Source organism: Nocardioides epinepheli (assembly GCF_037936805.1).
Classification (GTDB): Bacteria; Actinomycetota; Actinomycetes; order Propionibacteriales; family Nocardioidaceae; genus Nocardioides.
In genome coordinates, this window is the sequence record NZ_JBBMMC010000010.1 from 1 (window position 1) to 57,671 (window position 57,671).

At 71.4% G+C, this 57,671-nt stretch carries 46 protein-coding genes and 3 tRNA genes (1 of these 49 running past the window's edge); 29 read left to right on the plus strand and 20 right to left on the minus strand.

All coding sequences use genetic code 11. The features are described from left to right. Positions 1–203: 203 nt before the first annotated feature. Both WMR31_RS14360 and WMR31_RS14365 read right to left on the minus strand, forming a co-directional pair. Positions 204–277: transfer RNA gene (locus WMR31_RS14360), tRNA-Arg, on the minus strand. A gap of 71 nt (positions 278–348) precedes the next feature. Further along, a complete protein-coding gene (locus tag WMR31_RS14365; protein WP_340539543.1) occupies positions 349–1,791 on the minus strand; it encodes an aminopeptidase P family protein in 1,443 nt (480 codons plus the stop codon). A 150-nt stretch (positions 1,792–1,941) separates the two neighbouring features. Between WMR31_RS14365 and WMR31_RS14370 the strand changes: the two genes are divergently transcribed. From WMR31_RS14370 to ettA, 6 genes are all read left to right on the plus strand, one after another. Continuing rightward, complete coding sequence (locus tag WMR31_RS14370; protein ID WP_340539544.1) at positions 1,942–3,063, plus strand: PrsW family intramembrane metalloprotease; 1,122 nt, start codon at positions 1,942–1,944, stop codon at positions 3,061–3,063. Further along, a complete protein-coding gene (locus tag WMR31_RS14375) occupies positions 3,060–4,892 on the plus strand; it encodes a dynamin family protein (RefSeq protein WP_340539545.1) in 1,833 nt (610 codons plus the stop codon). The genes WMR31_RS14370 and WMR31_RS14375 overlap by 4 nt, the downstream gene beginning before the upstream one ends. Beyond that, positions 4,889–6,541, plus strand: coding sequence for a GTPase (locus WMR31_RS14380; protein WP_340539546.1), 1,653 nt, complete (start codon positions 4,889–4,891; stop codon positions 6,539–6,541). Before WMR31_RS14375 ends, WMR31_RS14380 begins: the two co-directional genes overlap by 4 nt. A 141-nt stretch (positions 6,542–6,682) precedes the next feature. Beyond that, positions 6,683–7,120: a single-stranded DNA-binding protein gene (gene ssb, locus WMR31_RS14385; protein WP_340539547.1), complete on the plus strand. Its 438-nt coding sequence runs from the start codon at positions 6,683–6,685 to the stop codon at positions 7,118–7,120. Between the two features lie 253 nt (positions 7,121–7,373). Beyond that, a complete protein-coding gene (locus WMR31_RS14390; protein ID WP_340539548.1) occupies positions 7,374–8,063 on the plus strand; it encodes a TIGR02569 family protein in 690 nt (229 codons plus the stop codon). A 36-nt stretch (positions 8,064–8,099) separates the two neighbouring features. Further along, positions 8,100–9,782, plus strand: coding sequence for an energy-dependent translational throttle protein EttA (ettA, locus tag WMR31_RS14395; protein ID WP_340539549.1), 1,683 nt, complete (start codon positions 8,100–8,102; stop codon positions 9,780–9,782). A 430-nt stretch (positions 9,783–10,212) separates the two neighbouring features. Here ettA and WMR31_RS14400 read toward each other — a convergent pair whose 3' ends face one another. Together WMR31_RS14400 and WMR31_RS14405 are read right to left on the minus strand one after the other, a co-directional pair. Continuing rightward, positions 10,213–10,719, minus strand: a complete 507-nt coding sequence (locus WMR31_RS14400) for a MarR family winged helix-turn-helix transcriptional regulator (protein ID WP_340539550.1) — start codon at positions 10,717–10,719, stop codon at positions 10,213–10,215. A gap of 60 nt (positions 10,720–10,779) precedes the next feature. After that, the gene (locus WMR31_RS14405) at positions 10,780–11,994 is read right to left on the minus strand and encodes an acetyl-CoA C-acetyltransferase (RefSeq protein WP_340539551.1); all 1,215 of its coding nucleotides are present in this window, start codon (positions 11,992–11,994) and stop codon (positions 10,780–10,782) included. Between the two features lie 116 nt (positions 11,995–12,110). Between WMR31_RS14405 and WMR31_RS14410 the strand changes: the two genes are divergently transcribed. Next, complete coding sequence (locus tag WMR31_RS14410; RefSeq protein ID WP_340539552.1) at positions 12,111–13,634, plus strand: sulfatase-like hydrolase/transferase; 1,524 nt, start codon at positions 12,111–12,113, stop codon at positions 13,632–13,634. A 42-nt stretch (positions 13,635–13,676) separates the two neighbouring features. Continuing rightward, a complete protein-coding gene (locus WMR31_RS14415) occupies positions 13,677–14,546 on the plus strand; it encodes an acyl-CoA thioesterase (RefSeq protein ID WP_340539553.1) in 870 nt (289 codons plus the stop codon). Positions 14,547–14,556: 10 nt separating this feature from the next. On the opposite strand, the gene WMR31_RS14420 is transcribed toward WMR31_RS14415, so the two are convergent. Then, complete coding sequence (locus WMR31_RS14420; RefSeq protein ID WP_340539554.1) at positions 14,557–14,973, minus strand: globin; 417 nt, start codon at positions 14,971–14,973, stop codon at positions 14,557–14,559. Further along, entirely contained in the window at positions 14,973–15,995 is a 1,023-nt protein-coding gene (locus tag WMR31_RS14425) for a mechanosensitive ion channel family protein (protein ID WP_340539555.1), read from the minus strand. The genes WMR31_RS14420 and WMR31_RS14425 overlap by 1 nt, the downstream gene beginning before the upstream one ends. 64 nt (positions 15,996–16,059) lie before the next feature. On the opposite strand from WMR31_RS14425, the gene WMR31_RS14430 reads away from it, so the two are divergent. Both WMR31_RS14430 and WMR31_RS14435 read left to right on the plus strand, forming a co-directional pair. Then, entirely contained in the window at positions 16,060–16,446 is a 387-nt protein-coding gene (locus WMR31_RS14430) for a hypothetical protein (RefSeq protein WP_340539556.1), read from the plus strand. Then, positions 16,433–16,816 carry a DUF5130 family protein gene (locus tag WMR31_RS14435; RefSeq protein WP_340539557.1) on the plus strand — a complete coding sequence of 128 codons (384 nt, stop codon included), beginning with the start codon at positions 16,433–16,435 and terminating at the stop codon, positions 16,814–16,816. Before WMR31_RS14430 ends, WMR31_RS14435 begins: the two co-directional genes overlap by 14 nt. Before the next feature lie 120 nt (positions 16,817–16,936). On the opposite strand, the gene WMR31_RS14440 is transcribed toward WMR31_RS14435, so the two are convergent. After that, positions 16,937–17,377 carry a MarR family winged helix-turn-helix transcriptional regulator gene (locus tag WMR31_RS14440; protein WP_340539558.1) on the minus strand — a complete coding sequence of 147 codons (441 nt, stop codon included), beginning with the start codon at positions 17,375–17,377 and terminating at the stop codon, positions 16,937–16,939. A 106-nt stretch (positions 17,378–17,483) separates the two neighbouring features. On the opposite strand from WMR31_RS14440, the gene WMR31_RS14445 reads away from it, so the two are divergent. After that, positions 17,484–19,283, plus strand: coding sequence for an ABC transporter ATP-binding protein (locus WMR31_RS14445; RefSeq protein ID WP_340539559.1), 1,800 nt, complete (start codon positions 17,484–17,486; stop codon positions 19,281–19,283). Positions 19,284–19,298: 15 nt separating this feature from the next. Here WMR31_RS14445 and pepN read toward each other — a convergent pair whose 3' ends face one another. Continuing rightward, positions 19,299–21,872, minus strand: coding sequence for an aminopeptidase N (gene pepN, locus WMR31_RS14450; RefSeq protein ID WP_340539560.1), 2,574 nt, complete (start codon positions 21,870–21,872; stop codon positions 19,299–19,301). 170 nt (positions 21,873–22,042) lie between these two features. Here pepN and WMR31_RS14455 point away from each other — a divergent pair, with 170 nt between their 5' ends. Continuing rightward, a complete protein-coding gene (locus WMR31_RS14455) occupies positions 22,043–23,671 on the plus strand; it encodes a CHAP domain-containing protein (RefSeq protein ID WP_340539561.1) in 1,629 nt (542 codons plus the stop codon). Between the two features lie 43 nt (positions 23,672–23,714). Beyond that, positions 23,715–24,341 carry a mycothiol-dependent nitroreductase Rv2466c family protein gene (locus WMR31_RS14460; RefSeq protein ID WP_445321634.1) on the plus strand — a complete coding sequence of 209 codons (627 nt, stop codon included), beginning with the start codon at positions 23,715–23,717 and terminating at the stop codon, positions 24,339–24,341. Between the two features lie 47 nt (positions 24,342–24,388). On the opposite strand, the gene WMR31_RS14465 is transcribed toward WMR31_RS14460, so the two are convergent. Together WMR31_RS14465 and WMR31_RS14470 are read right to left on the minus strand one after the other, a co-directional pair. Further along, on the minus strand, positions 24,389–24,982 hold the full coding sequence (locus tag WMR31_RS14465) for a hypothetical protein (RefSeq protein WP_340539562.1): 594 nt from the start codon (positions 24,980–24,982) through the stop codon (positions 24,389–24,391). A 117-nt stretch (positions 24,983–25,099) separates the two neighbouring features. Further along, positions 25,100–25,558: a hypothetical protein gene (locus WMR31_RS14470; protein ID WP_340539563.1), complete on the minus strand. Its 459-nt coding sequence runs from the start codon at positions 25,556–25,558 to the stop codon at positions 25,100–25,102. A gap of 109 nt (positions 25,559–25,667) precedes the next feature. On the opposite strand from WMR31_RS14470, the gene WMR31_RS14475 reads away from it, so the two are divergent. The 4 genes from WMR31_RS14475 to WMR31_RS14490 all read left to right on the plus strand — a co-directional run bounded on the left by WMR31_RS14475 (position 25,668) and on the right by WMR31_RS14490 (position 30,869). After that, the gene (locus WMR31_RS14475; RefSeq protein WP_340539564.1) at positions 25,668–26,834 is read left to right on the plus strand and encodes an N-acetylmuramoyl-L-alanine amidase; all 1,167 of its coding nucleotides are present in this window, start codon (positions 25,668–25,670) and stop codon (positions 26,832–26,834) included. 19 nt (positions 26,835–26,853) lie between these two features. Further along, positions 26,854–27,744, plus strand: coding sequence for an MOSC domain-containing protein (locus tag WMR31_RS14480; protein WP_340539565.1), 891 nt, complete (start codon positions 26,854–26,856; stop codon positions 27,742–27,744). A 10-nt stretch (positions 27,745–27,754) separates the two neighbouring features. Next, positions 27,755–29,551, plus strand: coding sequence for a methionine--tRNA ligase (metG, locus tag WMR31_RS14485; RefSeq protein WP_340539566.1), 1,797 nt, complete (start codon positions 27,755–27,757; stop codon positions 29,549–29,551). Between the two features lie 577 nt (positions 29,552–30,128). Continuing rightward, positions 30,129–30,869 (plus strand): DUF3626 domain-containing protein, encoded by a 741-nt coding sequence (locus WMR31_RS14490; RefSeq protein ID WP_340539567.1) that lies wholly within the window; start codon positions 30,129–30,131, stop codon positions 30,867–30,869. Here the strand turns inward: WMR31_RS14490 and WMR31_RS14495 are convergent, their stop codons facing one another. Beyond that, positions 30,870–31,091 (minus strand): hypothetical protein, encoded by a 222-nt coding sequence (locus WMR31_RS14495; RefSeq protein WP_340539568.1) that lies wholly within the window; start codon positions 31,089–31,091, stop codon positions 30,870–30,872. 423 nt (positions 31,092–31,514) lie between these two features. On the opposite strand from WMR31_RS14495, the gene WMR31_RS14500 reads away from it, so the two are divergent. From WMR31_RS14500 to WMR31_RS14540, 9 genes are all read left to right on the plus strand, one after another. Next, positions 31,515–32,369, plus strand: a complete 855-nt coding sequence (locus WMR31_RS14500) for a GNAT family N-acetyltransferase (RefSeq protein ID WP_340539569.1) — start codon at positions 31,515–31,517, stop codon at positions 32,367–32,369. Positions 32,370–32,379: 10 nt separating this feature from the next. Then, the gene (locus WMR31_RS14505; protein WP_340539570.1) at positions 32,380–33,258 is read left to right on the plus strand and encodes an alpha/beta hydrolase; all 879 of its coding nucleotides are present in this window, start codon (positions 32,380–32,382) and stop codon (positions 33,256–33,258) included. Positions 33,259–33,293: 35 nt separating this feature from the next. After that, on the plus strand, positions 33,294–33,803 hold the full coding sequence (locus WMR31_RS14510; RefSeq protein WP_340539571.1) for a ribose-5-phosphate isomerase: 510 nt from the start codon (positions 33,294–33,296) through the stop codon (positions 33,801–33,803). Next, the gene (locus WMR31_RS14515) at positions 33,796–34,668 is read left to right on the plus strand and encodes an Fpg/Nei family DNA glycosylase (protein WP_340539572.1); all 873 of its coding nucleotides are present in this window, start codon (positions 33,796–33,798) and stop codon (positions 34,666–34,668) included. The genes WMR31_RS14510 and WMR31_RS14515 overlap by 8 nt, the downstream gene beginning before the upstream one ends. A gap of 39 nt (positions 34,669–34,707) precedes the next feature. Beyond that, positions 34,708–35,808: a PP2C family protein-serine/threonine phosphatase gene (locus WMR31_RS14520; protein ID WP_340539573.1), complete on the plus strand. Its 1,101-nt coding sequence runs from the start codon at positions 34,708–34,710 to the stop codon at positions 35,806–35,808. 104 nt (positions 35,809–35,912) lie between these two features. Further along, positions 35,913–35,986: transfer RNA gene (locus tag WMR31_RS14525), tRNA-Gly, on the plus strand. 43 nt (positions 35,987–36,029) lie between these two features. Beyond that, positions 36,030–36,102: transfer RNA gene (locus WMR31_RS14530), tRNA-Pro, on the plus strand. A 38-nt stretch (positions 36,103–36,140) separates the two neighbouring features. Continuing rightward, the gene (tig, locus tag WMR31_RS14535; protein WP_340539574.1) at positions 36,141–37,562 is read left to right on the plus strand and encodes a trigger factor; all 1,422 of its coding nucleotides are present in this window, start codon (positions 36,141–36,143) and stop codon (positions 37,560–37,562) included. A 135-nt stretch (positions 37,563–37,697) separates the two neighbouring features. Beyond that, positions 37,698–39,533: a serine/threonine-protein kinase gene (locus tag WMR31_RS14540; protein WP_340539575.1), complete on the plus strand. Its 1,836-nt coding sequence runs from the start codon at positions 37,698–37,700 to the stop codon at positions 39,531–39,533. A gap of 166 nt (positions 39,534–39,699) precedes the next feature. Here WMR31_RS14540 and WMR31_RS14545 read toward each other — a convergent pair whose 3' ends face one another. The 9 genes from WMR31_RS14545 to WMR31_RS14585 all read right to left on the minus strand — a co-directional run bounded on the left by WMR31_RS14545 (position 39,700) and on the right by WMR31_RS14585 (position 55,031). Then, positions 39,700–41,856, minus strand: a complete 2,157-nt coding sequence (locus WMR31_RS14545; protein ID WP_340539576.1) for a transglutaminase TgpA family protein — start codon at positions 41,854–41,856, stop codon at positions 39,700–39,702. After that, on the minus strand, positions 41,853–43,106 hold the full coding sequence (locus tag WMR31_RS14550) for a DUF58 domain-containing protein (protein ID WP_340539577.1): 1,254 nt from the start codon (positions 43,104–43,106) through the stop codon (positions 41,853–41,855). Before WMR31_RS14550 ends, WMR31_RS14545 begins: the two co-directional genes overlap by 4 nt. A gap of 4 nt (positions 43,107–43,110) precedes the next feature. Then, positions 43,111–44,100 (minus strand): AAA family ATPase, encoded by a 990-nt coding sequence (locus WMR31_RS14555; RefSeq protein WP_340539578.1) that lies wholly within the window; start codon positions 44,098–44,100, stop codon positions 43,111–43,113. Positions 44,101–44,206: 106 nt separating this feature from the next. After that, positions 44,207–46,783: an NHL repeat-containing protein gene (locus WMR31_RS14560; protein WP_340539579.1), complete on the minus strand. Its 2,577-nt coding sequence runs from the start codon at positions 46,781–46,783 to the stop codon at positions 44,207–44,209. Positions 46,784–46,871: 88 nt separating this feature from the next. Continuing rightward, positions 46,872–51,185: a type VII secretion EssC family protein gene (locus WMR31_RS14565; protein ID WP_340539580.1), complete on the minus strand. Its 4,314-nt coding sequence runs from the start codon at positions 51,183–51,185 to the stop codon at positions 46,872–46,874. A 126-nt stretch (positions 51,186–51,311) separates the two neighbouring features. Continuing rightward, positions 51,312–51,575 (minus strand): hypothetical protein, encoded by a 264-nt coding sequence (locus tag WMR31_RS14570; RefSeq protein WP_340539581.1) that lies wholly within the window; start codon positions 51,573–51,575, stop codon positions 51,312–51,314. A 149-nt stretch (positions 51,576–51,724) separates the two neighbouring features. After that, positions 51,725–53,611 carry a peptidoglycan-binding protein gene (locus tag WMR31_RS14575; protein ID WP_340539582.1) on the minus strand — a complete coding sequence of 629 codons (1,887 nt, stop codon included), beginning with the start codon at positions 53,609–53,611 and terminating at the stop codon, positions 51,725–51,727. A gap of 228 nt (positions 53,612–53,839) precedes the next feature. Further along, positions 53,840–54,118, minus strand: coding sequence for a hypothetical protein (locus WMR31_RS14580; RefSeq protein WP_340539583.1), 279 nt, complete (start codon positions 54,116–54,118; stop codon positions 53,840–53,842). Between the two features lie 73 nt (positions 54,119–54,191). Beyond that, on the minus strand, positions 54,192–55,031 hold the full coding sequence (locus WMR31_RS14585; protein ID WP_340539584.1) for a hypothetical protein: 840 nt from the start codon (positions 55,029–55,031) through the stop codon (positions 54,192–54,194). A gap of 109 nt (positions 55,032–55,140) precedes the next feature. On the opposite strand from WMR31_RS14585, the gene WMR31_RS14590 reads away from it, so the two are divergent. The 3 genes from WMR31_RS14590 to WMR31_RS14600 form a co-directional block, all read left to right on the plus strand. Further along, entirely contained in the window at positions 55,141–55,632 is a 492-nt protein-coding gene (locus WMR31_RS14590) for an SRPBCC family protein (RefSeq protein WP_340539585.1), read from the plus strand. Positions 55,633–55,684: 52 nt separating this feature from the next. After that, on the plus strand, positions 55,685–56,950 hold the full coding sequence (locus WMR31_RS14595) for a hypothetical protein (protein WP_340539586.1): 1,266 nt from the start codon (positions 55,685–55,687) through the stop codon (positions 56,948–56,950). Between the two features lie 173 nt (positions 56,951–57,123). Further along, positions 57,124–57,671 carry the 5' portion of an ATP-dependent Clp protease proteolytic subunit gene (locus tag WMR31_RS14600; RefSeq protein ID WP_445321635.1) on the plus strand. Its footprint extends 58 nt past the window's final position, so 548 of the gene's 606 nt are visible here — the first part of the coding sequence; its start codon is at positions 57,124–57,126; its stop codon lies beyond the right edge, outside the window.

Genomic DNA, 57,671 nt, shown 5'->3' on the forward strand with positions numbered 1-57,671 from the left:
CATCCTGCTCGTCCACGACCTCGACGTCCGCGTCATCGACGCCGCCACCGGCGAGCTGCTCCGCGAGCTCGTCATCGCTCCCAACCGCGACTACCAACCCACCGGAGCACCCCGCGGACCCACCCGTACGACCCCGAAATGACCACTCCCGGACCTACAAGTTGTAGGTCCGGGAGTTTCCGATGTCCTGAGACATCACACGGTGCCCCCGGCAGGATTCGAACCTGCGACCGGCGGATTAGAAGGCCGCTGCTCTATCCAGCTGAGCTACGGAGGCGCAGCGATCAGGATAGGGCGCCGGACGCCGTGGTGCCCGGTCGCCCCGCGCCCGTCGCCGTCCGCCTCGGGTCAGCGGCGCTCGCGCTCCATCCAGGCCTCGACGTCGTCGGCGGCGCGGGGGAGCGAGGCGGAGAGGTTGCGCGGCTCGTCGTCGGTGACCACGAGGTCGTCCTCGATGCGGATTCCGATGCCGCGCAGTTCCTCGGGGACGAGCAGGTCGTCGTCCTGGAAGTACAGTCCGGGTTCGACGGTGAGCACCATGCCGGGCTCGAGGGTGGCGAACTTGTAGGCCTCGGGGGCGGCTTGGCCGCAGTCGTGGACGTCGAGGCCGAGCATGTGGCTGGTGCCGTGCAGGGTCCAGCGGCTGTAGACCTTCGAGTCCGGGTCGAGGGCCTCCTCGGCCGAGACGGGGAGCAGCCCCATCGACTCCAGCCCGTGCGCCAGCACGCTCATCGCGGCGTCGTGCGGTGCCGCGAACGCCAAGCCGGGGCGGCAGGCCGCGATCCCGGCGTTCTGCGCCTGCAGCACCAGCTCGTAGAGATCGCGCTGGAGCGGGGTGTAGCGGCCGTCGACCGGCAGGGTGCGGGTGACGTCGGCGGTGTAGAGACCGCGTCCCTCCACGCCCATGTCGAGCAGCACCATCGTGCCCGGCGTGATGGGGCCGTCGTTGTCGATCCAGTGCAGCGTGGTGGCGTGCGAGCCGCCGCCGACGATGGAGTCGTAGCCGATGTCGTTGCCCATCGCCCGGGCCCGCCGGAAGAAGGTGCCCTCGATCCACCGCTCGCCGAACTCCAGGACCCGGTTCCACTCGGCCACCGAGTCGCCGAAGCCGAGAGCGGTGATGTCGCAGGCCTCTTGGAGCTGCTCGATCTCCCAGTCGTCCTTGATCAGTCGCATCTCGGAGATGACGCGGGCGAAGTCGCCGTCGAGAGTGGCGTCGCCGGACACCTCGCGGTCGACCTCGGCGGAGACGCCGCGGTGCACGCGGGTCTTCCCGCTGCCGGCCAGCGCGGCGGGCAGCTCGTCGATGTGCCGCACCGGCAACCCGAGGGACGTCGACAGCTCGCGCAGCGAGGGACGCTTGCCGACCCACAGCTGGCCGTACTGGCGGTCGCGGAAGAACTCGTCGTTCTCCCGGCCCGAGCGGGGGCGGGCGTAGAGCACGGCCTCGCCGTCGTCGATCACCAACACGGCGTCGGAGGTCTGGTTGCCGGTGAAGTAGACGTGGGCGGTGTCGACCCGGAATCGGTAGTCGGTGTCGTTGGCGCGGACCTTGTAGCCACCGCCGGGGAGCACCAGCCGCTCGCCGGGGAACATCGCGGCCAACCGGGCGCGACGCTCGGCCGCGCGATCGGCTCCGGCCTGGAGCGGGAGGTCGACGTCGTGGTCGTCCCAGCCGGTGCGCATGAACGCGGAGTAGGCGGCGGGCACGGCCGGATCGTGGGACTCCACGGCGAGTCCGGTCGATTCCGCGGTGGAGACGTTCGAGGAGTCTGGGGTCTGATCGCTCACCCTTGGCACTCTACGTCGCGCGGCCCGTTGTGCCAGGTTGTGCCAGCGGTCACACCGTTGAGCCGAGGCGACCGGAGACCGGGGGCAGACCTCGGCCCGCAGTCTCCTGCCGGGCGCTGGACGCCGCCGCGCTGCCGATAGGGTTGCGCCATGCTCGGACGCCGCGACGACAGTCTCGCGTTCACGCTGGTCGTGGGCGCGACAGTGGTTCTGGGCGCCCTCACGATGCTCACCCTGCTCTCCCTGTCGGGCGCGCCCACGATCGCGCTGGTGGCGGTCGCGCTCGCCGCGTTGCCGGTGGTCCCGCTCGTGGCGTGCTTCGTCTGGCTCGATCGCTACGAGCCGGAGCCGACGCGCCTGCTGGTCAACGCCCTGCTGTGGGGCGCATGTGCCGCCACGGCGATCGCTGTCCTGGTCGACGGCGTCGGGGGGCTGTTCGGCCCGATCGCGCCCGACGTGTCGTTGGCCGTCGTGGCCCCGATCGCGGAGGAGTCGAGCAAGGCGCTGTTCCTCGTGCTGCTGCTGTGGTGGCGCCGTCGTGAGATCGACGGGGTCCTCGACGGCATCGTCTATGCCGGGCTGGTCGGCGTCGGGTTCGCGTTCACCGAGAACGTCCTCTACCTCACCGCCGCCTACGACGGCACCGACGGCTTGGGCCCGGGTGGCCTGGAGGGACTCACCTCCACCTTCCTCCTGCGCTGCCTCGTCGGACCGTTCGCGCACCCGCTGTTCACCGCATTCGCCGGGATCGGCATCGGTCTGGCCGTCACCTCCGGCCGCCGGTCGGTGCGGATGCTCGCCCCGATCGCCGGGTTCTCGCTCGCGGTGATCGCTCACGGCGTCTGGAACGCCTCCACGCTCCTGGGCCGCGCGGAGTTCGCCGGCGTGTACGCCGTCCTGATGGTCCCCGCGGTCCTCGCCATCGGCGCGCTGGCGCTGTGGGCGCGACGCGACGAGGCGCGGATGCTCACCGCCGGACTCGAGGAGGCCGCACGACGCGGCCTGATCCCCGCGACGGACATCGGCTGGGTGGTCGACCTGCGCGCCCGCAGGACGGCCCGGCAGCACGCAGCCCGGTGTGCGGGTCGCGAGGCGGCCCTGAGGATGGCGGAGTACCAGCAGGCTCTGATCGAGCTCGGCTTCCTTCACGACCGGCTGCTGCGCGGCACCGCCCCCGACGACTGGTCGGCCCGCGCCGCCGACCAGGTGGAGCGGATCCGTACGGTGCGCCCGCACGTCGCGTTTCCCGGACAGGTGGTCCCGACGGCATGACTTCCCCCCACACCCCCGGCGGTCCCACACCGCGGGCCTCGGTCGGCTCGCGTCCCGGTGGCTACGACACCAAGCGACGTCCTGCCGACGACGCCAAGATGCTCACCGCGTTGATCCGTCTGCGCCAGACCCTGGTGGCGATCGACCTGCCCTTCGACCAGCCCGACGTCGCCGAGCTGCGCGCCGCGCGACTGGAGATGATCGATCAGCTCGAGGACTACCTGATCCCGAGGCTGATGAGCTTCGAGGCGCCGATGCTCGCCGTGGTGGGGGGCTCCACCGGTGCCGGGAAGTCGACCTTGGTCAACTCCCTGGTCGGCAAGCGGGTCACCGCCTCGGGCGTGCTTCGACCCACGACCCGCTCGCCGGTGCTGGTGCATCACCCCCGCGACCGGCAGTGGTTCGGCCAGGACCGGCTGCTTCCCGACCTGGCCCGCGTGTACCACGCCACCGACAAGCCGACCTCGCTGCAGCTCGTGCCCTCCTCGAACGTGCCCCCCGGGGTCGCGATCCTCGATGCGCCCGACGTCGACTCCGTCGAGGAGCGCAATCGCACCCTCGCCGCCGAGCTGATGGCGGCCGCCGACCTCTGGGTGTTCGTCACCTCTGCCGCCCGGTACGCCGACCAGGTGCCCTGGGAGTTCCTGCGCAGCGCGGCCGACCGGTCGACGTCGGTGGCCATCGTGCTCGACCGCACCCCCGACGACGCCGCGCGGACCGTCGCGCCGCACCTGGCCCGGATGCTCGCCAGCCGCGGCCTGAAGGAGGCGCCCCTGTTCGTGGTGCCCGAGGGAAAGGTCGACGACGACGGCCTGCTGCCCGCCGACCACGTCGCCGACATCCGCACCTGGCTGCGCTCGCTCGCCGCCGACGTCGACGCGCGAAGCGCCCTGGTGCGGCGCACCCTCGACGGCGCGGTCCGGGCGATCACCCATCGCTGCTACCCGATCGCCGATGCCAGTGCGGCCCAGGCCGTCATCGCGGTGGAGTTGGCCAGCGAGGCCGACGGCATCTACGACGCCACCATCGCCTCGACCACCGCAGCCACCGGCGACGGCAGCCTGATGCGCGGTGAGCTGCAGGCCAGATGGGACGAGTTCGTCGGCACCGGCGACCTGCTGCGCGCGATCGAGGCGCCACTCGCCGGCCTGCGCGGGCGGCTGGTGAACACGCTCAAAGGCAAGCCGCAGCAGGCCGAACAGGTCAGCGAGGCGGTGGAGCGCTCGCTCGAGGCCTTGCTGCTCGAACGAGCCGAGGACGCCGCCGCGCGCACCTTCGCGGCCTGGTCCGAGCACCCCTACGGTGCGACCCTCCTCGAGGGGGCCGCTGCCCGCGACGCCGGCCTCTCCCGCGCCGCGACCACGCTGCGCGACCGGGCAGCGCAGCTGGCTCGTGACTGGCACGAGGAGGTCGTGGGGCTGCTGCGCGACGAGGGCACCGACAAGCGCACCTCGGCGCGCTACCTCGCCTTCGGGGTCGGTGGACTCTCGGTCGCTCTCGAGATCGAGGTGTTCACCCGGAACGCCGGGGCGCCGCCGTCGGCCGGCCGCGCGCTGCTCGACGCCGTGTTCGGGCAGGAGGCCGTCTCCTCGATGATCGAGCGGACCGGCCGGAGTCTCGAACGCCGGCTCAGCGCCGCGCTCAACGACGAGCGAGCCAGGTTCGTCTCGCTCATCGACGGCCTCGTGCTCGAGCCCGACGCGGCCGAGCAGCTGCGCAACGCCGCGCGTCGCGTCGACGACCTGCGTTTCCAGGCCGCGAAGTCCGACACACGTGACGCTGGAGGCCCTGGCGAAGCCGCGGGCCGAGCACCAGGAGAAGCTCAGTGACATCCGTTCTCGATGAGGCCCGTCAGATCGCGACCCAGGGCTCGGACACCGGCGCCCGCATCGAGGCGCTGGAGGCGGCGGCGAAGGCGGCGCGCGGTCGTCTCGATGACACCGTGGTCGACGACGCCGCTGCGACCGCCGCTCGTGCCGCGGGCAGGCTGCGGCTCTCGGCCGATCACACCGTCGTCGCGATCGCCGGGGCGACAGGGTCGGGGAAGTCCTCCACGTTCAACGCCTTGACCGGGATCGAGCTCTCCTCCACCGGCGTGCGGCGTCCCACCACCTCGTGGGCGACCGCCTGCGTGTGGGGCCGGGCCGGCGCCGCCGAGCTCCTCGAGTGGCTGGGCATCGCGCCGCGTCACCAGACGATGCGCGACTCCATGCTCGACGTCGGCAAGGCCGACCGCGACCTCGACGGCGTGGTCCTGATGGACCTGCCCGACCACGACTCCACCGAGGTCGCCCACCACCTCGAGGTCGATCGGCTCGTCGAGCTGGCCGACCTCCTGGTGTGGGTGCTCGACCCGCAGAAGTACGCCGACGCCGCCATCCACGACCGCTACCTCGCGCCGCTGAAGAGCCACGCGGGGGTCATGGTCGTCGTGCTCAACCACATCGACACCATCCCCGAGTCCGGCCGCCAGGCGATGGTCGACGACGTCCGCCGCCTGCTCGACCTCGACGGCCTCGAGTCGGTTCCGATCTATCCGATCAGCGCGCGCGAGGACATCGGGGTCGACGAGCTGCGCGCGGAGATCGCCTCCCGGGTCGCGGCCAAGCGGCTCACCGTGGAGCGGATCGACGCCGACCTGCAGGCCGCCGCCGAAAGACTGCGCGCGGCGTCGGGTGACGCGCCGGCTCGCACGCTCGACCCCGCCCGCGTGGCGGCGTTCGAGGACGCGCTGGCCGCCGCGGCGGGCGTGCCGACGGTGGTCGACCTCGTCGAGCGGTCCACCCTCGCCGCCACCTCGCGGGCCACGGCCTGGCCACCGCTCGCGCTGCTATCGCGCCGCGACTCCGACCCGCTGGCCCGGCTCGACCTCGAGATCGAGGGCGACGCCGCGGCCCGGCTCTCGGGCGCCCCGAGAGACGGCAGCGAGATCGCCGCCGCGCCGGTCCACCGTGCCCGGGTCGACGCCGAGGCCCGCGCTCTTGCCGACTCCGCAGCGTCGCGCCTGACGCCGCCGTGGGTCGCGGCACTGCAGCGTGCGGCGACCTCGCGGCTGTCCGAGGCCGGAGACCGACTCGACGGCGCGCTCGCCGACGTCGACCTCGGCGCCGGACGGGTCCCGGGTTGGGCGCGCACGCTCCGGGTCGTGCAATGGCTGCTGCTCCTGGCCGCGCTGGCGGGTGCGGTCTGGACCGTGGTCCTCGCGATCGGCGGGACGCTCGCCGACGCCCCGGCCGTGGCCGGAGCGCCCGTACCGGTGATCCTGCTCGTCGCGGGCCTGGTGCTCGGCATCCTGCTCGCGATCGTCGGTCGCTCCCGTGCGCGCACGGCCGCCCGCGAGCGCGGCGAGGCCGCCGACCGCCGGCTGCGTGGCGCCGTCCACGAGGTCGCGAACGAGTACGTCGTCGCGCCGGTCGCCGCGGAGCTCGATGACTACGCCACGCTCCGTTCCCGCCTGGACCAGGTGCTGCAGGGCTGAGCCGCGTCGTCCACAGGGCGACGGTCCGCGCACTTATCCACAAGCCGTCCCGCGCCGACGGCACCGCTTCTCGAGATCGCCTGTACTCGTCTCGGGCATCCCGGCCGTGGGTGCCGACCTCAGGTGCGAAGGAGCGAGACGATGTCCAACGAGACGGTGGTGACCCTCCAGGGATGGGTCGGCGGCGATGTGGTGCTGCGCCAGGCCGGGGAGGTGTCGGTGACCAGCTTCCGGGTCGCCTGCACGCCGCGCCGGCTCTCCCGGCGCACGGGGGAGTGGGGCGATGCGCCGACCCAGTGGTACACCGTCAACGCCTGGCGCGCCCTGGCCGAGCACTGCGCCGACTCCCTTCGGCGCGGGGACCCGGTGCTCGTCACCGGGCGGGTCAACATGCGGCCCTACGTCACCAAGGCCGGTGCCGAGGCGATCGACGTCGAGGTCGACGCCTACTGCGTGGGCCACGACCTCACGCGCGGGACCACGTGCTTCACCCGGATGTCGCGGGCCGAGCCGAGCCCCGACACGAGTGCCGAGACGAGCGCCGAGACGACGGGCGAGCAGCGGGAGCCGGCGGCCTGAGCCCGACCCCAGGCTGAGGTACCGTCGCCGGCGTGGAAGCCGAGGCGCCCGGCGATGGCGATTCCGCGGCCTCGATCCGACTGTTCGACGAGGCCGACTGGGACTGGCGTCGCAACGGCCCGACCCGCCGGGCGATCGACGCGTACGGCGTCGCCTCCGATTCCCTCCGGCGGCTGCCGGGTGGCGCCGGGCACGTGTGGACAGACGAGCGAGTGGTGCTCAAGCCGGTGGGGTTCACGCCCGAGCACGACTGGTGTGCGAGGTCTACGCCGAGTGGAGCTGTGACGACGTCCGGGTCCCGGAGCCGGTGGAGCCGCACGGCACGACGCACACGCACTGGTCCGCAGACGGGTGGGGAGCGCACGTCTTCGTGCCCGGTCGCGATCTCGACCTGACGCGCGAGCTGGAACGGGTCAGGGAGGCCGGCGATGCCTTCCACCGAGCCGTCGGCCACCTGCCCCGGCCGCCCTGGATCGATGATCGCGACGATCCGTGGGCCTACGGCGACCGGCTGGCGTGGGAGGGTGCCGAGCCGCAGGGCGACGTCGCGACCGCCGACCTCATCAATCGGCTCCGGGCCGCGTTGGAGCCGGTGACCGAGCCGGGGCAGGTGATCCACGGCGACCTCCTGCCGAACGTGCTCGTCGACGACGGTCGGCCGCCGGCGGTCATCGACTGGCCGCCGTACGTCCGACCGGCCGGGTTCGCCAGTGCGATCGCGGTGACCGACGCCGTCACCTTCCGAGGGGCCCCGACCGCCCTGCTCGAGGAGTGGGCGACCGGCGCGGACTGGAACCAGCTGCTGATCCGGGCCCTGCTCTATCGCCTCGGGCCCACGGCCGTCTTCGCCGCTCGAAACCGGCTGATGGGCAGTCTGGTGACCCACCTCGAGCGCGTGCGGCCCGTGGCGGAGGTCGTGCTGGCTCGCGCCGGAGGCGGGTGAGCGAGCCGTATTGGACGGGCACTAGGCTCGCCGATTATGGCTGACTATGTCTTCACGCTGCGCAACGTGCGCAAGGCCCACGGCGACAAGGTCGTTCTCGACAACGTCACCCTCTCCTTCCTCCACGGCGCCAAGATCGGCGTCGTCGGCCCGAACGGCACCGGCAAGTCCTCGCTGCTGCGGATCATGGCGGGGCTCGACCACGCCAACAACGGCGACGCGATCCTCGACCCCGAGGCCACCGTCGGCATGCTCCAGCAGGAGCCGCCGCTGACCGAGGGCAAGACCGTGCTCGAGAACGTCGAGGAGGCCGTCGGGCCGATCCTGGCCAAGAAGCGGCGCTACGACGAGATCTCCGAGGCGATGGCCGACCCCGACGCCGACTTCGACAAGCTCCTCGCCGAGATGGGCGAGCTCCAGGAGGAGCTCGACGCGGCGAACGTGTGGGACCTCGACAGCCGCCTCGACCAGGCGATGGACGCGCTGCGCTGCCCGCCGCCCGACGCCCTGGTCGACAACCTGTCCGGTGGTGAGCGGCGCCGGGTCGCGCTGTGCAAGTTGCTCCTGCAGCAGCCCGACCTGCTGCTGCTCGACGAGCCCACCAACCACCTCGACGCCGAGTCGGTGCAGTGGCTGGAGGGCCACTTGGCCAACTACCCGGGCGCCGTCTTGGCGATCACCCACGACCGGTACTTCCTCGACAACGTCGCGCAGTGGATCCTCGAGCTCGACCGCGGCAAGACCCACCCCTACGAGGGCAACTACTCCACCTACCTGGAGACCAAGAAGGAGCGCCTGAAGATCGAGGGGCAGAAGGACGCCAAGCGCGCCAAGATGCTCGAGAAGGAGCTGGAGTGGGTGCGCTCGAACGCCAAGGCCCGCCAGACCAAGAGCCGCTCGCGACTCGCGCGCTATGAGGAGATGGCCGCGGAGGCCGACCGCGCCCGCAAGATCGACACCTCCGAGATCAACATCCCGGCCGGCCCGCGGCTCGGCGACGTCGTCCTCGAGGCCCAGCACCTCACCAAGGGCTTCGACGGCCGCACCCTGATCGACGACCTCACCTTCACCCTGCCGCGCGCCGGCATCGTGGGCGTCATCGGTCCCAACGGCGTCGGCAAGACGACCTTGTTCCGGATGATCACCGGCACCGAGGAGCCCGACGACGGCGCCCTCAACGTCGGCCAGACGGTCAAGCTCTCCTACGTCGACCAGAGCCGCGGTGGCATCGACCCGAACAAGAACGTGTGGGAGGTCGTCTCCGACGGACTCGACTTCATCAAGGTCGCCAACTTCGAGATGAACTCCCGCGCCTACGTCGCCTCGTTCGGGTTCAAGGGGCCCGACCAGCAGAAGAAGGCCGGCGTGCTGTCCGGCGGTGAGCGCAACCGCCTCAACCTGGCCCTCACCTTGAAGATGGGCGGGAACCTGCTGCTGCTCGACGAGCCCACCAACGACCTCGACGTCGAGACCCTCTCCTCGCTCGAGGACGCCCTGCTGGACTTCCCGGGCTGTGCGGTGGTCACCTCGCACGACCGGTGGTTCCTCGACCGCGTCGCCACCCACATCCTCGCCTGGGAGGGCGATGAGGAGAACCCGGCGAAGTGGTTCTGGTTCGAGGGCAACTTCGCGGCCTACGAGGAGAACAAGATCGAGCGACTCGGCATCGAGGCCGCCCGCCCCCACCGCGTCACGCACCGCCGGCTCACTCGCGACTGAGTCCAACGCCTCCGCCGGAGGTTGATCAAGCGAGCGTCAGCGAGCGCCGACGAAACCCCGGGCGCCGACGCGCGGCCAGTCCGCCGGAGGTTGAGCAAGCGAGCGTCAGCGAGCGCCGACGAAACCCCGGGCGCCGACGCGCGGTCAGTCCGCCGGAGGTTGAGCAAGCGAGCGCCAGCGAGCGCCGACGAAACCCCGGCAACCCACCCCGCCAAGGTTCCCGAGGTCGGCTGCGAGGTTTCGTCTGCGCTGTCGGGCTCGTTCTCGCCCTCCAGCGAGCGCCGACGAAACCCCGGCTACCGGTGCTGCCAGCGTTGGCGAGGTCGGTTGCGAGGTTTCGTCGGCGCCGGTCGGGCTCGTTCCTCGCCCGTCCGTCTTGCTCACCCTCCGAGGCCGTGCGCGGGGCTCGCTCAATCTCCGGAGTGGAGGGTCAGTCGGTCTGGCGGATCTCCATGTCGGGGTGGCCGTCGACGAGGTGGTCGGCGACGGCGTTCATCACTCGCCCCAGGGCGGCGAAGTCGTCGGGGTCGGCCAGGTCGAGGATGTGGCTGCGCACGCTCTCCACGTGGGAGGGGGCGACGTTCTCCAGCAGGAGCCGGCCGCGGTCGGTCATCATGCAGACGACGCCGCGACCGTCCTCGGTGGAGCTGCAGCGCTGGACGAGCTTTGCATCCTCCATCCGCTTGACGGTGTGGGTGACCCGGCTGCGACTGTGGGCCAGGGATTGGGCCAGCTGGGCCATCCGCATCTGACCGTCCCGCTCGGAGAGGCGCATGAGGATCTCGTACTCCACGAGCGAGAGCCCGTGGTTCTGGCGTAGGTCGTCGTCGAGCTTGTCGAAGAGCAGGGTGGTGCCGAGCACGAGGGCGCGCCAGGAGAGCTGCTCGTCCTTGTCGAGCCAGCGCGGTTCAGGTCGGGTGGGGAAGCGTGATGCCACGCCACGATTCTAGTTGTCGCGACACGCCGGTGTGGATGCTTTGCGCGCGTCGGACGCAGGTCACAGACGCTCGAGGATCAAGGCCATGCCCTGACCGCCGCCGACGCACATGGTGATCAGGCCGGTGGTCTTGTCGTGCCAGTCGAGGCTGTTGAGCATCGTGTTCTGCAGGCGAGCGCCGGTCATCCCGAACGGGTGCCCGACGGCGATCGCCCCGCCGTTGACGTTGAGGCGGTCCAGGTCGATCCCGAGGTCCTGGTAGGACGGCACCACCTGCGCGGCGAACGCCTCGTTGATCTCGACCAGGTCGATGTCGCCGATGCTCATCCCGGCGTGGGCGAGTGCACGCCGGCTTGCCTCGACCGGGCCCAGCCCCATGATCTCGGGGGAGAGACCGCTCACGCCGGTGGACACGATGCAGGCCAGTGGGGTCAGGCCGAGCTCGGCGGCCTTGGTGTCGGACATGATCACCACGGCCGCGGCCCCGTCGTTGAGCGGGCAGCAGTTAGCGGCGGTGACCACGCCGTCGGGCCGGAAGACCGGTTGGAGCTGGGAGGCGGCCTCGTAGGTCACCCCGGCGCGCGGCCCGTCGTCGGCGGTGACGACGGTGCCGTCGGGTGCGGTGACCGGCGTGATCTCACGTGCCCAGAAGCCGTCGTTGATCGCCTTCTCGGCGAGGTTCTGCGAGCGGACGCCGAACTCGTCGAGCTCGCGTCGGGACAGGCCACGCATCCGGGCGACGTTCTCGGCCGTGTGGCCCATCGCGATGTAGGCGTCGGGAAGATCGCCGTCCTCGCGCGGGTCGTGCCAGTCCTGGCCGCCCTCGGCCATGCGGGCGGTCCGCGCCTCGGCGTCGGCGAAGCGCGGGTTCTGGGTGTCTGGCCAGTGATCGGAGGTGCCCTTGGCGAACCGCGACACCATCTCGACGCCGGCCGAGATGATCACGTCGGCCTCGCCGGCCTTGATGGCATGGAAGCCCATGCGGGTGGTCTGGACCGAGGAGGCGCAATAGCGCGTGACCGTGGCGCCGGGGACCTGGTCCATGTCGTTGAGCACGTTCACGATCCGGCCCATGTTGTTGCCCTGCTCGCCGCCCGGCAGGCCGCACCCCAGATAGAGGTCGTCGACGGTCTGCGGGTCCAGCTCCGGCACCTTGTCGAGCGCGGCCCGCACGATGGTGGCGGTGAGGTCGTCGGGCCGGAAGTCCTTGAGCGATCCCTTGTTCGCGCGCCCGATCGGAGACCTGGTCGCGGAGACGATGACGGCTTCGGGCATGCGAGGCTCCGATTTCTTCGAGGGTTCGGCGAGCTGTGCCTGCAGCGTAATGGGCGCCGTGCTTGACTTCTCCCGGCCGATGCGGGCCGAGACGATCCGAGAACGACGGGGGCGGAGTGAACGCGCGAGGTTGGTCCCTGCCCGCCGCCGGTCTCCTTGCCGCCCTGGTGCTGGCGACGGCGGCGACCGGCGTGCCGAGCAATGCCGGCCCGCCCGCGCAGGTCCCCCACGTGGGAGCAGTGGAGCCCGCGGCCGAGGCGACGGCGCTGCGCAACGCGATCGTGCTCGTCGTCGACGACATGGGCGACTTCGCCTGCGCCGACGCCGCCGAGTTCCTTCCCCGCAGCAGCGCCTGGTTGAGCGAGCGCGGCACCTGCTACGAGCGGGCGACGACCGCGACACCGGTGTGCTGCCCCGCGCGGGCCCAGATCCAGACCGGCCAGCTGCCCCACAACAACGGCGTGCGCTCCCAGGCCTCGGCGCGGGCGTTCCACGGCCGCGACACCGTGCAGTTCGACCTGAGCCGTGCCGGCATCCGCACCTATGGCACCGGGAAGAACCTCAGCGGGGTCGACGTCGCCGACTACTACGGTCCTGGCGCGATCGAGACCGGGTTCGACGACTTCGACTTCTGGTCCTCGTTCGCCAGCGCGCCCGGCAGCTTCTCCCTCTACGACGACCGCGGCCGTCCCTATCGGCCGACCGACGGACTGACCTCCACCGAGACCACCGGCCGATTCCTCGCCCAGCGCCTCGACGCCCACCTCGCAGCGGGAGACCGCTTCTTCCTCTACGGTGCGTTCTTCGCGCCCCACAAGCAGGGCACCGGCATGGGGACCGCTGACCTGCCCGAGCCGAGCCCCGCGCACGCCGAGGACCCGGTACCGCCGTTCGAGTGGCTCGCCGAGCCGGACGCCAAGGACAAGATGGCGCGCTTCGCCTACCCGCCGCGCCAGCCCCGGTCGTACTACGAGGAGCTCTGGGCGGCACGAATCCGGTCGATGTACGACGTCGACGACCAGGTCGCCGCCCTCTTCGGCCGCCTCGAGCAGGCCGGCGCGCTCCAGGAGACCGCCGTGATCTTCGTGAGCGACAACGGCTACGCCGACCGCGGACAGTCGAACTGGGAGGGCAAGTCGACGCCCTATCCGTCCTCCACCGACATCCCGATGCTGGCCTACCTGCCTGGCGAGCAGCCGGGTGTCTCCACCGCGCCGGTGGGGCTCATCGACGTCGCCCCCACCGTCTACGACGTGCTCGGGGTGGAGCCGGAGCACGTGGTCGACGGGCGCTCGCTGCTGAGCGCGCAGCGGCGCGAGGATGAGTTCTTCGAGTTCGCCAAGGACGACAGCGATATCGCGATCGGCGAGTCGGGAGTGGCGGCCTCCAGGCTCCCGTCGTGGGCGATGGTGAAGCACGACGGTGCCGCCTACGTGGAGTTCTACCGTCCCGACCGGAGCCTGCTGCGGCGCGAGTACTACGCCGGCGACGATCCCGAGATGACCCGGAACCTGCTCTACCGAGGCGATCACCACCCCTCGCCCGCCCCGGAGATCCTGCGTGACCTGCAAGACCGGATCCGGCGCTATGCGGCCTGCGCCGGCACGGCCGAGACCGGCAGCCTGCGTCCCTGTCCCTGAACGACCTGTCTGGCCGGGCGCGGAGCAGGGCAGACTGACCAGGTGCGTCACCGATACGAGTGTCCGATGCGCTGGGCCGACCTCGACGTGCTCGGCCACGTCAACAACGTCGTCTACGTCGACTACCTCCAAGAGGCCCGGGTCGACCTGATGCGGGCGCTCTTCCCGGCCCCGGCCGGCGTCGAGGACGACCTGGCCGACGGTGTCGTGGTCGTGCGGCACGAGGTGACCTACCTGGCCGAGCTGCATCTGGGCGTCGCGCCGCTGAGCATCGAGTGCTGGGTGACCGAGGTGCGTGCGGCGTCGTTCACGATGGCCTATGAGGTCTTCCACGAGCTGCCCGACGGCGAACGCCGCGTATACCTCCGGGCCACCACGCTCCTGACCCCGTACGTCTTCGCCACCGAGCGCCCGCGGCGACTCACCAGTGCCGAGCGGGACGCCCTGGCGCCCTACGTCGAACCGCCGGTCTCACCGAAGGCTGCGCCGATCCCCGCGCTGGACTGGGCCGGTGCCGGTCACTATCCGCTGCAGGTGCGCTTCTCCGACGTCGACGTGTACCGCCACGTCAACAACGTGAAGTACTTCGAGTACTTCCAGGAGTCACGAGTACGCCTGCTCGATGAGCTGGCGCGCGCCTCCGGCGAGGACCAGCGGCCCTCGGTCGTGGTCGTCCAGACCGACGTCGACTACCGCCGCCCGATCCTGTTGCGAGCCGAGCCGTACGACGTGTGGTCGAAGATCACCCGGGTCGGTGACCGCTCGTTCACCGTGGAGTCGGAGATCGCCGACGGTGAGACGGTGCTGGCGCGGGCCAGGGTGACCCTGGTGCTGTTCGACACCGCTACCGGGCGCTCGATCGAGCCGAGCCACCGGCTGCGCCGGGCCCTGGAAGACGCGAGCGCCGGATGAGTGCCCCGGCTCAGTCGAGGGTGTTGACCATGAACTGGGCCGCGTGGGTGACGTAGTCCCAGAACTTGGCGTCCTGCTCGGGCGTCAGCTCCGCGGCGTCCAGGCCGTCACGGAAGTGGTGGAGCCAGCGGTCCTTGGCGGCGGGCGTGACCGCGAAGGGAGCGTGCCGCATCCGCAGGCGCGGGTGGCCGCGAGTGTCGGAGTAGGTGGTCGGACCGCCCCAGTACTGGACGAGGAACAGCCGGAACCGCTCCTCGGCCGGCCCGAGGTCCTCCTCTGGGTACATCGGACGCAGCAGCTCGTCGGTCGCGACGCCCTCGTAGAACCGATGCACGATGGTCGAGATCGTGTCGTATCCGCCGATCTCCTCATAGAACGTCACTCCACCATTGTCGGGTTCGATGGTGACGTCGTGGACCGGGGGCATCAGGTCTCCTGGGACTTGGTGGGTGGCGGCGACTCGCCGGACTCTTGTGGTTCCGCAGGCGCCGGATCGGGGGGAGTGGAGTCGCGGTGGTTCCACACCACGCGCTGCGGCAGCGGGATGACGATGCCCTCGTAGTCGAACCGGTTCTTGATCCGCAGGCGCATCTCGCGCGCCACGACCCACTGCTCACCGGGCGTGGTCTTGAGCACGACGCGGACCACGACGCCGTCGACCCCGAGTTGCTGGACCCCCCAGACCGACGGCTCCTCGATCACCTGACCCTTGTAGTCCTCGTCCTCCCAGAGATCGTGGGCGACCTCGCCGAGGACTCGGCGCACCCGCGCGAGATCCTCGTTGTAGGAGACGGTCACGTCCAGCACCGTGCGCGCCCAGTTCTGGCTCTGGTTCCCCACCCGAAGGATCTGGCCGTTCGGCACGTACCAGACCGTCCCGTTGACATCGCGCAGTCGCGTCATCCGCAAGGTGACCGCCTCGACCGTCCCGACCGCCTCGCCGAGGTCGACGTCGTCACCGACGCCGAACTGGTCCTCGATGATCATGAACGCGCCGGAGAGGAAGTCCTTCACCAGCGACTGGGCGCCGAAGCCCAGGGCGATGCCGACGATGCCTGCGCTGGCGATGATCGGCGCGATGTCGATGCCCACCTCGCTGAGCATCATCGTGGCGAAGACGGCGACCACGAGCCCGGTGACGATGCTCTTGAGCAGACTGCCCATGGCTTCGGCGCGTTGCCGGCGACGCTCGCTGACGCCGAGACTGACCCGGTCGGGGAGCATGCCGTGCACCGCCCGGCCCACGATCCGGTTGATCACCCGGTGCGCGACCCAACGGATCGCCAGCGCCAGCAGGAGGAGGCCGATCAGCACCAGAGGCTTGCCGATGAAGATGTCTGAGTAGCGGGCGAGCGTGTCGCTCCCCGTCTTGTCGAAGACGGTCTCGCAGATGTCCTCGCCGTCGGCACACGGGTTGACCGCCAGCGGAACGAGATCGAATGCGGGCATGGGGCCATGCATAACAGGTACGCCGGTCTCCTTCGAGTTCTACGGCGACGATAGGCTACGCCTCGTGACTGGGACCGTGACGAACCACCCCGCCCGGCGCCGTACCCGGCGTCCAGGAGCGCGCCGCCTCCTCACCGTCGCCGGTGGTGCTGCCGCGCTGCTGGCCCTCTCCACCGGCGTCGCCTCGGCCGACGTGGCCGAGGGCTGGCCCGACAACCCGCCGGTGACCACCGCTCACGTCCTGTGGCTGATGGTGGGCGTTCCCGTGGGACTCTTCCTAGTGATCGGGCTGCTCGCCCTCCTGCCCTCGCTCGTCCGCGGGGAGCGGCTGACCCCGGGTGCGCAGGGGGCCGAGGACCAGTGGCTCGGCGGACCCCGCAAGAGCCCCGACGAGCTCGCTGCTCCTGACACCGCCGAGTCGGATGCTGGAGGAGCCAGTGCCCGCTGGTGAGTATCTGAGCGCGGCCGACCGGTCCGCGCTCGACGTCGAGATGCGCAAGGCCGAGCAGGCCTCCCGGGCCGAGTTCTCGGTGTTCGTAGGCACCGCCCACGGCGATCCCCGTGACTTCGCCACCAGCCTGCACAACTCGATGGTCGCGCCGGCTCGCAGCATCTTGATCATGGTCGATCCAGCCGCGCACCACGTCGAGATCGTCACCGGCGGCTTCGTGCGTCGCACGCTCTCCGACGCGCAGGTCGAGCTCGCCGCCGCCACGATGGCGGCGTCCTTCGCCGAAGGCGACCTAGTCGGCGGTCTGCGCCACGGCATCCGCCAGCTCGGCGAGCACGCTCGGGCGCCGCGGACCCGGCACGCCGGCTGAGCACGTACGCGATCGTCTTCGAACGGGACCCTTCACGAACCGGCCCGTCACAAGCGCGCTCCGCTACGTGACGGATCCGCTACGTGACGGATCCGCTTCATAACGGAGCGCTGTCGTCGCCTAGTCGGCCACGAGCCGGCTCAGCAGTCCGACCAGTGCATCTCGCTCCACGTCGCTGAGGACGCCGAGCAGATCGTCCCCGGCCCGGCGACGGGCCGCGCCGATCCGACCGCGGACGCGCGCGCCCTCGGCAGTGAGCCGGATCAGTGTCGCGCGACGATCGGCCGGGTCGGCCTCGCGTCGCACCACCCCCCGCTGTTCGAGGGCATCGACCACCTCGGTGGCAGACCGCGGCGCGATCCGCAGGTGCTCGGCAAGTGACGAGAGTCGCAGCGGCTCGTGGCGCGCCACCACACCGAGCGCGCGGGCCTGGCTCGGAGTCACGTCGTCGTCGACCAGCCTCGCGGCGAACTCGTGCCTGAGCCGACGCGCCACCTGCATGAGCAGGTCGGTCGCATCCGGTGGCTCGGCTCGGTTCTCCTGATCGCCGTCGTGGGGCACGGGAACAGAGTAGCCACTACCGCTGTTCCCTCATGGTGAGGTAACCACAGTAAAGTGGACAGCGGCGCGGAGCAAGCGCCGGAGAGGGGGCCCCGTGGAGGACTCCATGCGTGGGCCGCGTTCGCGGCGGCCCGACCCTGCCGACCTGCGACAGCTGGCCGAGACCCCGGTGGACATGCGCCGAGTGGCGCGCCTGTTCGCGCCGTACCGCGGCCGGATCGCCGTCGTGGTCGCATTGATCGTGGCCAGCTCGGCGATCGGCCTGGCCCAGCCGTTCCTGGTCAAGCACGTGATCGACCACGCGCTGCCACGGCAGGACGTCGGGCTGCTGCTCGCCCTGGTGCTCGCGATGGTGGGCGTGGCCGTGGCCAGTGCGGTCATCGGCGTCGTCCAGACCTGGCTGTCGACCTTGATCGGCCAGCGCGTCATGCATCGGCTGCGCACCGACCTGTTCGCGCACCTGCAGCGTCAGTCGATCGCGTTCTTCACCCGCACCCGTGGGGGAGAGGTGCAGTCGAGGCTCACCAACGACATCAACGGCATGCAGAGCGTGGTGACCAGTACCGCGACCGCGGTCGCCTCCAACCTGACCGTCGTGGTCGGGACGGCGATCGCCATGGCCGCCCTGTCGTGGCGGCTCGCCCTCATCTCGCTGGTCGTCGTGCCGCCGGCGGTCTGGCTGATGCGCCAGGTGGCCCGGATGCGCCATGCGGTCACCGCACGCCGGCAGCGAGCGCTGGCCGACCTGCACGTGCAGGTCGAGGAGAGTCTCTCGGTCAGCGGCGCGCTGTTGACGCGCACCCTCGGCGCCGGCCCCGCCATGATCGACCGCTTCACGCGCCGCAGCACCGACCTGATCGACCTCGAGGTGCAGTCGCAGCTCGCCGGCCGGTGGCGGATGGCCACGATGAGCGTGCTCTTCGCCGCGATCCCGGCCGGCATCTATCTCGCCGCCGGCCTGCCCGCCACGGCCGGCGCGATGACGATCGGGACCCTGGTGGCCTTCACCGGACTCCAGGGCGCGCTGTTCCGACCGCTGATGGGTCTGCTCAACGTCGGCGTCTCGATCACAGCCTCGCGGGCCCTGTTCAGCCGGATCTTCGAGTACCTCGACCAACCGATCGAGGTGGTCGATCCGGCCACGGCCGTGCCGCTGGGCCAGCCCCGCGGCGAGATCGTCTTCGACGATGTCGGCTTCGCCTACGACGAGGTGCCCGTCCTCCACGGCGTCGACTTGCGGGTGCCCGCCGGATCGAGCCTCGCGCTCGTGGGGGCCACCGGAAGCGGCAAGAGCACGCTGGCCGGGCTGGTCGCTCGCCTGCACGACCCGACCTCGGGGCGGGTGACCCTCGACGGCGTCGACCTGCGCGACCTGGCGCTCGCCGACGTCGCCGCCACCGTCGGAGTGGTGACCCAGGAGACCTATCTGCTCCACGCCAGCATCGGTGAGAACCTGCGCCACGCTCGCCCCGACGCCACCGATGCCCAGATCGAGGAGGCCTGTCGCACAGCCCGCATCCACGACCTGATCGTGGCGCTGCCCGAGGGCTACGACACCGTGGTCGGCGCCCGCGGCCACCGCTTCTCCGGCGGCGAGAAGCAGCGGCTGGCCATCGCCCGGACCCTGCTGCGCGACCCTCGCGTCCTGGTGCTCGACGAGGCCACCAGCGCGTTGGACAACCAGACCGAGCGACTCGTCCAGGAGGCGATCGACGACGCCGCCCGCGGCCGCACCACGATCAGCATCGCCCACCGCCTCAGCACCGTGCGCGAGGCCGACCAGATCGCCGTGCTCGACGGCGGCCGGGTGGTCGAGCTCGGCAGCCACGAGGAGCTGCTGCTACTTGGTGGCCGGTACGCCGACCTGATCCGCGCCGGACTCGGCGCGGATCAGATCGCGGCGTGAGCTGAGCGCTTCGGCTCAGACCGAGTCGGCCTCCTGGGCAGCCAGTGCGCGGGCCACCTCGGCCCGCCCCTCGCGCACGTAGCGGACCGCGCCGGGGTTGGCGGTGGTGGTCTCCAAGAACGCGTCGACCCGCTCGAGCAGCTCGGGGGAGGCCAGCGGCTTGGGGAAGATGAACTCCAGGGCCACCGACCCGCGGTGGGCGCCGATGCGGTCCCAGGCTCCGTCGACGGACTCCAGGTACTTCTCCACGTAGGGAGCCAGGACCTCGTCCTGACCGGACCGCATGAACGAGTTGACGATGCTGCGTGCGGTCTCGTTCGGGGTCTTCGGGTCGTAGAGCGCAAGCTCCCACGCGGCGGCCTTCGCCTCCGCGGTCGGCATCGCCGCGCGTGCCGCGGCGGCGTGCTCCTGGCCGGAGATGGTCTGGTCGGCGGCCAGTGCCGCGTCGATCCGGGCGTCGTCGGCGCGGCCCCGTGCGGCGAGAGCGGTGAGCAGGCTCCACCGAGCGTCGTCGTCGACGACCAGTCCCTCGATCACCAGGGATCCGTCCAGGAGCGCCTCGAGGTCGGCGATCGCCTCCTCGCTGCGGGCGGCCGAGGCGTAGGAGCGGGCGAAGGTGAGCTGGGAGTCGCTGCCCGGCTCGGCCTGGTCGAGCAGCTTGCGCAGCCCGCGCTCCCAGCGGTGCTGGAGATCGGCGCGCTTGGCCGGCGCGGAGTAGGAGTTGACCGCCAGGGCCGCATAGGTCGGGATCCGGGTGACGCCCCAGGCATCGGTCTCGTTGCCGATGTTGCCCAGCACCAGGTCGACGTAGGCGGTCGCCGGGAGCTCGGCGTCGCGGGTCATGTCCCACGTGGCACCCCAGATGAGGGCGCGGGCCAGGGAGTCGTCGAGGTGCGAGAGGCCCTCGATCGCGGTGGCGAGCGAGCGCTCGTCGAGGCGGATCTTGGCGTAGGCCAGATCGCCGTCGTTGAGCAGGAGCAGGTCGGGCTGCCGCAGGCCGACGGCCTCCTTGATCTCGGTGGCCTCGCCCTCGACGTCGACCTCCAGATAGTCGCGACGGACCAGGCGGCGCTCGGAGTCGCCGGAGGTGCCGGGGACCCAGTCGTAGAGGCCGATGCCGAGCCGGTGACGCCGCAGCGTGGGGTGGTCGGGCGCCGCGCTCTGGCGGACCACGAGCCGGCTGTAGTTGCCGTCGTCGTCGAGCTCGAACTCCGGCGCCAGCGTGTTGACGCCGGCGGTCTGCAGCCACTCCTCGGCCCAGCTGCCGAGCTCGCGGCCCGAGGACCGCTCGAGCGCGCGGAGCAGATCGTCGAACTCGGTGTTGCCGAAGGCATGGTCCTGGAAGTACTGACGCAGTCCGTCGCGGAACGCATCGAGGCCGACCCACGCGACCAGCTGCTTGAGCACCGAGGCGCCCTTGGCGTAGGTGATCATGTCGAAGTTGACCTCGACGGCCTCGAGGTCGTGGTTGTCGGCGGCGATCGGGTGCGTGCTGGGGAGCTGGTCGGCGCGGTAGCCGGTCTGCTTGCGCGCGTTGGCGAAGCCGGTCCAGGCGTCGGTGAACTCGGTGGCCTCGGCCTCACACCAGTAGCAGGCCCACTCCGCGAACGACTCGTTGAGCCACAGGTCGTCCCACCACTTCATCGTGACCAGGTCGCCGAACCACATGTGAGCCATCTCGTGGGTGATCACCGAGCAGCGGAACTCGTAGAAGGAGCGCGGCTGTCGCGAGCGCGGCAGGTACTCGTCGCGCAGGGTCACGCAGCCGGCGTTCTCCATCGCCCCCATGTTGTATTCGGGGACGTAGAGCTGGTCGTACTTCTCGAACGGATAGGGGTAGCCGAACTCGCGCTCGAAGAACTCGAAGCTCTGCTTGGTGAGCTTGACCAGCTCGTCGCGGTCGAGGAACTCCACGAGCGACTGGCGGCAGTAGTGGCCCAGGGGGATCTCCCCGTGCTCGCCCTGGTAGGTGTCGAACACCGCGTGGTACTCGCCGGCGACCACCGCGGTGATGTAGGTCGACATCGGCTTGGTGGCGGGGAAGTCCCACCGCGCGACGCCGTCGCCGAGCGGCGTCGGCTCCGGCGTCGGGGCGTTGGAGACGACCTTCCAGTGATCGGGCGCGGTGACGTGGAAGGTGAAGGTGCTCTTGAGGTCGGGCTGCTCGAAGGTGGTGAACACGCGGCGCGCGTCGGGCACCTCGAACTGGGAGTAGAGGTAGACCCGTCCGTCGGCGGGGTCGAAGAAGCGGTGCAGGCCCTCGCCGGTGTTGGAGTAGGTGCAGTCGGCGCGGACGACGAGCAGGTTCTCCGCCTGGAGGTCCGGGAGCGGGATCCGGCTGTCGGCGTAGGTCGCGGGGTCGAGCTCGCGGCCGTTCAACGTGATCTCGTGGACGGTCGCGCCGACCAGGTCGGCGAAGGTCGAGGCGCCCGGATCGCTGTAGGTGAAGGCGATCTCGGTGGTCGAGCCGAAGGTCGGGATGTCGGGGTCGGGGGCGGTCGTCAGGTCCAGGTCGATGGAGTACGACGTCACATCCAGGAGAGCGGCACGGGTCGCGGCCTCGTCCCTGGTCAGGTTGGTTCCAGGCATGCGCGTCATCCTCGCACTCCGCCTGCCCTCGGGCCGACTCCACGGGGGCCTCCGGCGCAGCTCCGCAAAGAAACGACACGCCTGTCATTCAAGATGCTTGCAAATGTGACTCCTGTGAATTATGGGGTTTTTGTTGCGAAACGCACCTGATGTGCTTGACAGTGTTCCCCGTGTCTTCCCATCCGCGCTCGACTCGCCCTGCCCTGCTTGCCGCTCTGACCGCAGTCCTGGTGGCCTCACTCGCCCTCGTGGTGCCGCTCTCGGCACCATCGCCGGCCACGGCCACCTCGAAGTACCTGTGCACCGGCTACACCGGATGCGCCAACGCCGGGTACAGCGACGACGGCTACGGCAAGGCCAGCGGCAAGATGTACTGGCGGATGTACTCCGGCCACAACTGCACCAACTACGTCGCCTACCGGATGATCCGCGCCGGCATGTCGACCGAGCGGCCGTGGAGTGGCTCGGGCATGGCCTACAACTGGGGCTTCGCGCGCTCGGACATCACCGACACCACCCCGGCCGTCGGCGCGGTCGCCTGGTGGAACCGCGGCGTCGCCGGAGCCGGCTCGAGCGGTCACGTCGCGTACGTCGAGAAGGTCGTCTCGCCGACGGAGATCGTGATCTCCGAGGACTCGTGGAGCGGCGACTTCCACTGGCGCACGATCTACAAGGACGGCCCCGGCTGGCCGACCGGCTTCATCCACTTCATCGACCAGAAGAAGGTCTCGGTCGCCACCGCGCCGACCATCGTCGGGACGCCGCGAGTCGGCGTCGCGCTGCGCGGCACCTGGGCCTCCTTCACGCCGAAGGCCACCCACTCGCTGCAGTGGCTCCGCAATGGCACCCCGATTCCCGGTGCGACCACCAACAGCTACGTCCCGACCACCGCCGACGCCGGCGCCACCTTGACCTTCCGCGACACCGGCAGCCGGTCGGGGTACACCAGCGCGGTGGCCACCTCCGCGCCGTCGGCCCCGGTACAGGCCGGAGCCTTCGTGCGCACCAGGGCCGCCACGATCACCGGCGACCCGACGCTGGGCGGCACCCTGAGCGTCGTCTCGGGCGCCTGGTCGCCCGCGCCGGCCTCGGTCAACGTGCGGTGGTCCGCCGACGACGTCTACCTCTCCGGTCGCAACGGACCCACCCTGACGATGACCCGCGACCTGCTCGGCAAGACGATCAAGGCGGTCGAGGTCGCCCGCGGCTCCGGCCTGGCCACGGCCTACGGCACCGCGACGAACCGGGTCGGCCCGGTCGTGAAGGGCTCGATCGCCCTGTCGCGCCCGTTCGCTTCCGCCGGGACGCCGCGCAATGGCAGCGTGCTGAGCCTCTCCGGTGCCGCGTGGACGCCGCGTGATGCCACCGCGACCTACCAGTGGCTCCGCGACGGCGTCGTCGTGCCCGGTGCGGTGGCCGCGACCTATCCGCTCGGTGCCGCCGACGTCGGCCACACCATCGAGGCGCGCGCCACGGTCGCGAAGCCGGACTTCCGTCCGGCGACCCAGGCGGCGAGCTTCGGCCGGGTGACGACGCCCTCGACCCTCTCGGTCCGTGCGGCCGGCCGCAAGCGCGCCACGTTGGTCACCGTCCGGGTCAACGCCGAGGGCGCGGTGGCGACCGGGACCATCACGGTGACCGTGCGCAAGCGCCAGACGACGGTCGCTCTGGTCGACGGCGTCGCCACGGTCCGGATCGACAAGCTCCCGGCCGGGCAGCGCTGGGTCAAGGCCAACTACGCCGGCGACGGCGTCGTCGAGCGTTCGGTGGCAGGGTCGTGGACCACGGTCAAGCCGTGACGCGGGCGCCTGCGCGGCGGTCGAGGATGGTTGAATCCCGAAGGTGAGCACTCCCACCAACGCCGACTTCTGGTTCGACCCGCTGTGCCCGTTCGCCTGGATCACCTCGCGCTGGATGCTCGAGGTCGAGCAGGTCCGCGACGTCGAGGTCACCTGGCACATCATGAGCCTGGCCTACCTGAACCAGGACCGGGACATCTCCGACGACTACCGCGAGATGCTGGCCCCCGCGTGGGGTCCGGTCCGGGTGCTGATGGCCGCCGAGCAGCGCCACGGACGCGAGGTGCTGCTCCCGCTCTACACGGCGATGGGCAACCGGATCCACCTCGAGGGCCGCACGCTGCACGAGCAGCAGGACGGCGGGCGCGCCCTCGTCGCCGAGGCGCTGGCCGAGGCCGGGCTCGAGGCAGACCTGATCGAGGCGATCGACGACTCCTCCCTCGACGCCGCGATCGCGGCGAGCCACCACGAGGGCATGGACCAGGTCGGCGACGACGTCGGCACGCCCACCATCGCGATCGAGGGAGCGGCGTTCTTCGGGCCGGTGCTCTCCAAGATCCCGCGCGGCGAGCAGGCCGGGCAGCTGTGGGACGGCTGCGTCGCCGTGGCCAAGGTGCCGTACTTCTACGAGCTGAAGCGCTCTCGTACGGGCGAGCTCGACTTCAGCTGAGCCGATCCGGTCGACCGGGTCTTGCGATCCGGTCGACCCTGCCGCACTCACTGAGCGGCGTAGAAGTCCTTCACGAAGGTCTCGGCCAGGGCCCGGCTGGGCATGCCGGTCATGCTGATCACGCGGTCCTGGAGGCCGATGGCGCACTCGAACTGGACGCTGGCCACTCCCTGGTTCTTGGTGCAGGCCGAGTTCTCGATCGGGGAGAACGGGTCGCCGTAGACACCGGTGATGGACTCCAAGGGGCCGGGGCTGGAGATGACGGTGACGAAGAGGATTCCGTCCGGGCTGAGGTAGGTGCCGCCGTCCGGCGTCGATCCCGCCTTCTGCCAGGTGAAGCCGCCCAGCTCCGCCGGGAATCCGGTGAACGGCTTGAGGTCGGCGGTATCGGGCTGATCGGCCCCCGGGTCCTCGGACGGCGGATCGGACGGGACCGGCGGCTCCTCGGAGCCGGACTCGGCAGGCGGCTCGCTCGATGTCGACTCGCTGGCCGACTCGCTGGTCGACTCGCTGGTCGTGGTGTCGTCGCCGCCCCCCTCACTGCCCCCCTCACTGCTGCCGTCGTCGCCGCATCCGGTCAGGGCCATGATCGAGGCGACGGCGAGGGTCGCGGTCGCGCGGCGGAGGGTGCGTGTGGACATCGTCGGTCTCCTCGAGCAGGCGTCGTGGTGTCGGTGCCACCGTCGCACAGCGCCGTGCGCCGGGGGCTCGCCGCGACCCTTCCCACATGCTCCGGACTCATGCGCGGAGCCCCGGACTCACTGGGCGTCGTAGAACGCCTCGACGAACCTCGTCGCGTCGTCGCGATCGGGGAGGCCGGTGAAGATGATGGTGCGATCCCGGAAGGCGATCGCGCACTCGAACTGTGGTGCCAGGGCGCCGATCCGCTCGGTGCAGGCGGAGTTCTCGATCGGCGAGAACGGGTCCTCGTAGCCCTCGGCCGCGTCGGCGAGCGAGCCCGGGAAGGTCAGCGCCAGGACCGATCCGAGGCCGTCCGTCGCCTGGTAGGTGCCGCCGTCGGGTGTCGCGGCCTGTTCCTGCCATCGCAGCGTGCCGACCTCGGTGGGGAACTCGGTGAACGGCTTGAGGGAGGAGGTGTCGACGTCGGCCTCGCCGGACTCGTCGCCACCGCAGCCGCTCAGCGCCACGACCGTGGCGAGGAGCAGGCTCGGAACGAGACTCCGGACGAACTCGTGGGCGCGGCGAGCTGGGTGCATGCGAGTCACCTTCTGGTCACGTGCGAGCGGGCTGCTCGGGCATCGCGGGTGTGACGGCGGGCGGTCCGGGACGGTTCCGGTCGGGTTGATCCTGTGACGCATGTGACGCATGATCAAGATGATGTTCTTCCCCCGTCACCTTCGTCGCCATGTCCTGCCCGCGCCGGTCGTCCTCGCACTGGCGGCCCTCGCGATCCCACTGGTCGAGCCCGCCGCGGCCGGCGCCACACCGCCCGGATCCGGCGATCCGACGGCGCCCCCCACCGCGCACCGGCTGGTCCCAGGTCAGGACGGATTGCAGGCCGTCGACGTCCCGCTCGACGGTTCCCGAGGAGGCGATCCCGCGGCACCGCGTCTGGTGAAGACCGCGACGCCGTTCACGATGATCGGGCTCACCTGGGCCCGTGACCGCGCCACCCGCGAGTTCCGCATCCAGACCCGCGCCGAGGGCCGCTGGTCGGCCTGGCAGGAGATCGAACCGCTCGCAGACGGCCCCAGCACAGGCGAGGGGTCGGCGGTGGACGGTACCGACCTGACATGGGTCGGAGCCGCCGACGCCGTGCGGATCAAGGTCGCCGGCGCGCGCCCCGACGACCTCACCGCTGTCCTGCTCGCCGACGACCCGACGACGGCGGCCCCGGCCGAGCGGGTGGTGCGACCTGCCGCCCGACGTGGCCACAAGCCGCCGATGCGCGGACGCGCCCAGTGGGGCGCGGATCCCGACCTCCGGACGGGGACGGCGACGTACAACCCGACGATCCAACAGGTGCACGTGCACCACACGGTGAACAGCAACAGCTATACCCGCGACGACGTCCCGGGGCTCCTGCGCGGCATCTACCGCTACCACACCACGAGCCTGGGCTGGTCCGACATCGGCTACAACTTCCTCATCGACCGCTTCGGCCGCACCTGGGTCGGTCGCGCGGGTGGCCCGGGCAAGGCGGTGCGCGGCGCGCACACCCTCGGGTTCAACCACACCTCGACCGGGGTCGCGGTGATCGGCACCTTCGAGGACCGTCGGCCGCGACGCAAGGTCATCGCCGCGATCGTCCGGCTGTCGGCCTGGAAGCTGCACCGCTACGGCCGCAAGCCGCAGGGCCGCGTCAGCGTGACCTCCGAGGGCTCGGACCGCTACCCCGCCGGCACGCGCCCGCGGCTGCCCACCATCGACGGGCACCGGGACACCAACGACACCGCCTGTCCCGGTACCGAGCTCTACGCCGAGCTGCCGCTCATCCGACGCCGGACGGCGGCCCGCATCGCGCGCTGGTGAGCGCCGTACCCTGAGCCGGGTGACGACCACCCTGACCACCGTGCGCCGGTATCCGGTGAAGTCTCTGCGCGGTGAGGATCTCGAGTCCGCGATGGTCGAGCCGTGCGGACTCAGCGGAGACCGACGTTGGATGGTCGTCGACGCCGCGGGCACCGCGATCACCGCGCGTGAGATCAACCGGATGCTGCTGATCACCCCGGAGCTCACCGAGACGGGCCTGCGCGTCGTCGCTCCCTTCGCGACCGGCCTCGAACCACTCGAGGTGTCGACCCCCGACCCGGGCCTGCGGATCCCGGTCACGCTGTGGTCCTCGCAGCTCACCGCGGCAGTCGCCGGGGCCGAAGCCGACGAGTGGTTCAGCCGGGTGCTCGGAGTCGAGGCGCGACTGGTCCATCTCGACGACCCCACGCGGCGCCCGACCAGTCCCGACTTCGGCGATGACGGCGACGTCGTCTCGTTCGCCGACGGCTACCCGCTCCTGCTCACCTCCGAGGACTCCCTGGCCGCCCTCAACGAGAGCGTGCTCGATGCCGCGTCGGAGGAGCGGGAGCCGCTGCCGATGCTGCGGTTCCGGCCGAACGTCGTGGTCGCCGGCGCCGAGGCGTGGGCCGAGGAGGACTGGCGTCGCGTGCGGATCGGCGAGGCAACGTTCCGCGCGGTCAAGGGGTGTGCGCGCTGCGTGATGACCACGATCGACCCCGACACCGCCGCACGGGAGAAGGAGCCGATCGCGACCCTGGCACGCGTACGCCGCTTCGATCGCCAGACCTGGTTCGGCACCAACCTGGTGCCGGACACCCCGGGCGTGACGATCCGGGTGGGCGACGACGTCGAGGTACTCGAGGCGGCTGAGCCGGGCGGTGGTCCGATCCGGACTCCCACGAGAAACCCGGTGGCGGGCGCTCACTAATCTTGGGCTCATGACCCACGTGCTCTCCGCCGTCGCCTGGCCCTACGCCAACGGCCCGCGCCACATCGGCCACGTCGCCGGCTTCGGCGTGCCCTCCGACGTGTTCAGCCGGTACTCGCGGATGGCCGGCGACGACGTCCTCATGGTGTCGGGGTCCGACGAGCACGGGACGCCGATCCTGATCGCCGCCGACGAGGCCGGCGTCACGCCGCAGGAGCTCGCCGACAAGAACCACCGGATCATCGCCGAGGACCTGGTCTCCCTCGGCTGCACCTACGACCTCTACACCCGCACCACGACGCGCAACCACCATGCCGTCGTCCAGGAGCTGTTCCTCGGCGTCTACGAGAACGGCTACTTCGTCGAGCAGACCACCAAGGGTGCGATCTCGCCCTCGACGGGGCGCACCCTGCCCGACCGCTACATCGAGGGCACCTGCCCGATCTGCGGAGCGCCCGGGGCGCGTGGCGACCAGTGCGACAACTGCGGCAACCAGCTCGATCCTGCGGACCTGATCGACCCGGTGTCGAAGATCAACGGCGAGACCCCCGAGTTCATCGAGACCCAGCACTTCTTCCTCGACCTGCCGGCGCTGGCGCAGGCGCTGGGGGAGTGGCTCGACGGTCGCGAGGCGACCGGGCTGTGGCGCCCCAACGTCATCCGGTTCAGCCAGAACATCCTCAAGGAGATCCGGCCGCGCGCGATGACGCGCGACATCGACTGGGGCATCGCCGTCCCGCTCGACGGCTGGCGGGAGAACCCCACCAAGAAGCTCTACGTGTGGTTCGACGCCGTCATCGGCTACCTGTCGGCCTCCATCGAGTGGGCCCGCCGCAGCGGCGATCCCGACGCATGGCGCGCGTGGTGGAACGACCCCGAAGCGCTCTCGTACTACTTCATGGGCAAGGACAACATCACCTTCCACAGCCAGATCTGGCCGGCCGAGCTGCTGGCCTACTCCGGCAAGGGCGACAAGGGCGGATCGCCCCGCGAGTACGGCGAGCTGAACCTGCCCACCGAGGTGGTCAGCTCGGAGTTCCTCACGATGGAGGGTCGCAAGTTCTCCTCCTCGAAGAAGGTCGTCATCTACGTGCGCGACCTGCTGAGCCGCTATCAGCCCGACGCCTTCCGGTACTTCGTCGCGGCCGCTGGTCCGGAGAACCAGGACTCCGACTTCACCTGGGCGGAGTTCGTCAGGCGCACCAACGACGAGCTGGTCGCCGGCTGGGGGAACCTGGTCAACCGCACCGCCAACCTGATCGCCAAGAACTTCGGCGAGATCCCGCCGGCCGGCGTGCTCACTGAGGAGGACGAGGCCGTCCTCGCCATCGCCGAGCAGGCGTTCGGCGTCGTGGGTGACCTGATCTCCCGGCACCGGCAGAAGCAGGCGATCGGCGAGGCCATGCGCGCGGTCGCCGAGGTCAACAAGTACGTCTCCGACACCGAGCCGTGGAAGCTCAAGGGTGACGACGAGCGGGAGCGCCTCGGCACGATCCTGCACGTCGTGGCCCAGTGCGTCGCCGACCTCAACCTGGTGCTCGCGCCGTTCCTGCCGTTCTCGGCGAACGCGGTCGACCGGGCCTTCGGCGGCGCCGGCGACGTCGCCCCCATGCCGCGCATCGAGGAGGTCGACGACCTCGACGGCGGCCCGTCGTATCCGGTGATCACCGGCGACTACACCGACGTCCCGGCGTGGAGGCGGCGTCCGATCGAGGTCGGCACGCCGGTGGAGAAGCCCACCCCGATCTTCACCAAGCTCGACCCCTCGATCGTGGACGAGGAGCTGGCCCGGCTGGCCGGAGGTTGAGCGAGCGAGCGTCAGCGAGCGCTGACGAAACCCCGGCGACCGTGCCTGCCAGGGTTCGCGAGGTCGGTTGTGAGGTTTCGTCGGCGCCGGTCGGGCTCGTTCCTCGCCCTCCCGGCTTGCTCAACCTCCGGCTCCAGCTCACCGCGCGCTGGGGGGTGAGCGAGCGAGCGTCAGCGAGCGCTGAGGAAACCCCGGCAACCGTGCCTGCCAGGGTTCGCGAGGTCGGTTGTGAGGTTTCGTCGGCGCCGGTCGGGCTCGTTCCTCGCCCTCCCGGCTTGCTCAACCTCCGGCTCCAGCTCACCGCGCGCTGGGGGGTGAGCGAGCGAGCGTCAGCGAGCGCTGAGGAAACCCCGGCGACCGTGCCTGCCAGGGTTCCCGAGGAGGCCCGCGAGGTTTCGTCGGCGCCGGTCGGGCTCGTTCCTCGCCCTCCCGGCTTGCTCAACCTCCGACGCGCGCCCTCCGGCCGGAGGTTGAGCAAGCGAGCGTCAGCGAGCGCCGACGAAACCCCGGCAACCGTGCCAGCCAGGGTTCCCGAGGAGGCCCGCGAGGTTTCGTCGGCGCTGGGTTCGGTCCTCAGATGAAGATCGCGCTGCACTTCCATCCGGACTGGCCGTTCGGCGACGGCACGGTGCTCGAGGCGATCGCTCGTGACGGCGTCTACCGCTCGCAGTTCGAGACCGGCACCTCGAACGGCGGGCTCACCGCGGTCCCGGGCGGCGACCGCTGGCGTTGGGAGAGCCGGCTCTTCGACGGGCGCTACGACGACCTGCCCGCCACCGAGCGGCCGAAGTACGGCGCCTTGCATCGAGCCGACCCGTACGGCCCCGCGACCCGCTTCGGCTCGGCCCACCTGCGGCTGCGGCCTGAGGTGACCGGGCGCGCGACGTTCTGCTTCCCGGACTCGGTCTTCGAGCCGACCGCGATCGGTGGTCCCGATCTCATCCCGGAGCTGATCGCCCTGGCCGACGCCAGTGATCACGATCTCCTCGACCACTACGTCGAAGCCCACGTGCATGGCGAGGTCGTCGTGGTCGACGACGTCGAGGCAGTGGTACTCGACCCCTGCTTCGAGGGTGGACCGATCGAGGACGCCGCCCGGCGGCTCGGCTGCGCCGTCGAGTGGCACCCCGGATTCCGGGTCGAGGCCGCGAACCTCGATCCCGACTACCGGGGCCCGGAGTTCGTCGAGCTCGCTCGCTCGCTCGGCCGGGTGCTGGTGCCCGCAACGCTCGGCGACGCCGCGCGCACCGGCGACCACGACCCGCAGTCCCTCAAACGGGTCTGGCACCTGCTCGCCAGGTTCGGGCGTCGCGGATAGCTACAGAATGGATCCGAGATCGTCGAGCACGTCGGTCGAGATCGAGGGCCAGAAGAGCAGCGGTGCCGCGATCACGATCAGCAGGAAGACGAGTGCGGCCAGGTAGGGGCGCCCGCGGACGACATGGATCACGCCCGCTGCCACAGCCGCCGGGATCACGAACGTGACCGCCGACGGAAGCAGAAGCACGCACCACACGCCGATCGCGCCGTAGATCAGCACACCCCACAATCGTGTCCCCGCCGATTGGAGACGCCTCGACCGGAGTGACTGCTGCCGACTGCTGACGTCGGCCATCGGCAGATGGCAGGACCGGCAGGCAGCCCAACTCGTGGAAACGTCCGAACGACAGTTTGGGCACGTCAATGCCTGGAGCACGACAGCCTCCCGGTCTCGGTGCGTAGGTCGATGCTACGAATCCTCGGCGCCCGCGTCTGGCGAATCGGCGACTTGTGTGGTTCTGCATTGATGACTCCGTCCTCGTGCGACTGGGCGTAGTCCTGCGGCTGGTGGGCGCCGGGGTTTCGTCGGCGCTCGCTTGCTCAACCTCCGGCGAGATGGGTCGCTTTGCGACGTCGTCGGTATCGGCCGGGTGCTTCGGGATATCCGGTCGACGGCATCGGCGCGATGGCCCAGACTCGCGAGGTGACGATTCACGAGATCACCGCATCCGGTCATGAGGCGGTGCTCCTGGCCTCGAGCCTCCTGCAGCGCGCCCGGCTCGCCGATCCCAGGGCCGGCATCTGGGAGGCGGCCGACGTGCAGTGGTGGTCGCGGCGCCTCGAGGAACCGGTCGAGCAGCACTTCTGGCTCGACGGCGACGGTCCGGTCGCCGCGGTCTACCTCAGCTACTGGAAGGGCGCCTGGCAGTGCGACCCGCTCCTGGTGCCCGGACGCTGCGAGCCGATCCTCGACGTCGTGTGGGAGCGCGTCCTGAGCGAGGCCGCGCGCCGTGCGCCGGCCACCGTCGAGGTGCCGGTCCCGGGCCACGACCCGCAGCTGCGCGCGCTGGCAGAAGCCTCCGGGCTGGTGCCGGGTGACTCGTCGTGCAGCTCCTGGCTCGACCTGCGCGAACGCACCGCCGCCTCGGCCGAGCTGCCCGACGGGTTCCAGCTCGTCGACCGCACCCAGCGCCGGGACCGGCCGCACCCGATGCTCCCGCGCAACGGCGACCACGTCGAGGAGCGGCTGCGGGCCACGCCGCTCTACGACCCGGCGCTGGACCTGTCCATCGAGACCGCCGACGGCCGGCCGGCTGGTTACACGCTGTGCTGGTTCGACCCCGTCACGCGGGTCGGCCTGATCGAGCCCGTGCGCGTCGAGGAGGAGTTCTGGCGGCGCGGGCTCGCCCGCGCGATGCTCACCGCCGGGCTCGACCGGTTCACCGTGCTCGGGGCCGAGCGGGCCAAGATCGGCTGGGAGTCCGACGCCGCGGGCACCCTCTATCAGAGCCTCGGCTTCCAGAAGACCTCCACGGACGTCTGGTACCGGGTCCCGTAGCGTCACCGTCATGGCCCTCTCCCCGGACGCCCGCCGAGCGATCGAGTACGCCGCCGGCGCGGAACCGGTGTTCGCCGAGGGCTACGACATCGCGGCGGCCCGGCATGCGGCGCGCGAGGCGGCGGCGCAGCAGCCCCGGATCGAGGTGGCGCGCGTCGTCGACGTCGACGCCGGCGGCGTGCCCGCCCGCCTCTACGTGCCCGAGGCGGCAGCACCCGGAGTGGTGGTGCACGCCCACGGCGGCGGCTTCGTGTTCAACGACGTCGAGGTGCACGACGCGAGCTGCCGCCGACTGGCGCAGCGGGTCGGCCGCCCGGTGCTCAGCGTCGACTACCGCCTCGCCCCCGAACACCCCTTCCCGGCCGCCGTCGAGGACCTCGACGCCGTGCTCGCCTGGCTCGACGCGCAGCCCGACCTCCCAGGCCCCGTCTACGGCCATGGCGACAGTGCCGGCGCCAACCTGGTCCTGGTGGCTGCGCTGCGCAACCCGGGCAGGTTCGCCGCGCTCGCGCTGATCTACCCGTTCCTCGACCCGACGGCGTCCACCGAGTCCGCGCGCCGCGAGACCGCGGGTTTCGATCCCCGCGAGGCCCGCTGGTACTGGGACCAGTACACCGGGGGAGACGCCACCAGGTTCGCCGAGCCCGATCTCGCGCCGCTGCTCTCCGACCGACTGGGCACCCTGCCGCCGACGTTCGTGATGACCGCCGAGCACGACCCGCTGCGAGACGAGGGCGAGCTGCTGGTCACCCGCCTCGCCGACGCCGGCGTCGAGGTGCTCGGCGTGCGCTACCTCGGCCAGATCCACGGCTTCTGGCGGCATCCGGACGTGTTCTCCGCGGCGGCCCCGCTGCTGCGTCAGGCCGCGGACTTCCTGCGTGACCACTGATCCGCGGCGGCGAGGGTGGGTGGGAGACTGCCGCCATGCGCGTCCACCTCGGCAGCGATCACGCCGGCCTCGAGCTCAAGGCCCACCTCGTCGACTGGCTCACCGAGCACGGCTATGAGCCGGTAGACCACGGACCCTTCGTCTACGACGCCCTCGACGACTATCCGGTGTTCTGCCTGCGGGCCGCCGCCGCCGTCGTCCAGGAGCAGGCCGAGGGACTCGACAGCCTCGGGGTGGTGATCGGCGGCTCGGGCAACGGCGAGCAGATCGCCGCCAACAAGGTGGCCGGCTGCCGCGCCGCGCTGGCCTGGTCCGACCAGACCGCCGCCCTGGCGCGCGAGCACAACGACGCCAACGTCGTCTCGGTCGGCGGCCGCATGCACACCCTCGACGACATGACCCGCTTCGTGAAGGTGTTCCTCGAGACGCCGTTCTCCGGCGAGGAGCGCCACGTGCGCCGGATCGCGATGCTCGCCGACTACGAGGCCACCGGAGAGCTTCCCCCGCTGCCGGAGTCCGCCCTCGCGCAGGACCCCGATGCCTGAGGGGCACACCCTCCACCGGCTCGCCGGCCAGATCGAGCGCGCCTTCGGAGGTCGGAGGGTGCGGGTCTCCAGCCCACAGGGACGCTTCTCCGAGGCTGCCGCCCTCCTCGACGGCGCGCGGATCGAGGGCGCCGAGGCCTGGGGCAAGCACCTCTTCGTGGAGTTCGCGGGCGAGCGTTTCGTGCACATCCACCTCGGCCTCATCGGCGCTCTCGACCTCCACGACGGGCTCGACTCCGACGCCGCCGTCCCACCGCCGGTCGGTCAGGTCCGACTGCGGCTCGTCACCGTCGACGACGCCGCCACCGGCCAGGACGACGTCGCGTACGCCGACCTGCGCGGCGCCATCATCTGTGCCCTCGTCACCCCGGAGCAGCGCGAAGCCACCCTCGCCAAGTCCGGGCCCGACCCCCTGCGCGCGGACGCCGACCCCGACCGCGCCTGGGACCGGATCCGCCGCAGCAACCGACCCATCGGGGCGCTCCTCATGGACCAGTCGGTGCTCGCCGGCGTCGGGAACGTCTACCGGGCCGAGGTGCTCTTCCGGCATCGGATGCACCCCATGCGCCCCGGCAAGACCCTGCGCCGAGGGCAGTGGCAGGCGATCTGGGACGACCTGGTCGAGCTGATGGCCGAAGGCGTCGAGAGCGGCCGGATCGACACCGTCCGGCCCGAGCACACGCCGGAGGCGATGGGACGCCAACCGCGCCGCGACGACCACGGCGGCGAGGTCTACGTCTACCGGCGCACCGGCCAGCCCTGCCTGGTGTGCGAACGCCCGGTACGCACCGCGGCGCTCGAGGGCCGCAACCTGTTCTGGTGTGCCCGGTGCCAGCCCACGTTCCGCTCCCGCGCCGTAGGCTGACTCGGCCCCAGCCAGCTCATCCCCGGAACGAGGACCGACGTGCCCAGCCTGAGCCCGCCGCGCTCCTCGGCGCCTGGACCGGGCTCCGCCTGGCGCCGGCTGCGGCGTCGGACAGCGGCGGTCGAGGTGCGGTTCGCACTGGCGATGTGCCTGTTCTCCATCACCATCACCGTCTTGGTGGTGCTCTTCCCCGACCACACGCCGTTCAGCAGCCTCATGGTGCCGGTGGTGCTCGCCAGCATCCTGCTCGGGCCTCGCACCCTGCCGTGGTTCGTCGGCTTCGACCTGCTCCTCCTCGCCGTCTGCGTGGCGAATCAGGAGCCGATCACCGGGCGCATCCTCGGCGCCGCCGCCGTCCAGGTCTCGGTGGCCGGGATCGTGCTGCTGGCCAGCATCCGCAGGGGACGTCTGGGGGTGGGCGGCCTGCGCGGCGAGACGATGTTCGTCGACCTGCGCGACCGCATCCTCGACCAGGGGCGGCTCCCCGACGCACCCGCCGGGTGGATCGTGGAGTCGGCACTGCAGTCGGCAGGCGGGACCGCCTTCTCCGGGGACTTCGTGGTCGCCACGCGCTCGGAGGGACCCGGGTCGCTGCTGCAACTGGTCGTGGTCGACGTCTCCGGAAAGGGTGAGGACGCCGGCACCCGCGCCCTGCTGCTCTCGGGAGCGTTCGGCGGCCTCCTCGGCGCCCTCTCACCCGAGGAGTTCCTACCCGCCGCGAACGCCTACCTGCTGCGCCAGGAGTGGGAGGAGGGCTTCGCCACCGCGATCCACCTGTGCCTCGACCTGGACACCGGCGTCTTCGAGGTGCGCACCGCCGGTCACCCGCCGGCCGCGCACAGGCACAGCGGCACCGGGCGCTGGGAGGTGCTGCGCACCGACGGACCCGTGCTCGGCCTGGTCGACGGCGCCGAGTTCGAGGTGCGGCACGGACGCCTCGACGTCGGCGACGCCGTCCTGCTCTACACCGACGGCATCATCGAGGACCCCCACCGCGACATCGACCTGGGCATCGACCGGATGCTGGGGGAGGCCGAGTCACTGCGGCGCGGATCGTTCGCCGGGGCCGCACTCCGGCTGACGACGGCGCTCGGGTCGCGCGAGGACGACCGCGCGATGGTCGTGGTGTGCCGCACCTGAGGATCGGGCCCGAGGATCGGGCCGGACCCTCAGCCGATCCCGTTTGGGTGCCGCGACCGTCGCTATGGCACGATTCAGTGGTCCTGGGAGCGATCCTGGGCCGCGCGGATGTAGCTCAATGGTAGAGCCTCAGTCTTCCAAACTGATTACGCGGGTTCGATTCCCGTCATCCGCTCCAAGAAGTCCGCCGGGGTCCGCCGAGGCCGTCGGCGACCTCTTGGCGGGGCGTAGCGTAGTGGCTAGCGCGCCTGCTTTGGGAGCAGGAGACCGCAGGTTCGAGTCCTGTCGCCCCGACTCACCTCAGCCTGACACCCACCGATAGGAGATCACCTGTGAAGAGCGCCGTCGAGAACTTGAGCCCCACGAGGATCAAGCTCACCGTCGAGGTGCCCTTCGAGGAGCTCAAGCCGAACCTCGACAAGGCCTACCAGCAGATCGCCAAGCAGATCAACATCCCCGGCTTCCGGCGCGGCAAGGTGCCGCCGGCCGTCATCGACCGGCAGGTCGGGCGCGAGGTCGTCGTCGCCGAGGCGATGAACGACATCCTCAACAACAGCTACGCCGCCGCGATGCAGGAGAACGAGCTCCAGCCGCTCTCGCAGCCCGAGCTCGAGGTCACCCAGGAGATCGAGGGCGAGGGCCCGCTCGGCTTCAGCGTCGAGGTCGACGTCAAGCCCACCTTCGAGGTGCCCGACTACGACGGCCTCACCGCCACCGTCGACGACATCGAGGTCACCGACGCCGACGTCGACGAGCAGGTCGAGGCGCTGCGCGAGCGCTTCGGCACCCTCACCGACGTCGAGCGGCCCGCCGAGGACGGCGACTTCGTCGTCCTCGACCTCAAGGCCACCCAGGACGGCGAGGTCGTCGAGGGCGCCGAGGTCACCGGCATGTCCTACCGCGTCGGCCGCGGCGGCATGATCGACGGCCTCGACGAGGCCCTGGTCGGCATGTCGGCCGGCGAGGAGAAGATCTTCGAGAGCGAGCTCGTCGGCGGCGACCTCATGGGCCAGTCGGTCCAGGTGGCCGTCGCGGTCACCCAGGTGCAGGAGCAGGAGCTCCCCGAGTACGACGACGAGTTCGCCCAGCTCGCCTCCGAGTTCGACACCATCGACGAGCTCACCGGCGACGTCCGCGAGCGGCTCGGCCGCGGCAAGCGGCTCGAGCAGGCCGCCGCGGCCCGCGACGCCGTCCTCGAGGCGCTGCTGGACAAGGTCGAGATCCCGCTTCCCGAGAGCCTGGTCGCCGACGAGCTCGACGCGCGCCGTCAGAGCATCGAGCAGCAGCTGGCCTACTCGGGCCTGACGATGGAGAAGTACCTCGAGGACGAGGGGCAGACCATCGAGGAGTTCGAGGCCGACCTCGACCGCCGGGTCCGCGACGCCGTCGCCGCCCAGTTCCTGCTCGACGAGATCGCCAAGACCGAGCAGTTCGGGATCGACCAGAACGAGCTCTCCCAGCACCTGGTGCGCCGCGCCCAGCAGTCCGGCCAGGACCCGCAGGAGTTCGCGAACCACATGTTCGAGCACAACCACATCCCTGACCTGGTCCAGGAGATCCTGCGCGGCAAGGCCCTGCAGAAGATCGTCGAAGCCGCCGAGGTCACCGATGAGTCCGGCAACCCCGTCGAGCTGAAGAACCTGCTTCCCGACGGCACCATCGGCGAGCCCGCCCCCGAGGCCGAGTCCGGCGACGCCGACGACGCCGACGACGTGGTGGTCGAGGAGACCGACAGCACCGAGAAGGACGCCTGAGCACGTAGCGTGCCGCGCGCGGATCGACCCGTCAGCCATGGCTGACGGGTCGATCTCGCATTTCAGCCGACCCGTCCGCGATGGCTGACGGGTCGCAGTGCCGCACAGTTCGCCCTCTCATCTAGGCTCGGGGGCATGGTGCGGGGTGGGGACCGATCGGGCGGCGACGACGCCTGGCGTCCGCCCCCCAGCCCGGCAGGCCACACCGAGCACCTCGACGGCTACACCGACCTGGTCGAGATCGGCCGCGGTGGCGACTCGGTGGTCTACCGCGCCCGCCAGGTCAGCGTGGAGCGCGATGTCGCGATCAAGGTGCTCAGCATCGAGACCACGGTCGATCCGGGCCGCGCGGCCCGGTTCAAGCGCGAGATCGACATCACCGTCCAGCTCGGCCGCCAGCACCCCAACATCGTCACCGTGCTCGCCGTCGGCACGACCGCCTCGGGACGCCCGGCCGTCGTGATGGACTACTTCGAGGGCGGCACGCTGCACGACCGGTTGAAGTCGCACGGACCCCTGATGCCCGAGGAGGTCGGCCGCATCGGCGAGGTGCTCGCCGACGCGCTCTCGTTCGCCCACGCCCGCGGCGTCCTGCACCGCGACGTGAAGCCGCAGAACGTGCTGATCCTCCCCACGTCATGGGTTCTCGCCGACTTCGGGATCGCGCGCCTGGTCGGCTCCGAGCACACCTCCTCGGCCGAGACCTTCACCTACCGGCACGCCGCGCCCCAGATCCTCGACGGCTACCCGCCCACCGCCGCCGACGACATCTGGTCGCTCGGCTCGACGCTCTACACCCTGCTCGACGGCCGCCCGCCGTTCGCCAGCGACGACCCCGACGACGACTCCGCGCTCGCCTACCTGCGCCGCGCCCGGATCGAACCGCATCGCCCGCTGCGCGTGGCCGGCGCCGAGCGGCTCGCGCCGATCATCGACCGCTGTCTGAGCAAGGACGTCGCCCGCCGGTGGAGCTCCGCCAGCGATCTTCACGACGCACTGCGTGCCCTGCGCGGCTCGGCCTGGCAGCCATCGCGGCGCCCCGACCCGACGCCGACGCGGCTGCGCAAGCGACCGGTGGTCGATCGGCCCACGGCCTCCGGGCGCCCCGTCAATCCGCCGACCCAGGTCCGCGCGACCACGGCCGTGCGACCCACGGGACCCGCGCCGAGCTCTCCCCCCGCGCCCGATTCCACGCCGAGACCGCCGGCTCCGCCGGTCTCGGCGGCCCCGATCTCCTCGGCCCCGATCTCGCCCGCGCCGATCTCCGCCGCTCCCATCGCGCCGGCGCCGTCCCGGCCGGTCGAGGCGATCGAGCCTGCGCCGGTGGCGATCTCGGCCGTCTCCCACGTGGTGCGGGCCGGCGATGCCGCCCCGACCGGAACCGGCCTGCCCGATGCCACGGGCGCGGAGATCGAGGCGCCCGACGGGCCGAACGGTGGGGGCCCCGACGGTCCCGACGACTCAGAGACCGAGGAGCCACGCAAGCGACGGCGGCTGCCCCTGATCCTGGGCATCGTGGCGCTCGTCATCGGGCTGCTCCTCGGGCTGCTGGGCGCCGTCCTCCGCGATCGCGACGACGAGCCCACGCCGCGGCGCCAGACCGATCCCGGCGGCACCGCGGTGGCGCCCCCGACCCCCGACGGCCCGGTCACCCAACGACCCGACCCCGACCTCCAGCTGGTGCTGCAGTCGCTCGACTACGACGGCGTCACCCTGAGAGCCGAATGGACCGACCCCAGCGACGGTGAGGGCGAGTTCAACCTGTTCATCGTCAACGACGAGACGCCCGAGGGACGCGTCATCGCCGAGTTCCCGCCGGGGGAGCGCAGCGCCGCCTTGGAGATCCCCGGACTGCCGCTGGGCAAGTCCTGCTTCTACATGACCGTGCACACTCCGACCGGCGGGTTCGGCATCAGCGACCGCCCGCGTCGCTGCGAGGAGATCACCATCTTCGGGTTCGATCGCGGCTGATCGCGGGAACCTTGGCGTGGACCGGTGCCGGGGTTTCGTCGGCGCTCGCTTGCGCTCGCTTGCTCAGCCTCCGGCGGGCGAGGCGTCGTGGACCAGCGGTGCCGGCGCTCGCCTGCTCGACCTCCGGCGCGGCGAGGCGCGCGCACGGGGTCCGGGTGCGCCGGAGCTAGCCTCGGCGCCCGAGCACGCGGGGGTCCAGGTGCCACCACCAGCGCCGCCACCAGGGGATCGAGCGACGAGCGCTGCGGCGGACCTGCTTGAGCTGGGCCCGGGTGGCGGATCCGGGGGTGGGGGCCGAGGGCCGGTCGGGAGCGAAGCGGGCGCGTAGGGCACGGTCGGCGATCGGGGAGGCGGCGGTGATACCGAAGCGGGTGTCGGTCTGCGCCGCGACGACGTCGGCCGGCAGGTGCGGCGCGGCACGCAGGCCGCTGAGATGGAGCGCGTCGAGCACCTCGGCCCAGGCGCCGCGGGCACCGCGGCGGGCATGGCGAACCCGGCGCCCGGCCCGCAGAGCCACCAAGAGCAACACGACCGCTCCCGCGGCGCCGCCGGCGACGAGATAGGGGTCCAGGCCGATCCTGCCGCCGGAGGTCGGCGCCATCGCGTCGGCGTCCCCGTCCATGCCGGGGCCGTCGTCGGTGCCGTCGGCGCCGTCGGCACCGCCGGGGCCGGTCGTCTCGCTCGCACTCGGCTCGGGCGTCGGCGTGCCGGTGTCGGCCTCGCCCGGGAGGGTCGGCTCCTCGGCCTCCACGGGCCGCTCGCGATGGAAGGTGTCGTCGTCGGGCGCGGGCGAGAAGGGCACCCAGCCGAGTTCGGCGAAGTAGACCTCGGCCCAGGCGAAGGCATCCGAGCCGTGGATGATCCGGGTGCCGTCCTCCTGGGTCTCGCCCGGCCGGAACCCGACGACGACCCGGGCCGGGAGTCCGTTGGCACGAGCCAGGACGGCGAAGGCGGTGGCGAACTGCTCCGAGGTCCCGATCCGGGCTCCCGTCTCGCCGGGCTTACCGAGCAGGAACTGCTGGATGCGCCACAGCGCCGACCCGGAGATCGCGGTGGGCGAGAGCTGGTACTTGCTGCGCACTAGCGTCTCGATCCGGGTCGCGCGCTCGTACGGCGTCGCGGCGCCCTCCCCGAGCTGGCGGGCGAACTCGCCGAGCTGGCGCGGAAGCGGTGGGAGCTCGGTCATCGACTTCATCCCCGACTGGGGGAGCTGAGCGGTGATCAGCCGGTCCTGCGGGGGGTCCTCGAAGGCTCCGGTGACCTCGTAGGCCAGGCCCGCGGTGTCCTCGCGTGAGTAGAGGGTTCCGGTGCCCCGATCGATCAGTGCGCCATCGAGCGCGATCGAGGTGGGCATTCCGGGGCTGGGCAGCCAGTTGCCGCCGAGCCTGGAGAACTGGACCTGCACGGTGTCGGGGTGGGCGAAGCTGCCGGACCGAAGCCCTGTCCGGCCGTCGGCGGGCAGCTCCTCGTAGCGGGTCGCCGCGGTCCACTGGGTGCCGTCGTACTTGTCCAGCACCACGAGTCGCAGCGGCACCTCAGCGCCGCGCACGTGCAGCAGCTCGTCGGTGGGGTTGTTCGCCCACGCACCGAGCTGGGTCAGCGGATTGCTCGCGACCACCTCGTAGACAGGAGGATCGACCAGGTCGCGGGGCTCGAAGGCGTTGCTGACCGGGAGCGTCGCCAGCGCCGCCAGAGTGCCGACCCCGACCACCGCGACCGGGCCGGCAACCGAGAGGCGCTGGCGCACCGGCTCGGAGTGCTCGTCGAGGAAGACCCACCCCAAGATCGCCACCACCAGCATGAGGACGGCGACCAGTCCCCACGGGTCGGCGTGGCCGGCAGTGAGCAGTGCTCCCGCGACGTAGAGGACCGCGGCGCCGATCACCGGCTCGACGCGTTGCCGGCCGTCGACGCGCAAGCCCACCAGGAGGGAGACCAGCGTGACCAGCAGGAGCGGACCGACGAGCAGGTCGGCCTGCACGGAGTAGGGGAGCGGCGAGGTCAGCAGCCGAGGGATGACGTCGCGGACGGTCTCCTCGAGACTGAGGCCGGCGCCGCTGGTCGCGAGGTAGGCGGCCATGATCGAGACCAGCAGCAGGATCGCGGTGGCGAACCAGCGCGACAGACCCGCGCGGAGCAGGCCGCGCAGCGCGAGTAGCGGCACCGCGGCCGCGAGGGCGAACAGCAGGGAGATCGTCCATCGGTGCCAGGCCGTCGCCAGCATCATCGCCCCCAGGACGAGCAGCGCGATCGGCCAGATCAGCCGCAGGCCCCGCTGGGCCGGCCCTGCCGTCGGTGCGGCCGGAGCAGTGGTGCCGCTCATCGGTCGACCGCCTCGTCCCAGGCCGTTGCCAGGGTCACCGAGGTGGCACCACGCAGGATGAGCAGACCGGCCTCCTGGTGGGCCCCCACGAGCGGCGCGGGATCGACGACGCCGAGGACCCGCGTCGGGGCGTGGTCGATGCCGAGGCCGAGTGCATGCAGATCGGCACCCGGACCGGTCACGGCGATCGCGACGTCGAGGTCACGCCCGTGCAGCTCGAGGTCGGCCTGGGGGCCGGTGAGGTCGATCTCGGCGAGGATCCAGTCGAGGTCCTGGTGCTCGCGGCGCGGCTGCCCGCTCACCGAGGCGGGGACGCGGACCTCGTAACGGTTGCTCAGCGTGTGCAGGCGCACCGCCGAGCCCTTCTCGACTCCTTGACGGCACAGGGCAGCAGCGAACTCCACGGCCTCCTCGAACAGGTACTCGTCCCCGAGGTAGCTGGCGGCCCGGTCGTCGAGCAGCACGCACACGTGGGCCTCGGACGGCTCGGCATCCTCGCGGACCATGAGCGTGCCGGTGCGTGCACTGGTCGCCCAGTGCAGTCGTCGCAGGTCGTCTCCCATCGAGTACTCGTGGAGCCCGACCAGGTCGGTGCCGCCGAGCTCGTGGGCCTCGTCGGTGCCGGCCAGCGAACGGCGACTCCCGGCCATCATCCCCGCGAGCGGGATCCGGCGAGGCAGCACGCGCACCTGGTCGACCTCGCCGTGCTCGGCCGAGCGCGCGGCCATGCCGGTGAGCCCCGCCAGGCGGACCTGCACCGGCCCGACGTCGATCAGCCCACGGCGCGGGGTGGGGATCGGATAGGTGACCTGGGTGGTGGCACCGGCCCGCGATCGCTGCGCCTTGGCCTGACCCTCGCCACTCTCGCCCCCCTCGGCGTCCTCGGCGTCCTCGACGTCGTCGTGATCGGCGGGCTGGTAGTGGTCGGGCAGCATGACCGGCACCAGCGTGCCCTCGACCCGGTCGGCGACGTCGAGACGCACCAGTCCCCGGCGTCGGCGGCCGTGGACGGTCAGGGTGCCCTCGCACAGACCCTGGCGCACCACGACCATCGGCTCGATACGACGACTGACCCCCACCCGGCCGGTGATCAGCACGGCGAACAGCTCGACCACCACCAGCAGGGCCAGGCAGGCGCCCAGGCCGGCCAGGAGGAGGTAGCTCCAGGCGACCCCGGCGACCAGCAGGACCACGCCGAGCACGAGCATCGTGCGTCCGCGGACGGTGATACTCGACCAGACCCGGGACATGTCTTCAGTTGGCGTCGGGCTGGGGTGGGTTGACCGTCTCCAGGACCTCGTGGACGACGTCCTGGCTGGTGTGACCGGCGAGGATCGCGTCGCGGGCCAGCACCGTGCGATGGGCCAGCACGGGCTCGGCGAGCCGCTGCACGTCGCTCGGGACGACGTAATGGCGGCCGCGGGCCGCGGCATAGACCTGGAGGCAGCTCACCAGGGCCTTGAGTCCACGCGTGCTCACGCCGACGCGGACCCGCGGGTCGCGCCGGATCGCCACGCCCAGCTCGCGGACGTAGCGCAGGATCGGGTCGGCCACGTGCAGTCGGCTGAGCTGGGCGGCGAAGGCGGCGACCTCCTCCGGCGTGGTGACCGCGGGCACGTCCTCGACGCGCCCGGCATTGCTCCCGGGACGCAGCACCTCGATCTCGTGCTCGGCGTCGGGGTAGCCGAGCGCGGTGCGCAGCAGGAAGCGGTCGAGCTGGGCCTCGGGGAGCCGGTAGGTGCCCTCGAGGTCGATCGAGTTCTGGGTGGCGATCACCATGAACGGCGACGGGACCGGGTGCACTGCGCCGTCGACGGTGACGGTGTGCTCCTGCATCACCTCCAGCAGTGCCGACTGTGTCTTGGCCGCGGCCCGGTTGATCTCGTCGGCGAGCACCACGTTGGCGAAGACGGGCCCGGGCCGGAACCGGATCTGACCGTCGCGCGGGTCGAAGACGGTCGTGCCGGTGACGTCGCTGGGCAGCAGGTCGGGCGTGAACTGGATCCGGCCGGACCGACCGCCCATCGCGCGCGCGATCGCCCGCGCCAGGGTCGTCTTGCCGGTGCCCGGCACATCCTCGAGCAGCACGTGGCCTCCGGCGAACGTCGCCACCAGGGCCAGGTCGACCACCGCACGCTTGCCGTGGACGGCCGCCTCGATCGCGTCCCCGAGGCGCTGGTGCAGCCGGCCGAAGCCGGCGATCTCCTGCTCGCCGGGTGGACTGGGGTTGATCAAGGCGGTCATCACTGTCCTTCGGGTCGAGGATGAGGCAGGGCCGCCGGACGGCCTACACCTGGTAGATCGGCTTCCGCGGTGGCCCGCGCCGTGCTCTGCCGGGCCACCGGCCGGGTCACGGGAGCTGACACTGCGGAATCGGGCTCGGCGTGGGGCTCGGGCACGGATCCGGATCGACCGGCCCCGGGGTCGGACGGACGCGCGGGGTCTGCTCGCTGGTGAAGGTGAATGGCGCGCTGCGGACCGTGCCGCCGGAGTTGCTGGCGAAGAACACGACCGAGTGCTCGACGATCCCGGAGTCCGGCTCCCAGATGACCCCATTGCTGTAGGTCAGCCGCAGCGAGGTGGCGTTGCACGCGATGGACGAGCGGACCCCCTCGTACTCGTAGGTGCAGGTGCCGGGGAAGCGCTTCCACTTGTCGGGGGGCGACAGCTTGAGCGTGATCTCGCCGGCTCCGGTCTCGGAGGCCTGCGAGGTCTTCGGGCTCGATCCGTCGACCACCTGGGTGTTGTTGTCCGGTAGCGGCGCCGGCGGCACTGCCGGGGCCTTCCCGCTGAACAGGCCGGTCGTTCCGGTGCCCAGCGCGCTGCTCGCCGTGACGCTGGCGTTGTAGTCGCCGCCGATCGTGCAGGCCGGGTTGGCCTTGCGGTCGCACGACCACTCGAACGACGTCGAGCGGGCGTTGCCGTCCAGCTGGGTGTCCTTGGTGCCGCTCGGTGTCTGGACGGTGACGGCGTACCCGGTGACGCTCTCACCGTTGGCGGCCGCCTCCTTCCAGTTGATGGTCACCTTGAAGCGCAGCGCGGAGTCGTCGATCTGGTAGGCGGAGGTCCCGCTGACGACCGGTGCGCCGGGGCGGGCGGTCGTGGTGACCTGGTTGCTGGCGAAGGACACGGCCTCGCGGTCGCCGAGGACGGCGGTCACGGTGAACGACGTCGGCATCCCCGGGGGCACGTTGACGAAGCCTTGACGGACCCACCCCTTGAACGTGCCGAGCTCCTTGTTCTCGGTGGTCCTGACGATGAACGCATCCGGCTTGGGGAACCCGGAGTGCCGCCAGGTGATCTGCACCTGGCCCTCGGGCATGGCGGTCGCGACGACATCGGTCGGTGCCGTGACCGGCTGGCCGACGCTGCCGCCGTCGCCCGGATCGCCGGTGTCGGAGGGGTCGGTCGGGCTGGGGGAGCCCGGGGTGCTCAGTCCGGTGCAGTTCTTGGTGCAGTCGGTGTCGTGGTTCCCGGGGTTGCCGATGCCGTTGTTCCCGGGGTTCCCGCTGCCGTTGTTCCCCGAGCCGTTGTTGCCCGAGCCGTTGTTGCCGGTCCCCGGCGGCGGGCTGGTGTTGCCCGGCTGCGGACCGGGATCGGTCGGGGTGGGTGGGGTGTTCGACGGCGGGTTCGACGGTGGGTCGGCGATCCCGTCGAGGAGGTCGTCGAATCCGCCGGGTGCGGTGGAGTCCTGGCCGGAGAGGGGAGTCATCCCCTGCGCCGCCACGTCGTCGTCCTCGCGGACGATCGCGGAGGTGCTGCCGTCGGCATGGACGACGACACCCTGGGAGGCGCCCGGGGCGTTGACGATCAGGTTGTCGTCGTCGACGACGAGCTCGGGATCGCGACTGCCGGGAGTGGGGATGTCGTCGTTGGAGCGCTTCCCGTCCGGGCCGAGGCGCACCACGCGGCCCTCGCCCCGGCACGGCACGAACACTTCGTCGCGGAAGACCTCGGGAGTGCCCGGCTGGCCGCAGTCGATCGTGCTCATGTCGATCTCGAGGAGGCCCTCGGGGGTGACGAGCACGACGAATCCGTTCTCGGTGGCCACCGGCACGAGATCGGCAGGGGAGGACTCGGGAGCGAACAGCTTGCCGAGGACCTTGGGTGCGTCCGCGTCGAGATCGCTGCCGGTCCCGACCTGGGCGATGCGTCCCTGCTCGGGAGCGAACACCGTGACGCCCTTGTCGTGTGCGACCAGCACCCCGCCCGGACCGCTGCCCTCGACCTGCTCGGCGTCCTCGTCGTCGAAGGACAAGGACTCCTCCGACCACTTCAGACGGTGTAGGACGCCGTTGTCCTCCAGCGCCCAGATCGTGCCGTCCTTGTCGACCGCGGCGTCGGCGAGACCCGCCGGCGCGATCCAGATCGTGCCGATCGCGTCGGTGGTCTGCGGGTCCATGGCGGAGATCGTGGAGAGCTCGGAGTCGACGAGGAACACGCCGCTGTCGTTGACGAGGGTGTTGACGACGCCGCCCGAGCTCACCCGGCGTTGGCCGGAGACCAGGATGCTGGTCAGGTCGAAGGCGAGGAGCCGCCCCGAGGTGTGGTCGGTGACGTAGAGCTGGCCGTTGTACTGGTCGGTGATCGACAGGTCGTCGCCCGGATTGCCCACCGTCTGCTTGACCTCCAGCTTCCCGGTGGCCGGGTTGACCTGGATGACCTGGCCGTTGGTGTCGTCGCTGAGCCAGGTGAGTCCGTCGGCGACGTCGACCGCGGTGCGGCTCAGGCCGGTGCCGAAGAACACGCCCGCGACCAGGGAGCCGGCCACCACGAGCACCGACAGCTCGGCCGCGCCGCGCGAGCGGCGCTTGCTCGCCGCGCTGGCCGTGTCGCGCGTGCGTGCGGGCGAGAGGCGATCGGTGATCGTGCGCAGTCGTCCGCGCCAGCCAGCCCGTGCACCCTGCGTCGAGGTCCGACCCGTCATGACCACTCCTGTCCCACCACTTGCTCGATCACACTCACTGCTGCTGCACCTCTTACCGCCGCGCTCACTGCCGTACTCACTGCCGTGCTCACTGACCGTCTCGGCGGGCATTGACCAGCTGTGCCACCCATGCGGTGCCTGCGTCACACCACACCCCGCGGCCGGGACCGGCCAGTGGCTCGGCGGACTTCGTCGGTACCGACACCCCGAGCGCGTCGCCGTCGGCCCACTCGGGTGAGAGCAGGAACCCGCGGCGCGTCCGGCGGGCGGTCTCGACCAGGCCCTCCGGGCCGCTGCGGGACTTCGCCTGGGCGGTATCGGAGGTCACGACCACCCCGATGCGGCGGACGTGGGTTCCGAGGTCACCCAGGAGACGGTCCCGCGCGGTACGTCGTGCTTCGTCGACTCCGACGCCAGCATCCCAGAGATGGGCGTCGTCCACCATGACGAGAGCCCATCCAGAGGGGGAACGTTCCGGTTCGTCGCCCCCCGCACCGGCCGCGGCCGCGATCGGATCCGCGAGCCAGGCCGCGACCGCGTCCGCGGTGGCCTCGTAGGAGTCCTCGCGGATCAGGTGCGGCGGGTTGTCGCCGCGAGCCACCAGGTCGGCCAGTCCGTCGAGGGCGCCGGTGCGTCCGGTGCGGCTGCGGCCTGCGATGAGGATCGGGCCGGCGAGCAGATCGACCTCGAGGACGGCGACGGCGTCGGCGTCGACGGCGATCGCGACCTGCGAGCCGCGCGGCGCCGGGAGCGAGGACTGGTCTAGACGGGATGGCATCGGGGGGACCGGAGCATGGCTGCGGCCTTCGACGCGGGGGAGCAGTCGGCGGTTGACCGCCTCGATCCGCTCGGCCTGCAGCGGCGTGCCCGCGCCGCCGGTGGTGTGGATCTGCACGCTCCGCTTCGCCAGCAGCCCCGAGCCGGGCACGCTGTCGGAGTCGAGGACGTTCCCGGGGACGCCGAGCATCAGGTAGTCGTCGGCGGTGGTCATCCGCAGCACGATGCGGCGACCGAAGGTCGAGCCGAGCGAGGTGGGGACACCGGTGCGACCGGGCGCGGTCGCGATCACGTGGATGCCCACCCGTCGGCCGTTCTGGAGCACGGTCTGCAGCCGCTCGACATGCTGCGGCGCCACGCCGCCACCGGTCTCCAGGCTCTCGACGAGCGAGGGGAGATTGTCGATGAGCACGTAGACCCGGGGGAGCGCCGCGCCCTGGCGGGCCAGATCGTCGAGGTCGGCACAGCCGCGGCTGGCCAGGGCCTGGGCGCGCTCGTCCATCGTGCGGCGCAGCAGACGGATCAACCGCATCACCCGGCCCAGCTGCGACTCGCTCACGATCGCCTCGACCGTCGGCACGCCACTGATGGCGGCCAGGCCGCCGCCGGCGAAGTCGATGCCGTACACGTAGGGCGCCACGCCGTAGCTGCCGTAGGCGTCGGCGAGCGAGGCGCTGAGCGCGGTGGAGCGCAGCAGCTCGGTCTTCCCGGAGCCGGAGGCGCCGTGCACGAGCAGGTGACCGACGGCGGCGAAGTCGATCGTCAGGTCCGGCTGACGCTGCGCCTCGGGCTCGTCGATCCGGCCCAGGGTGACCTGGCCGCTGGTGCGGCCCTCGGCGTCGGCGACCAGCGCCTCGACGTCGAGGAGCAGCTCGGCGGGCAGCGCCGGGAGCCACGGCCGCTTCGGCGCGGCGGTGCCGGAGAGCAGGAACGCCTCGTTGATCGTGTGGACGCAGCGCTCGAGGTCGGTGCGCGGGTTGAGCCGCTGGTCGCCCAGGATCGCGCCGTCCGACGCCGAGGTCACGGCGCTGAACGGGTTGACCAGGACCGGCACCTCGGAGCCGGCCATCGGCTCACGAGCCCCGGTCCATGCGGACTGCACCAGCTCGGCGGTGCCGTGGCCGGTGCGCCGGATCCAGGCCCGGCCGGGGGTGCGCCGGGAGATCCGTGCGGCCTCGGGGGAGTCGATGACGTCGCGGGAGTCGTCGGGGGAGGAGACGCGCAACGAGATCCGCAGGTCGGCGTTGGCCTTGATGTTGCCGGTGACCACGCCCGCAGGCCGCTGGGTGGCCAGCAGGACGTGCATGCCGAGCGAGCGGCCGCGCTGGGCGATGTTGACCATCCCGTCGACGAACTCGGGCACCTCGGCGGTCAGCGCGGCGAACTCGTCGACGCAGATCAGCAGGCTCGGCGGGGCGACGTCGGGACGCTCGCGCTCGAGCTGGATGAGGTCCTTGACGCCGTACTCGCCGAGCAGGTGCTCGCGGTAGTTGATCTCGGCGCCGATGGAGGTGAGTGCGCGCTGCACCAGCGCCGGGGTGAGGTCGGTGATGTAGCCGACCGTGTGCGGGAGGTCTGCGCACTCGCGGAACGCGGCGCCGCCCTTGTAGTCGACGAGCAGGAAGTTCATCCGCGTCGCCGGGTTGTTCAGGGCCAGCGAGCACAGCAGCGACTGGAGCAGCTCGCTCTTGCCCGAGCCGGTGGTGCCGGCGACCAGCCCGTGCGGGCCGTCCTCGCGCAGGTCGATGGTGGTGACGCCGTCGATCCCGGTGCCGATCTGGGCGCGCAGTCCGCTCGACTGCGCCCACCGTCGCGTCACCGCGTCGACGTCGTCGAGATCCTCGAAGTCGCTGGACACCTCGGGCAGGCGCACCATCGAGGGGATCGCGGTGCTCGGTGGAAGCACCGCGGCCTCGTCGACGTAGCCGGTCATCAGGCGGGCGGTGCGCCAGGCCTGGTCGAGGCTGACCTGATCGGGGTACTCCACGCCGATCACGCCCATCCGGTCGGCCTTGCCGATCCGGCCCGTGGTGAGGTCGATCCGCAACGACGTCGCCGCCGGGACCGTGTTCGGGTCGCGCCCCAGCCAGATCAGCCGGAGCCCGCGGTCGCCCGCGGCGGCCGCGACCGCCTCGACGGTGCGCCGGGCGATGCCGGCGTCCTCGTCGACGAAGCAGAGGGTGTAGCCGCGTCCGGCGTCCTCGCTGACCAGGATGTCGAGCAGGGCGGTGGCCGCGCGGGACCCCACCGCGACCGGCGGCTCGCCCCCCAGGCGAGCCGTGGCGTGCGGGAGCCAGCGCAGCCAGGCCTCGTGGCCGGCCCGGCCTCGGCCGAAGCAGCCGGCCACCGACACGTCGGTGGGCGAGTGGTCGAAGGCCAGGCGCAGCATCATCGAGCGGACCAGCCCGTCGACCTGCTGCGGGTCGCCGGTGATCGCGATCAGCGGGTGCTCGGTGAGGTCGGCCAGGACCGGCATGTCCGGCATCTCGTCGCGCTGGGCGAACTCCTGGGACACCTCGCGCCGGGTGGCGCGGTCGCCGCCGTCGGAGATCGCGCCGCGCAGCATCGCCGGCACGGTGCCGATCCCGAGGCGGGTCACCAGGAAGGCCTGACGGGTCTCCGAGCGCGCCCACAGGTACGGGTCGCGATTGGCGGCTCGGGTGCGCAGCGTCTCGGCGTCCGGGTAGTCGTCGTGCATCTGCTGGCGCTGACGGACCGCGTGCTCGTCGATGGCCGTGAGGTAGTCGTCGACGTCCTGGCGCCAGTCGGCGAGCTCCTCTTGGAACTGCTTCTCCGCCGCCCGCTTCTGCTGGCGCCAGCCGAGGAAGCCGAGGATCGGCCAGGCCAGCATGTAGATGATCGCGTAGGAGCTGCGGGCCCGCGCGAACAGCGCGACGCCCATGATCATCGGCAGCATCAGCATCGCCCACGGCATCGGCGTGGGCCGGTTCTTGGTGGGTGGGGCCGGGACCTCGAGCACCGACTCGGTGAGCGGGTCGCCGAACCGCGGCGGACGGAACACCGCGACCGCGGGCGCCTCGGTGGGCACCTCACCGGCGTCGATGACCAGCGTGCTGCGGCCCAGTCGGATCGGCGTCCCCCAGTCGATCTCCCGGCTGGTGACCACGCGCTCGCCGGCCACCATGGTGCCGTTGGCCGAGCCCTCGTCGAAGACGACCGGGCGGGTGCCGAGCACGATCCGCGCGTGCCGTTGCGACACCAGCGGGTCGGTGAGCCGCATCGTGCACGAGGGGCCGCGGCCCAGGGTCAGTGAGCTGCCGCGCACGTGAAGACGCTGGCCCCGGTCCGGCCCGTCGACGACCCGGAGCACCGCGCGCGGACGGGCCGAGGACGACGCGCGGCCGAGCCAGGCGGTCGGCGCGGTGACGACGTCGAGGAGGTCGCCGGTGCGCAGGCCGCACTCGGAGACCAGCCGGTCGGCCGGCCACGGGTGGGTGCCGTCGACCGGCACGAGCAGCAGGTTGGCCTGGTCGGGGGCGACATGGCGTCCGATGGCGCGGGCCAGGTCGGCCACCGTCGCCTCGTTGCGGGCCTGCACGGCGACGTCGACCGAGGGAAGGCCTGTCTCGGCTGCGGTGCGCAGCGACAGCATCCAGGTCTGCACGGGTGCCTTCTCTCGGGTCGTCTGTGTTGTCTGGGGTTCTCGGGTCTTTGGACGGCGACGGCCGCCGAGGCGTTCCGCCCCGGCGGCCGTCGATTCACCGGCTCAGCCCTGCCGGGTCGGCGACCCCTAGTTGGAGACCTGCTCCTGCTCCTGCGCCTGGGTGTTGATGAGCGTGGAGAACTCCTGCAGCGACTGGGTGACCCGCTGGAGCATGGTGACGTAGTCGCCCTTCCAGGTCTCGCGGGTGCGGTCGGCGTCGGGGCCGATCCAGTCGAAGCCGTCGATGACCTGGGTCATCCGGCCGGTGAGCGCCTCGAGCTCCTGCGAGCCCTGGTTGATCTGCTGGGACGCCTGGCGGCCGGCCTCGACATCCATACCCTTCATGGCCATGGAACTGCTCCTTCTGTGTGGTGTTCACCGCAGCTGTTGCTGCGCTGGGGTTGATGCTTGGTTGACTCGTGGGTGATGCGGTGGTGCGGTCCTGCTGGTCGTGATGTGTGGATGTGTGGCTCGTGCGGGCCGCTGCGAGCAGCGGGTCCTCAGTTGCCGCCGGCGCCCATGCGGGCCCGGACGTGTGCGGTGGCCTCGGCGGCCGTGATGACGCCGTTGTGGTTGACGTCGAGCTCGCGGTTCGGGCCGTAGGCCCGCTCGCCCTGGGTGAACAGCGCCTGGTCTCCCGAGTGCGGGCTGCCCGCCAGGATGGAGGTGTAGACGCTCTCCAGGTCGCCGAGCCGGCCGCGGTACGGCTCGAAGTAGCGCTCGACGTACTGGAGCTGCTCGTTGGGCGTCATCTGCGCGAGCTGCTCGGTGGTGGTCCCCAGGCCGCGGGCGGTGGAGTCCATGAACTGGATGAGTCCGGTCGCGCTGCTGCGCGGATTGCGGGTGTCGCTGGCGAACTCGCCGCCGGTCTCGAAGCTCATCGCGGCCATGATGTGCTCGGGCTGCGCGCCCAGGCGCTGGGCCATGCCCTCCACGTTGCGGAGGAACTCGGGAGTGACGTTGGGGTTCCCCCGCACGCCGCTGATCTGGTTGTAGTCGTAGCCGCTCGGCGAGGTGTAGCCCGAACCGTGCTGGATCTGGAGCGGGTGGTCGGCGCGGTAGGCCTCGTAGGCGGCCTGGGTGTTGCCGCCCCACACGCCGTCGGCGCCCTTGGTGTCGTATCCGGCCGCGGTCAGCGCGTTCTGGAGCTCACGCACGCTCTCGCCGCGCGAGCCGCGGCCGTTGCTGCTGGACAGCTTGTCGATGGTCGGGTTGCCCGAGGAGCTGCCCGACCGGCTGGCCAGGGCCGCGCCGCCGAGCCCGAGCGCCGCGGCGCCACCGGCGATGCCGGCCGCCGCGCCGTAGGACGGTCCGTTGTCGGCCGCCGGGCCGGTCGGCGTCGCGGTGGACATGCCGGACGACGAGCCGAGCGACTCGGCGCCGGGTGCAGCGCCGCCGAACCCGCCGTCGGAGGTCGGACCGGAGTGGCTGACCGGGTTGCCGCCGATGGTGTCGGTGCCGAGGGCCTGGCGGGCGGCGTCGGCCGGCGGGGCCGCCGGGCTCCCGGGCGAGGTGCTGCCGGGGCTGCTGCTGGCGGGGGAGCCGGCGTCGCTAGGGGAGCCGATGGAGTTCGTGCCGAGTCCGCGGTCGCCGCCGGCGGGGGAAGGCGCCGGGCCGGTCGAGGCGGGCTGCGGGTGGTGGAGATCGTTGCCGCGCAGCTCGGGACCGACGGTCGAGGAGCCGAGCTGGGTGGGCTGCGCCGTCGATCCGGGGTGACCGGGCGTGGTCGTCGACGCGCCCGGGTCGGTGGTCTTCAGGCCCGGCTCGCCGTCGAGGTCGATGCCGGTGTCGATCATCAGGTGCCCGTTGGGGCCGACCGTCAGGCTCGGGCCGGTGGTGCCGGCGTTGGTGAGGGGCGTGCCGATCGGGGAGCCGAGCGGGCTCGTGCCGGCCGGCGTGGTGCCGGGGGTCGTCGAGCCGGGGTGCGGGGTGCCGATCGACGGTGCCGCACCGGGGTTCGTCGCGCTCGGGCTGACCCCGCTGCTCCCGCCCGGGCTGCTCGCGATCGGGGCGTTCGCGCCACCGGCGAGCGGCTCGCCCTGGTACGGCGTGATCGGCGCCGGCATCGAGGGCGACTGGTAGGAGGGCAGGGATCCGAAGTCGACGGTGCCGCCGTTGGACGCCTCGTCCTGCGCGTCGGCCTGGGCGCCGAGGACCTTCGCGAACAGGCCGAGGGCCATCGAGATCTTCTGCAGCCACGGCACGACCACGGTCTCGAGGTACTCGGCGTAGGCCAGGCTCGCGCCACCGCTGAAGAACGACGCCGCCTTGAGGATCGCGATCAGGGCCCGCAGGTAGGTGATGACCTGGTCGGTCGTCTCCTTGCCCTCCTGGAACTCCTGAGCGACCTCGCGCAGTTCGTCGGTGTCTGCTCCAAGAAACGCCATCGTCGTGCTCCTGTCCGAGAACTGTCCGAGATCCGTGTGCTGCCTTGTGGCCCGCTGCCGGAGAAACTAGGCAGGTCGATCGGTGGCGGACCAGGGTGCGCCGGGTGGAAAGTTCCGCCTCGTCAGCGGCGTCCTGCGCCCGATCGAGACCGCCCCGACATGCGACGAGCCACCGGCGAGACGGGGTCTCGCGGGTGGCTCGGGCAAGCCCGGGAAGCGGGCGCAGGATCAGGAGCTGACGGCGTCCTGGGCGTCGGCGTGCTGGCTGAGCAGCCGGGCCTGTTCGTTGATCGACTCGCTGGCGGCGTTCGCGTTCGGCAGGAAGTGGTCGCCGATGTCGCTGGTGATGGCCTCCTTGTCCGGGCCGGTCCAGCTGGTGGCGCTGACGCGGGCCAGCAGCCGCTGGCACACGCCACTGACCTGGCCGGCGTGCTCGCCCATCTGGTTGGAGACCTCGCGCGCGTGCTCGGTGTCCATCCCCTGCATGTTGCCCTGACCGTTTGCCATGACGTCTCCTCGTGTGGGTGCGGTGTGTGGATGCCGCGATCGCTCGAAGGTAGGCAGCCGTGGGCGCGGGAGACTAGGAGACGGGCGGTGGAACGTTCCGGGCCGAGGCGCCCCTCTCGACGGCGTCGAGGTCCTCGACGGTGACCAGGCGGACCTCGGCGGTGCGCCGCCCGATCGCGAACCGGACGTTCTGGGCGCGGCCGCGACCGGCGTTGAACGGGTCCTCCTTGGGGCCGAACGCCAGTGCCGAGATGACCCGGATGGCGTCGTCGACCCGCTGTGCGCGCTCGAGGTTCCACGCGTAGCCGTGCCAGTGCAGCACCCGCTCGTAGATCTCGCGGTTCGACGGCGGGCGCGGATAGTCGTCGGTGCCGCTGAGCCACGGCTCGGCGAGCGCGAGGGCGACGTACCACTCCCGCGACTGCGCCGGCAGTCGCGGTGCGGGGGCGGTCGCGGCGGCGTCGAGCTCGTCCTGCTCCTCGGGGCTGCGCGAGCGCGGGGCCGCGGCCGGCTCGGAGGTGGCGACGTCGACGACGATGGAGAGGTCGTCGTAGGTGTCGGGGCCGGTCTGGCGCCCACGCATGACCACGAGCATGTTCTCGCCCTCGTCGAGGAGCAGCCCCATGCCCTCGGCCACGGTGACCCGTCGGGCCCCGCCGGGGGCGTCGAAGAGGCTGGAGACCTGGGTCTCTCCCGAACCGTGCCAGCGCAGCCGGGCGATCTCGTCGCCGACCACGAGCTCGCCGAGCAGGCGACTCACGTGCGGGGCGCAGCGGGGGAGCGCGATCGCGGTGACGCGGAGGGCGTCGTCGGGGTCCTCGTCGGGGAGCGCGTGGTGGGGGGAGCGCCCGAAGAGCAGCGTCTCGCCGGATCCGAGCGTGACCGTGGGAAGCCCGGACCCCCGCAGGGTCACCCGAAGCACAGGGCCCCCGCCCGACAGCCTGTCGCCATGCTCGAATCCAACCACAGCGGGCGCAAGGCGCGGGCCACGACGGCACGACGGCTGGTGCGATGATCGTGCGGTGGAGAGGAGCAACGGCGGCGGCGCTGCCGAGCGCGAGCTGCGGGCCGAGGCGGTCTTCGACGCCGAGCCGCTCGAGATCTGGGCCGTCCTCACCGACTTCGGCCGGCTCGCCCGGTCCAGTCCCGAGCTGCTCGGCATGCGGCCCCTGCTTCCCGGTGGCCTGCGAGTCGGACAACAGTACGTCGCGCTGAACCGCCGCAAGGCGGTGGTCTGGCCGACCCGCTCGGTGATCACCGGGCTCGAGGTCGGGCGACTTCTGGCGTGGGACACCCGCTCCAGCGGTGCGCGCTGGATCTGGGAGCTCGAGCCGATGCCGGACGGGGGCACCCGGGTGGTGCACCGTCGTCCGGTGCCTCGGAGCCTGACCCGGCTCAGCGACGTCTTCGCGACGGTGCTGCTCGGTGGCGCGGCCTCGCACGCCGACGAGCTGGAGGCTGCGATGGCGGTGACGGTGGAGCGGCTGCGGGAGGCGGTCGAGGTCTCGTCCTAGGGGATTCCGGATTGCTCCTCGCCCGGAGCCGGCTGTTGTCGCACCATGAGGTGTGGACCCGCACTTCTCGGATGCCCCCGGACCGCTCGACGATCCCGGTCTGGATCTCGACCACAGCCCCCACGCCGATCTCAACGTGGCCGCGCGCGCACTCGTCCTCGGTGCCGCGCTGCACGCCCCGGACGCCGCCAACGGCCTCGGCGATCTGAGCGCCCTCGGCTTCAGCGATCTTCCACCCGCCGTCGACGCAGCGAGGCGCCACGACCTAGAAGCCGCGTCCGACAGCATCCTTGCCGAGTTCGGGCTGGCTTCGGGGGTGACCCGCTTCGAACGAGCTCCCCGAGCGAGGTCGAAGGGCTCCCGTTCGGCGTCCGCCTCCGGTGCGCGCCTGTGGGCCCGGGCCGCGAGCGGTGACCCGGTATCGGCGATGTCGTGGCTTCGCGCCACCCAGGCCACCGCCGGCGGCGTCCGCCAGGTCGCAGCCGCCGCAGCGCTGCGTCCCCCAGGCTCCTACGACCTCGGTTCCCAGCGCACCCTGGCTGCCCCACGGGACCGGCGATCTCCCAGGGACGCCGCCTCCGCACACGTGCTGCAGCGCTTCTCGCTCCCGGCCCGGACCACCGTCAGGAGCGACGACCGGTCCGAGACGCTGCCGACCGCGCCGCCGGTTGCGAGAGACATCGCGCGAGCCGCCCTCGAGCGCGAACGGCTCGGCCTCCCCTCCGCAGGCCCGCCGCCCAGCGCCGAGACGACCCACGACACGTCGGCCGAGCCCGACCCCCAGCCTCCCTCGCAGCGGGTCTCGATCGTCGTCCACGGCACGGCCGCCTATCCGGGTGCGTGGTGGCGTCCGGGTGGTGACTTCCACGAGTTCCTACGGGGCTCGGTCAGCCCGGAGCTCTACGCAGAGGGCCAGTACTTCCAGTGGAGTGGCGCCTACTCGGCCCGCCACCGTGACGTCGCCGCCGAGCGGCTACGAGAATGGGCCACTCCCTACGGCCTACGCCTGCACCGCATCTTCGCCCACAGCTATGGGGGCGTCATCGCGCTGCGGGCGATCGGACTCGGCCTCGAGGTCGACGATCTGGTCTTGCTGAGCACCCCCAACGAGCGGGTCGAGACCGACTACTCCCGCGTAGGCCGGATCGTGTCCCTTCGGATCCACTTCGACCTCGTCCTGCTGGCCGCACGCCGTCGACAGTCCTTCGACCTGCCGGTCGCGGAGTTCCACCTTCCTCGGTGGTTCGTCGGTCATGGCGACACCCACGAGCCGGACCTCTGGCGGGAGCACGACATCGGCAAGGTGCTCAGTCTCTGAGGAGAACCGGTGCGCTTCGAGCCTGGTCCGAGGCCGGCACGCGACGCTGTGCGGCGTGTCTTCTGCTGTGCGCGAACAGCGCCGATTCCACCGTGGTTGTGTCCCTCGCGCGGGCTAGTGTCGGCGACGTGAATCAGAACAACGACTACGCAGGCCAGATGAGCGGCCCGAGCATGGGTGGCGGCGCCGGGCTCAACGTGCTCGACGACCACATCTACCAGCGGCTGCTGCGCGAGCGCATCGTCTTCCTCGGCTCCGAGGTCCGCGACCAGAACGCCAACGCGATCTGCGCGCAGCTGCTGCTGCTCTCGGCCGAGGACCCCGAGGCCGACATCTTCTTGCACATCAACAGCCCCGGTGGCTCGGTCGATGCCGGCATGGCGATCTACGACACCATGAACTACATCCCCAACGACGTGGCGACCGTCGGCATGGGCCTGGCGGCCTCGATGGGCCAGTTCCTGCTGTGCGCGGGCACCAAGGGCAAGCGCTACGCGCTGCCGCACGCGCGCATCATGATGCACCAGCCGTCCTCCGGCATGGGCGGCTCGGCCTCCGACATCAAGATCCAGGCCCAGCAGTCGCTGCACATCAAGAAGGTGCTGCTCGACCTCATCTCCGAGCACACCGGCCAGCCGGTCGAGCAGGTCATCGCCGACGCCGACCGCGACCGCTGGTTCACCGCCGAGCAGGCCCTGGAGTACGGCCTGGTCGACAAGGT

Coding starts and splice junctions, on each gene's coding strand:
- WMR31_RS14370 (WP_340539544.1), top strand. CDS start 1,942: ATGCTCGGACGCCGCGACGACAGTCTCGCGTTCACGCTGGTCGTGGGC.
- WMR31_RS14375 (WP_340539545.1), top strand. CDS start 3,060: ATGACTTCCCCCCACACCCCCGGCGGTCCCACACCGCGGGCCTCGGTC.
- ssb (WP_340539547.1), top strand. CDS start 6,683: ATGTCCAACGAGACGGTGGTGACCCTCCAGGGATGGGTCGGCGGCGAT.
- ettA (WP_340539549.1), top strand. CDS start 8,100: ATGGCTGACTATGTCTTCACGCTGCGCAACGTGCGCAAGGCCCACGGC.
- WMR31_RS14405 (WP_340539551.1), bottom strand. CDS start 11,994: ATGCCCGAAGCCGTCATCGTCTCCGCGACCAGGTCTCCGATCGGGCGC.
- WMR31_RS14420 (WP_340539554.1), bottom strand. CDS start 14,973: ATGCCCCCGGTCCACGACGTCACCATCGAACCCGACAATGGTGGAGTG.
- WMR31_RS14425 (WP_340539555.1), bottom strand. CDS start 15,995: ATGCCCGCATTCGATCTCGTTCCGCTGGCGGTCAACCCGTGTGCCGAC.
- WMR31_RS14445 (WP_340539559.1), top strand. CDS start 17,484: ATGCGTGGGCCGCGTTCGCGGCGGCCCGACCCTGCCGACCTGCGACAG.
- pepN (WP_340539560.1), bottom strand. CDS start 21,872: ATGCCTGGAACCAACCTGACCAGGGACGAGGCCGCGACCCGTGCCGCT.
- WMR31_RS14465 (WP_340539562.1), bottom strand. CDS start 24,982: ATGTCCACACGCACCCTCCGCCGCGCGACCGCGACCCTCGCCGTCGCC.
- WMR31_RS14470 (WP_340539563.1), bottom strand. CDS start 25,558: ATGCACCCAGCTCGCCGCGCCCACGAGTTCGTCCGGAGTCTCGTTCCG.
- WMR31_RS14475 (WP_340539564.1), top strand. CDS start 25,668: ATGATCAAGATGATGTTCTTCCCCCGTCACCTTCGTCGCCATGTCCTG.
- metG (WP_340539566.1), top strand. CDS start 27,755: ATGACCCACGTGCTCTCCGCCGTCGCCTGGCCCTACGCCAACGGCCCG.
- WMR31_RS14490 (WP_340539567.1), top strand. CDS start 30,129: ATGAAGATCGCGCTGCACTTCCATCCGGACTGGCCGTTCGGCGACGGC.
- WMR31_RS14505 (WP_340539570.1), top strand. CDS start 32,380: ATGGCCCTCTCCCCGGACGCCCGCCGAGCGATCGAGTACGCCGCCGGC.
- WMR31_RS14510 (WP_340539571.1), top strand. CDS start 33,294: ATGCGCGTCCACCTCGGCAGCGATCACGCCGGCCTCGAGCTCAAGGCC.
- WMR31_RS14515 (WP_340539572.1), top strand. CDS start 33,796: ATGCCTGAGGGGCACACCCTCCACCGGCTCGCCGGCCAGATCGAGCGC.
- WMR31_RS14540 (WP_340539575.1), top strand. CDS start 37,698: ATGGTGCGGGGTGGGGACCGATCGGGCGGCGACGACGCCTGGCGTCCG.
- WMR31_RS14545 (WP_340539576.1), bottom strand. CDS start 41,856: ATGAGCGGCACCACTGCTCCGGCCGCACCGACGGCAGGGCCGGCCCAG.
- WMR31_RS14550 (WP_340539577.1), bottom strand. CDS start 43,106: ATGTCCCGGGTCTGGTCGAGTATCACCGTCCGCGGACGCACGATGCTC.
- WMR31_RS14555 (WP_340539578.1), bottom strand. CDS start 44,100: ATGACCGCCTTGATCAACCCCAGTCCACCCGGCGAGCAGGAGATCGCC.
- WMR31_RS14560 (WP_340539579.1), bottom strand. CDS start 46,783: ATGACGGGTCGGACCTCGACGCAGGGTGCACGGGCTGGCTGGCGCGGA.
- WMR31_RS14570 (WP_340539581.1), bottom strand. CDS start 51,575: ATGGCCATGAAGGGTATGGATGTCGAGGCCGGCCGCCAGGCGTCCCAG.
- WMR31_RS14575 (WP_340539582.1), bottom strand. CDS start 53,611: ATGGCGTTTCTTGGAGCAGACACCGACGAACTGCGCGAGGTCGCTCAG.
- WMR31_RS14580 (WP_340539583.1), bottom strand. CDS start 54,118: ATGGCAAACGGTCAGGGCAACATGCAGGGGATGGACACCGAGCACGCG.